Here is a 45,571-nt window from a genome sequence, read left to right on the forward strand (position 1 = left end):
CATAATTATGTAATGATAATTTGTTACTTTTGCGACTCAATATAAATGCTTAACAACAATGGACGTTGCCATTATTAAATATAATGCCGGAAACATCTACTCGGTAGATTACGCTTTGAAGCGGTTGGGCGTTACCCCGATCATCACGGCTGATCCGGAATTATTAAATAAAGCGGATAAGGTTATCTTTCCCGGAGTAGGTGAAGCTTTCACGACCATGGAGTATTTAAGGGAGCATAAATTGGATCAGGTGATCTTGAACCTAAAGCAACCGGTACTCGGGATATGCCTCGGCATGCAATTGATGTGCATGCGTTCGGAGGAGGGAAACGCGGATTGCTTGGGGATCTTCCCTACGGAAGTGAAACGTTTCATTCCGCGAAAGCATGAGGACAAGGTTCCTCACATGGGTTGGAATACCTTGACAAACGTTAAAAGCGGCCTATTCAATGAGCGATTGGAGAACAAATTTGTTTACTTCGTACATAGTTATTATGTACCTGTAAATGAATATACGGCGGCTACGACCGATTACATCCTTCCGTTCAGCGCCGCTTTACATAAGGACAACTTCTACGCAACACAGTTCCATCCGGAAAAAAGTGGATCGGTAGGAGAGGTTATATTGAAAAACTTTTTAAAGATATGATTGAGCTTATTCCCGCTATAGATATAATAGATGGCAAATGCGTCCGGTTGACGCAAGGAGATTACGCGACCAAGAAGGTTTACAACGAAGATCCTCTGGAGGTAGCCAAGATGTTCGAGGGTAACGGCATCCGGCGTTTGCATGTGGTAGATTTGGATGGAGCCCGTGAGGGACGCATCATCAACTACCGTATCCTTGAGCGGATAGCGACCCGGACTTCCTTGATCATTGATTTCGGAGGAGGCTTGAAACAAGAGGATGATCTGGAGATCGCCTTCGAAAGCGGTGCCCAGATGGTAACCGGGGGTAGTATCGCCGTGAAGAACCCGGAAATGTTCACCTCTTGGATCAGTAAGTTCGGTAGCGAGAAAATCATATTAGGGGCCGATGCCAAGGAAAAGAAGATCGCCATCAGCGGTTGGGAGGAAACGACCAGCCAAGAGTTGATTCCTTTTATCAAAGGATATTACGACAAGGGGATTACCAAGGTGATCTGCACGGATATCGCACGGGATGGTATGCTGCAAGGCCCGGCTATCGATTTATATAAAGAGATACGGGACGAGATCCCCTTCCTTTATATCATAGCGAGCGGTGGCGTAAGCTCGATCGAGGATATTGAGAAATTATCTGAGGCTGGGATTCCCGCTGTCATTTTCGGCAAGGCCATTTATGAGGGGAAGATCCAGTTGAAAGATTTACTTCGTTTTACTTGAAATAATAAGATAGATATATGCTAGCCAAGAGAATTGTTCCCTGTCTGGATATAAAGGATGGAAAGACCGTAAAAGGCATCAACTTCGTGAACTTTCGCGACGCTGGAGACCCCGTGGAGTTGGGCGCCCAGTACAGCCGTGAAGGGGCCGACGAATTAGTGTACTTGGATATTACCGCCTCACACGAGGGGCGAAAGACTTTCACCGAACTGGTAAAGCAAGTGGCGGCCCATATCAGCATCCCTTTTACCGTGGGTGGAGGTATCAACGAATTGAAGGACGTGGATCGTTTGCTTAGCGCTGGCGCCGATAAGGTCTCGATCAACTCGGCGGCTTTACGTAACCCGGCATTAATCGAGGAGATCGCCAAGAACTTTGGTAGTCAGGTATGCGTAGTCGCTATCGACGCTAATTTTGAGAACAATGACTGGCTATGCTATCTAAACGGAGGGCGTGTCCCGACGGATAAGTATTTGTTTCAATGGGCCTCGGAAGCGGAAAGCCGTGGCGCCGGCGAGATCCTTTTCACCAGTATGACGCACGATGGCGTAAAAGACGGATACGCGAACGACGCTCTGGCTAACAGACGAATACGCGGTCGACGCTCTGGCTACCTTGGCCGATACGTTGCATATCCCGGTTATCGCCTCCGGTGGAGCGGGAAAGATGGAACATTTCCGGGATACGTTTTCCAACGGGAAAGCGGGCGCGGCTTTAGCGGCCAGCGTTTTCCATTTCGGCGAGATACGGATTAGCGACTTGAAGCAATACCTCAAGGACGAGGGGATCAATGTAAGGATATAACACATTATATATAAAGATGAAATTAGATTTCGAGAAAATGGGCGGATTAATACCCGCTATCGTACAAGACAACAACACGAGTAAGGTATTAATGTTGGGCTTCATGAATCAAGAAGCTTATGATGAGACAGTAAGTACGGGTAAGGTTACATTCTTTAGCCGCACGAAAAACCGTTTGTGGATGAAGGGAGAGAGTAGCGGAAATACGTTGCAGGTGGTTAGCATCACGGCGGATTGCGACAACGATACATTATTGATCAAGGCGATTCCAGCCGGACCGGTTTGTCATACGGGAGCGGATACTTGTTTCGGCGAGAAGAACGTAGAGGATATCATGTTCTTGAAATACTTGCAGAACTTCATCGAGCGTCGCCGTCAAGAAATGCCGGAAGGTTCCTATACGACTACCTTATTCCAGAAAGGCGTGAATCGCATGGCCCAGAAAGTCGGCGAAGAAGCGGTAGAGACCGTTATCGAGGCGACCAACGGAACCGAGGACGGCTTCATCTATGAGGCATCCGACTTGGTTTACCACTTAATCGTATTATTGACAAGCAAGGGACTTCGTCTGGAAGACCTCGCCCGTGAATTAAAGAAAAGACATAAAGGTTGATAAATTCTATGGAAGAAGATATTCTACTCAAATTAGAGAACGTGGAGATATGCCGTGAGGAAAACAGGGTATTACACGACGCATGCCTCACGCTTCGTAACGGAGAGTTCGTATATGTGATCGGGAAGGTAGGCTCCGGTAAAAGCAGCCTGCTCAAGTCCTTGTATTGCGAGATACCGATCTTGCGAGGCGAGGCACGTATCATGGATTACAACCTCACCAAGATGAAGCGGAAGGATATCCCTTATTTGCGTAGGAAACTAGGTATCGTCTTCCAAGATTTCCAATTGTTGACCGACCGTTCCGTCTCCAAGAATCTGGAATTCGTGCTGAAAGCCACCGGATGGAAAAAGAAAAGCGAGATCAAGGAACGGATAGACAACGTGCTCCGTCAGGTAGGCATGCAAGACAAAGGCTATAAAATGCCGCATGAGCTATCCGGCGGGGAACAACAACGTATCGTTATTGCCCGTGCCCTTCTGAACAACCCCAAGTTGATACTGGCGGATGAGCCGACCGGCAACTTGGACCCGGAGACGAGCGGACAAATCGTACAACTCTTACACGACATCTGCCAGCAGGGAACGGCGGTGATTATGACCACTCATAACTATACGATCGTGCATAATTATCCTGCCCGCATAGTAAAATGCGAGAATGCCTGTCTAAGTGATGTCAGAGAATAATTTTTTTGTAACTTTGCGGTCGCATTCGATTGAAAAAGAAAACAATTTAATATAGAACAAAAGAAGATGAAAGTTTTAAAGTTTGGCGGTACTTCTGTGGGATCTGCACAGAGAATGAAAGATGTAGCGAAACTGATCACGGGAGACCGTAAGATCGTTGTATTGTCAGCCATGTCGGGTACAACCAACTCGTTAGTCGAGATTTCCGACTACCTGTACAAAAAGAACCCAGACGGAGCGAATGAGATCATCAACAAGCTTGCCATGAAATATATGGGCCATGTTGAGGAACTATACAGCACCGAGGAATATAAACAGAAGGCCAAAGAACTGATAAAATCTCATTTCGAATATATCCGTACGTTCACGAAGGATCTGTTTACCTTGTTCGAGGAAAAGGTTGTCTTGGCACAAGGAGAGTTGATCTCTACGGGTATGATGAATCTTTATTTGAACGAATGCGGCGTGAAATCCGTATTGATCCCGGCTTTGGATTATATGCGTACGGATAAGAACGCGGAACCGGACCCTGTCTATATCAAAGAGAAATTGGTGAAATTACTCGCTGATAATAAGGATGCTGATCTATACATCACACAAGGTTATATCTGCCGCAACGCTTACGGCGAGATCGATAACCTACAACGAGGTGGTAGCGACTATAGCGCATCCTTAATCGGCGCGGCTATCGGTGCGGAAGAGATCCAGATCTGGACAGACATCGACGGTATGCACAATAACGACCCTCGTATCGTACAGGGAACGTCTCCAGTCCGTCAATTGCATTTCGAGGAAGCTGCCGAATTAGCTTATTTCGGAGCCAAGATCCTTCACCCGACTTGTATATTGCCGGCTAAATTGAACAACATCCCGGTTCGTTTGTTAAATACGATGCAGCCGGACGCTCCGGGTACATTGATCTCAAACGCTATCGAAAAAGGTAAGATCAAAGCGGTCGCCGCCAAAGACAATATTACCTCTATCAAGATCAAGAGCGGACGTATGTTGCTAGCTACAGGTTTCTTGCGTAAGGTATTCGAGACTTTCGAGAACTACCAGACTCCGATCGACATGGTTACGACTTCCGAAGTGGGTGTCTCCGTTACGATCGATAACCGCAAGCATCTGGAAGAGATCGTTGACGATTTGAAGAAGTACGGAACCGTGACCGTAGACGAGGATATGGTTATCGTTTGCGTGGTTGGCGACCTAGAATGGGATAACATCGGCTTCGAGGCTCGTATCGTACAAGCTATGAAGGATGTCCCGGTCCGTATGATCTCCTACGGAGGAAGCAACTACAACGTCTCCTTGCTGATCAAGGCCTCGGACAAGCAGAGAGCGCTGCAAGCTCTAAGCGATCATTTATTTAACAACAAATAAAAACAAACGAGGGCGGCCTTTTACAGACTGCCCTTATTTATCTTTATATAATTTCGTATAATATGCTCAAAGGAACATTTCCTGTAGAAAAGTTCAAGCAGCTTTCTACGCCTTTTTATTATTATGATGTCAAGCTATTGCAAGACACATTAGACGTAGTAAAAACCGAATCCGGGAAATATGGTTACCACGTGCATTATGCCGTGAAAGCGAATGCCAATCCCCGTATCCTTTCCATCATAGCGGCAAACGGCCTTGGCGCAGACTGCGTAAGTGGCGGCGAGGTACAGGCAGCTTTAGATGCCGGTTTTCCTGCCGATAAGATTGTCTTTGCCGGTGTTGGCAAAGCGGATTGGGAGATCAACCTAGGACTGGACAATGATATTTTCTGCTTTAACGTGGAATCTGCCGTTGAGCTGGGAATCATCAATGAGCTGGCGGCCGCTAAAAATAAAGTAGCCTCTATCGCCCTTCGTATCAACCCGGAAGTGGATGCCCATACGCATGCCAAGATCACGACGGGTATGAAAGAGAATAAATTCGGTATCAACCTTAGCCAATTAGGAGGTGTACTGGATAAATTAAAGGAGATGAAGAATGTGAAGTTGATCGGTATCCATAGCCATATCGGTTCACAGATCACGGATATGTCTAGCTTCCGCAATTTGGTAATTCGTTTCAACGAGATACAGGAAGAACTGGAAGCTCATGGGGTTACAGTGGAGAACCTAAACTTCGGAGGTGGATTAGGTATCGATTACTATCACCCGAATCATTTATCGATCCCGGCTTTCGATAACTATTTCGCGGCCATTCATAAACTGCTTCAAGTACGTCCGGGTCAACAGGTACATTTTGAGCCGGGACGTTCGATCGTCGCTCAATGCGGAACATTAATCTCTAAGGTATTATATGTCAAGGAAGGAGAGACGAAGAAATTCGCTATCCTTGATGCAGGTTTCACGGAATTGATCCGCCCGGCGATGTACGACGCTTATCACCGTATCGAGAACATCAGCAGCGATGAGGCAGTAGAGACTTACGATGTAGTGGGCCCTATCTGTGAGTCATCGGATGTATTCGGTAAGGATGTAGAGTTGAATAAGGCTCATCGTGGCGACTTGATCGCCCTTCGTTCCGCCGGCGCTTATGGCGAGGTCATGGCCTCCCAATACAACTGCCGCCATTTACCGAAAGCCTATTATTCCGATACGATATAATAAAGAGGTAATAGCGCTTCGCTACTATACCAATATACCCATGCGAATACGTTTTAGGTATCGCATTGGTATATTGTCGTTTTAGCACATTGACATTTAATACATTGGTACATTATTATGTTTCTACTCAATACTACAGAGCTTTTCCTTTTGGGGATCTCTTTGATAGGGTTCGTTATCTTATCTCTTTATTATCTGATCGCTTATGCCCGCCTTTTACGTGCGTCAAGACGAACGGATGATACCTTAGAGGAAGGTAATAAACTCCCCGTATCCATCATCATATACGCTAAAAATGATTCTGAGAACCTCAAGAAACACCTTCCAGCGTTACTTACACAAGATTACCCTGAATATCAGGTAGTCGTTATCAACGATGGCTCAAGCGACGATACTGACGATACGCTAAAGTTCTTTCAAAATGAGTATAAACATTTGTATCATACTTACGTCCCCTCGGACGCTCGCTACCTAAGCCGCCGTAAACTGGCGTTTACCCTAGGCGCGAAAGCGGCCAAATACGATATTCTTCTATTCACGGAGGCGAATTGCCAACCGCTCAACGATCAATGGTTATCTGCCATGGTTGGTGGATACACACCCGAGACCAGTATTGTCTTGGGCTACTGCAAATACAGCAACTACAAGGGATTCTTTCATAAGTTGATCGCCTATGATAACTTATTGACGGGTTTACGTTATCTATCTTCCGCCCTCTCCCATCACCCATATACCGGAAACGGACGAAATTTATCTTATCGGAAAGAGTTATTCTTCAAGCATAAAGGTTACTACCAATCCTTGAACTTGCATGCGGGAGACGATGACTTATTCATCAACGAAGCCTCGACCAAGGAGAATACGAAAGTAATCTACACTCCGGACAGCCTAACGGAAATGGATCAAATCGAACGTTTTGGAATCTGGAAAGAGATGAAGGTTTCCCGTGCCGCCACTCAACGGTATTACAAAGGAAGCGCCTTGACATTCTATCATCTCGAATCCACTTGTTTCTTCCTTTTCCAAGTATCGGTTATCGCTACGGTTGTGATCGGATTACAGGGCAACTGGCTAATCTCCTTGATCGCCGTATTATTATATTTGATACGTTTTATAATCAAGGCGAGCGTTTTCGGCAAATCGGCTCGAATGCTTCAACAAAGCCCTACTATCGGTTGGTTATTCCTGTTGGAGTTTATTCAACCCATATTCAATGGATATGTCCGTATTTACCGGCTTTTCAGAAGTAGGAAGGATTATACGTTCCGGTTGGAGAATTAATAATGATGAGCACCCTCATAGGATATCTCTTCTTCCGCCACTTTGGGAAGTTCTTCCTCCTCTAATAGCGGGTAGGCTGGGGTAAACTTCGCATGATAGGTAGATTCCAAATACGTCTTTTCCAATAAACGGACGACATTTTCTAAAGTAGCTTGCCGTTCTTTGGGTTTAAGCTGGCATTCCCAGATCACCATCGTATTCCAGCCCATCGCTCGTAATTCCTCACGTACACGGGCATCCCGGGCTTTATTCCGGTTTAGTTTCTCGGTCCACCACTCTACCCGGGTACGGGGAGGACGAAATTCCGGGCAACCCTCGTGCCCATGCCAGAAACAGCCGTTCACGAAGATAGCGGTCTTATATTTACGCAATACGATATCAGGGGTACCGGGAAGGCGCTTTACATTCACACGAAAGCGAAAGCCACAATGGAACAGGTATTTACGGACTATAATCTCGGGCTTTGTATTCTTGCCCTTAATCATAGACATGATATAGCTACGCTTTTCTTTAGAGATAAGATCTGTCATATCAATCCGGCAAAACTAGAATGTATGCCAAAGATACGGCTTTTATTCAAAACGGATACTCTTGGCCGGATCAATCTTCGTAATCAAATAGGAAGGTCCTAACATCATCAACATGGAGGCGGCCAATGTCCCTATATTCAAAAGGAACAGTGAAAATAGGCTCAGATCGATAGGCACGGCATCCAAATAATAAATAGAAGGATCTAATTGGATAATGTGGAAATGAGATTGAAGCAAACAAAGAGAGATACCGATGATATTCCCCCACAACATTCCTTTGCCGATCAAGAAGAAAGAGACATACAAGAAGATCTTGCGAATACTGTTATTATTTTGTCCCAAGGCTTTTAGGATTCCGATCATATTGGTACGCTCTAAGATTATGATCAATAATCCGGAGATCATGGTAAACCCTGCGACGGAAAGCATCAGCGCCAAGATAACCACCACATTGATGTCCAGCACATCCAGCCAATTAAAGATCATCGGGTTCAACTCCTTGATCGAGCGGGCGTAGAACGTATTGCCATTTCGGTCTTGCCGTTCCGTCAGATCGAAATAAACATCCTCGGCCACTTGGTCCAAACGATCATAGTCATCCACTTGCAACTCCAGTCCGCTTACTTGATCTTTATCCCAACCGTTCAAGCGGCGTATCTGCTTAATATCAGCAATTACGAACATCTTGTCATAATCAAGGAAACCCGTCTCATAAATCCCCGTGATCGTGAACTTACGGGCACGCACGTCATCTTGCACAAAATAAGTCAGGAAAGAATCCCCGACCTTTAGTCCTAGCAGATCTGACAAATACTTGGAAATAATAACATCCGTAGAGTTCTTATCCGGCTGGATCGTAAAAATCTCGCCCTCTTTTAAATTTTCCTTGAAGAAAGTCCAGTCATAATCCGTATCCACCCCTTTCAAGACAATACCTTGAAAATCTTGGTCAGTCTTCAAGATGCCTAGCTTCGTCGCAAATTTCTCGACATGGCGAATACCGGGGAATGCATCGAGCGCATTCAATAAAGTATCGCTAACCGCTATCGGCTGCGACTCATAGGAAGAATTACTATCGAAATTCGTGATCTGGATATGCGAGCCGAAACCGATCACCTTGTTCCGGACCTCTTTCTTAAAGCCTATCACGATCGCCACCGAAAGGATCATCACCGCCAATCCCAAAGCGATCCCGATCATGGCAATACGAACAGCGGGAGGAGTAACCTCACGATCCCCCTCCTTGCTGAAATGTATCTTTTTGGCGATAAATAGCTCTAAATTCATTTATAACATTCTTCCCGGATAAGCTTCCAACGCCTTTGATAACACCGTCAAAGCTTTCGCAAGATCTTCCTTTTTCAAAACATAGGCCATACGAACCTCATTCTTACCAAGTCCCGGTGTCGTGTAAAAACCCGACGCCGGTGCCATCATGACCGTCTGACCCTCGTATTCAAACTCTTCCAAACACCAAGCGCAGAACTTATCGGCATCATCCACCGGAAGTTTAGCCACCGTATAGAAAGCGCCCATCGGTATGGGAGAATAAACGCCGGGAATACGGTTCAAGCCATCGATCAAGCATTTACGCCGTTCCACATACTCGTCATAAGTCTCACGGGCATACTCCTCGGAAGCATCCAAAGAGGCCTCGGCTGCGATCTGTCCGATCAAAGGCGGGCTTAAACGAGCTTGGCAGAACTTCATGACGGCACTACGCACTTCGGCATTTTTCGTAATCAACGCACCGATACGGATACCGCATTCCGAATAGCGTTTGGAGACAGAATCGATCAATACCACGTTCTGCTCGATACCTTCCAGATGACAAGCCGAGATATACGGGGAACCGGTATAGATAAACTCCCGGTATACCTCATCCGAGAAAAGATAAAGATCATATTTCTTTACGATATCCCGGATTTGATTCATCTCACGACGCGTATACAAATAACCCGTAGGATTGTTCGGGTTACAGATCAGGATCGCTTTGGTACGCTCATTGATCAACTCCTCGAATTTCTCTACTTTCGGAAGAGAAAATCCTTCCTCTATCGTAGTCGTCACTGTCCGGATCACGGCTCCTGCCGAGATAGCGAATGCCATATAATTAGCATAAGCAGGTTCCGGTACGATAATCTCATCACCCGGATTCAAGCAGCTCAAGAAGGCAAACAAAACAGCCTCCGAACCACCGGTAGTGATGATAATATCGTCAGCCGTAAGATTAATATCATACTTTTTATAATATCCAACCAACTTCTCGCGATAACTGCGATATCCCTGACTAGGGCTATATTCCAACACCGTACGATCGACATTACGGATCGCGTCGAGTGCCGCTCGCGGAGTGGGAAGGTCAGGCTGACCGATATTCAGGTGATACACATGAACTCCTCTCTGTTTGGCAGCATCGGCCAATGGAGCCAGCTTCCGGATCGGGGAAGCGGGCATTTCGACTCCTCTTTGTGAGATGTTGGGCATTACTATCTTATATTTATTCGTTTTGAGGGGCAAAGATAGTAAAATTATTAATCAAATACCCGGTCTTGGCGAATCTTTACTAGCGTGCATCGTAGATACAAAAGCATTCGGATCGATCTCTTTTACCTCATCTTTCAAGCGGGGCATGTCCTTACGCTCGGCAATCGTAAAGATAATCTCGGTCTCATGTCCCTCGTACATGCCTTTACCATGGATAAATGTTCCTCTCATACCCATTTTATCGACAATCAAATCACGCATTTCCTTTGTCTTTCGGGAAACGATAAAGACAGCACGGTTCGGGTTCTCCGTCTGGAACATCTCCACGATCTTTCCATATACGAAAATAGTAAACCAAGAATACAAAGGTACCGCCCAATCCTTAAATACGATCAAGCCCAACAATACGACTGCGGAATCCAATACGATGATCATATTGCTGACCTTCAAGTTGGAGTCATTAGCGATCACACGTGCCAATACATCCGTACCGGCACTCGTACTTTGCGCCCGGAAAATACAAGTCACACCCAATCCTAAAATAGCTCCACCGTAAAAGGCGGCGATAAAGGCATCGTTCTCCACCAATGGATCGGTAAGGAAATAAGATAATGAGTCGGTAAATATAGAGATCAGCAAGAAAGTAACGATCGTCTTCGGGCCGGAAGACAATCCGATCTTTTTCATCGCCAAAATCATCAACGGGATATTGAAGCAAAGCGCCGTCGCACCCATCGGCAAACCATCCGGGAAGAACGGGAACAAATCTTTCGTCACATAGTGGATTACGATAGAGATACCATACACACCTCCCGGTACGATTTTGTAAGGCGCTAGGAAAAGCACGTAACTAAGTGCCTGCAAAAATGAACCTACCACGATTAAGGAGTAGTCCATTACATTTCTCTTCAAAGTAGCATTAGAAGGGACTAAAAGTTGTTGTGTTGTCATGACTCGAATTAAGCGTTATTTGTAAAACGCCGCAAACTTACACAATCTTCTTCGATTTATACGCGAGCCTAAAAAAAAAGTATCCCCACTATTTACCTTTTGACAGGAAATAGTGGGGGACACACTCTTATATAGTATAAATTACTTACTTGCGTTATCCGCTAAGTACACTTCCGGGAACGTATTAACACCCAGCGTACGGTTGTTATTGTTCGTGATGTTCAATAAAGTAACATACTTACGATATTGATCCGGGCTCAAAGCCTTCTTCATCAACTTCAAGTTACCGTAAACCGCCTGATACATCTTCTTGTCCTGCAATTTAGCGCTAGCTTTTACGCTCGCGTTCTGCATCTCGATGAAATATTCGTTGATGTTAGCTACCTCGTCCAACTGACTCGGAGTCAATTGCAAATAGTTCGCTAACTTCTCTGTACTTACCACAAACGGTTCTCTACTCAAACTCGGTTTCTGAGCGAAGCTCATTGTCGCACACATCAATAAGGCTGCGACTGCCATTCCAAAACGTTTCATAATACCTAAAAACCTTAAATTGTTAAACCTAAACAAAAACCTTAAAAACACATAGCCCAATCACATTGGCTTAATTACTTCTCAGCCAAATAACTGTCCAAAAGCGGATTAGAAACCTTATCTTCCTGATTAGCGCGAGTCACATTAATCAACGCTACATATTTACGATATTGATCTTTAGTCAATGCACGTTTCATCAGTTTCAAATTACACAACAATGCGTTGCGAGTTTCTTCCGGTCTTGCGTTATTGCAAAGCGCTTCCGCAGACAGGGGTTGACCTAATTGATTCTCGAAGTAAGTATTAATCTCTGACACCTCAGCGATCTGGTTTGCGTCAAGCTGCAAATATCTGCTTAGCTTATCGAAACTCATACTCTTTGAATCACTAACCTTTTGAGCGAAGCTCATTGTCGCTACCATCATTAAAGCGACTACCATCATACCTAAACGTCTCATAATACCTAAAATTTAAACCTAAACTAAGACCTTAACTAATAAATGCGGCGTTTCCGCATCTTCTATCTTTCTCTTTTTGTTACTGCAAATATAACAGTATGTTTTATAACATTGTTCTTCAATACGGTTAATTTTTGCAAACAATTGACGTTATTGATATATATCAAGGCATATAGCAATCATTTTGTAATACATATTACGATAAACACTATCTATTTCATCATAGACACCGTTTATAAACAAGCAAAAGCCTAGATATATTCTTATACAAGCCTAGCTGTATTCTTATACGATACCATATCTATTCTATAATCTCCGTCGTGGATTATACAAACCACAGCGTGATCTATAAAAACCACGACATGATCTATACAGACCACGACGTGGTTTATAGAATAGATACAGTCACAAGATACTTTTTATGCAATAGCTTGATACTTTACATCTATCCTTTACTTATTTATCGGCTAGATAAACATCGGGGAAGGAAAGCCCGCTCGTCATCCGGTTATTATTGTTCGTTACGTTGATCAAAGCCACGTATTTCCGATATTGATCGGTGCTTAACGCCTTTTTCATCAACTTTAAGTTGCCAAATACGGCTTGCCGCATCCGTTTATCCCGCATTTTATGACTTCCCCTCAAGCCCTCGCTTTGCTTTTCCCTAAAATAATCGTTGATCATCGCTACCTCATTAATCTGGCTGGGACGTAATTCCAGATAGCTTACCAATTGGCCCACATTGACTACAAACGGTTCTTTATGTAAGCTCGATTCCTGCGCGAAACTCATTGTCACACTTACCAACAAGGCTGACATAGCCATTACTAAACGTTTCATACTACCTATTCCTTTCATTTGTTAAACCTTAAAAACCTATTTCTCTGTGATCTTTGATACAAATATAGGGTGAGGTTTCCCGCTAGAAAAGGAAGAATCGACGAAGTACGCCGTAGGTTTAGACGAAACCGGGAATCAAGCGGATCAAGAAATCAGCTTATTCCTCTCGTACGAGGCTTTTACCAAGCGGATATAGACGAATAAGGAAAGAAGGCAACAAACCGCCCCGACTCCGTAGGCGGTAGCCAGATTGGCACGGGTAGCGATAAAGCCGGCGGATAACATCCCGATCCCCATCCCGAAATCGAAAGAGGTCAAGTAGGTGGAGGTAGCCGTACCGCGCATATGGTGCGGAGCGACATTCACGAAAAGACATTGAAAAGCCGGTACACTCACGCCAAAACCGATACCGATCGCCAAGGCGCAAGCGAAAAAGACAAACGATGTATGTACGGTAGCGAACACGGAAAACGAGATCGCTAAAGAGACCAAGGATACGATGGACACGACATGGATCTTGCCATGGTCCACTAACCGTCCGGAAATCAAACGGGCCGTCCCTACACCGATCGCCATAAATATAAAGAAGTAGCCGGGGTCCGGCACCTCGATCTCTTTACCATATAATACCACGAACGAGAGCAACATCCCATAAGGTATAGCGACCAGCAAATAGGCCAAGGCCGCAGGAAGCGCTTTCACCAAGATAAAACGATCCAACGAGAAGGCCGGACGAGGCACTTTCTCCCGTTTCGGATAACGGATCAGCCCGACGGAGCCGATCCCGACCAAGGCGATCACCAAAGCGACCCCTATAATCCAGAAGAACCCCTGCCGGTCGTACAACCCGACCGCAACCAAAGGGGCCAAAGACATCGCGAGATTGATCGTCAATCCGTAAAAGCCCATGCCTTCTCCCCTTCGCTTGGAAGGGATCACGTCTATCGTAATCGTATTGCCGGAAACAGAGGTCAGTCCCATGAACCCGCCTTGGATGAAACGAACCGCCATGATCGTATAGACCGTCATGGCAAACCAATAACCGGCGAACAGACAGGCGAATATCGTGAAGGCGAATACATATAACGGTTTGCGGGAGAAACAATCTACCAGATATCCCGAGAACGGGCGCACGCACAGCAAGCCGATCGTATAGCTAGACAAGACCATCCCCACCTCAGACGTGCTGATGCCCAATTCCTCTACCAGATAGACCGGCATAGTAGGCATCAACATATAAAAGGCGAAATTCATCAAGAAGTAAGAGATACAACATTGGACGAAATTCCGGTTCCAAAGTACAGGTTTAGTCTCGCTCATTCCTCTTTATTACTTATGCCAGCTCGCTCAACTCCAGCCAGCGCATCGTTTTCTCGTCGATCTCTTCCATGACTTGGGTGATCCGTTGAGATTTAGCCATGAGCTCGTCCGTAGACAAAGTACCACTGCTCATAGCGGTCTCCAACTCCGCTTTCTCTGCCTCCAAAGCCGGTATCTCCTCCTCTAAGGCCTCGAACTCTTTCCGCTCCTTGAAAGTGAGTTTTTTCTTTTGCTCATTGACAGGACGAGACGGTTTCTCCGGAGCCGGGTTTTGTCTCGCTTGCAAAGCAGCCTCCGCCTCTTTTTCCAGTTGGTCTTGCACGTCTTTCCAATCCCGGTACTGCGTATAGTTGCCGGGGAAATCCTTGATATCGGCGTTACCCCGGAAAACCAGCAGGTGATCTACCACCTTATCCATAAAGTAACGGTCGTGGGAAACGACGATAGCGCACCCCTTGAAGTTACGAAGGTATTCCTCCAATACGTTCAAGGTCACGATATCCAGATCATTGGTCGGCTCATCGAGCACCAAGAAGTTCGGGCTACGCATCAATACCGTACATAAATACAGGCGACGTTTCTCCCCACCGCTCAATTTATAAACGTAACTATGCTGTTTCTCCGGCGTGAACAGGAAATAGTTCAAGAACTGGGACACTCCCATCTTCTGTCCGTTACCCAAATCCACGTATTCGGCGATCGCCTGCACCACGTCGATCACTTTCATTTGCTCATCGAACTTCAAGCCCTCTTGACTATAATAGCCAAAGCGAACGGTCTCGCCCACATCGAAATGGCCGCTATCAGGAGCCACCTCCCCCATCAGCATCTTGATAAAGGTAGATTTGCCCGTACCGTTATTCCCGACAATACCCATCTTCTCGTAACGGGCGAAAATATAGTTGAAATCCTCCGTAATCTTCAAGTCACCGAAACGTTTGCTTACATTCACCGCCTCGAAAATCTTCGAACCAATGTAAGAAGCCTTTACGTCCAAGTTCACCTTTCCGGTATCCCGTTGTTGCTTCGCTTTCTTTTCCAGCTCATAAAAGGCATCGATACGGTACTTCGCTTTCGTGCCCCGTGCCTGCGGCTGGCGGCGCATCCAATCCAGTTCCGTACGGAGAAGATTCTTCGCACGCTCCACGTCGGCGTTCATCGCCTCGACACGCTCTTGGCGTTTCTCCAGATAATAACTATAATTACCTTTATACGAATAGATTTGTTTATTATCGATCTCGATGATCTCACTACAAACACGATCCAAGAAGTAACGGTCGTGCGTCACCATCAAGATACTGATATTGGCCCGGCTCAGATAATCTTCCAGCCACTCGGTCATTTCCAGATCCAAATGGTTCGTCGGCTCATCCAAGATAATCAATTCAGGGTCCGTGATCAAGACATTCGCCAAGGCTACCCGTTTCAACTGTCCTCCGGACAATTCCCCGATCTTCTGATTGAAGTTATGAATCTTCAACTGCCCGAGGATTTGTTTCGCTTTCTGCTCATAATCCCACGCCTTGAAGCTATCCATACGGGTAAGGATGTCCTCCAGATTCGAGTGCTCCTCTTTCGTCATCGCCTCCTCGTACTCAGCTATCAACTGGACAGTCTCGTTCTTCGAGTGGAAGCAAGCCTGTAGCACGGTCAGTTCTTCCGGATAAGAAGGTGATTGCTCCAAATACCCGACCCGCAGGTCTTTCCGGAAAACCACCTCACCCGAGTCGTAATCCTCCTTACCACCGATAATATTCAATAAGGTAGTCTTACCCGTCCCGTTTTTGGCGATCAACCCGATCTTCTGTCCTTGCGCGACTCCGAACGTTATATCCTCGAAAAGAACCAAATCACCGAAGCTCTTGGTCAGCTTATCTATCTGAAGGTAACTTATCATGTTTTCTAATTTAAATTCAAATCGGAAGGCAAACTTACACAAAATCCTCGAATTTTAAGCTTTTCTCCGTACCTTTGGTGGAAGAATAAGAAAAACACCATGAATGTTAGAATAGATGAAAGTTGGAGAAAACGTCTGCAAGAAGAATTTGACAAGCCTTATTTCGAGCAATTGGTGACATTTGTCAAAAACGAATATAAGCAAGCGCACGTACTTCCTCCCGGGCCCCAGATATTCCATATATTTAACGCATGCCCGTTTGAGAAGGTAAAAGTCGTTATCTTGGGACAAGACCCCTATCCTAATCCGGGACAATACTACGGGGTCTGCTTCTCGGTACCCGAGGGCGTGGCGATTCCCGGCTCCTTGATGAATATATTCAAAGAGATCCACGATGATCTCGGAAAACCGATCCCTTCCTCCGGGAATTTGGATCGTTGGGTAAGCCAAGGCGTATTCCCGATGAATTCCGTTCTCACAGTCCGTGCCCACCAAACAGGTTCGCACCGGAACAGAGGATGGGAAACATTCACGGATGCCATTATCAAGAAATTAAGCGACGAACGGGAAAATCTAGTATTCATGTTATGGGGCAGTTACGCTAAAGCCAAGATTTCCCTTATCGATACGAGCCGACATTTGGTCCTAACGACCGTACATCCATCTCCCCGCTCCGCCGAATATGGTTTCTTCGGTTGTAAGCATTTCAGTAAGGCTAATGATTTCTTACGGGGTAAAGGCATCCCGGAAATCGATTGGTAAGTATAAATCAACCTAAATCAATCGTATATGGACATTCAAACGTTTATCGACAACTATCAGGAGACATTCTCCGGCAAAGCGGAATTACCGATCGCCTTCTGGTATTCCGATACGCTATCGGGAGAATTAAGGAAGACGCAAGGTTGCCTGTTTAAAGCGCTTCCCGCCATAAGGAACGGAGAGATTATCAGCATGAGCGGAGAAAGCATCGGTTGCGGAGGTGGGAAATTCTATACCGGATTCACTCCCATGCCGGAACATGTACCTAATTTCGTTTCCTTGAAAGAACGATATAAGCAAACACCCGAGATGGTTCTGGAAGGCATCAAGAAGATAGATGTACAAAGGGCGACCAAGCAATATATCCATTTCGCGAGAATCGACCGGCTTACTTCCTTCGAGGATGTGGAAGGGCTTTTGTTCCTCGCTACCCCGGATATCCTGTCCGGCTTGGTCACGTGGGCGTTTTTCGACAATAACTCGCCCGAGGCCATCTCCACGCCTTTTGGCTCGGGATGTAGCGCAACCATTACGCAAGCCGTCAATGAGAACCGGCGTGGCGGGCACCGTGCTTTCCTTGGCTTCTTCGATCCCTCGGCCCGCCCTTATGTGGAAAGCAACGTATTGAGTTTCACGATCCCGATGTCTCGCTTCAAGGAGATGTGCGAGACGATGCGTATGTGTAGCCTCGATACGCACGCATGGGGCAAGATAAAAGCGAGAATCGATGAAGGCTGATTTTTACACGGAAGTTTACAACATCGTAAAGGAAATACCGGAGGGAAATGTGGTTACCTACGGGCAGTTAGCCAAACTCGCCCGGAGGCCACAATGTTCCCGCATGGTAGGGCAAGCCATGTTCAACGCCCCGAGAGAGCTGAACTTGCCTTGCCACAGGGTAGTAAACAGCCAAGGGAGATTGGCTCCCAATTGGACGGAACAAAGGGAACTGCTGGAAAAAGAAGGCATCGCTTTCAAAAAGAACGGGTGCGTGGATTTAAAGAAGCATATTTGGGCGGAGATATTGCCCATTATTTAAGATACGTCACGCCATCACAAAGCTCATTATCCCCAAAAAGCATATCAACGCCATTATCAATATAGATAACAAGGTGATTATTCTCCTGTGAGCATATTTTATCGAGACATGCAATATCCCGATAAACAACAACACGTATAGTATCGCCTCCGGATAACCCAACATTTGATACATATAGGGTATTTTCGTATATATGTATCCTTCAAAGGATCCCATTGTCGGCCCAATGGTTGATAGCAAGGACAATCCTAGGATTATTACGCCTAATTTCATTAAGCCGTTCTTTTCCTCAAAAAACACCTTCCGTAAAGGCAATAACACCAAAGCCAACAGTATCCCGCGAAATATCTGCAGAACAGGCCCTAACACCACGATTGGCTCATCGACCGGCTTCATAAATGAGGATATCACATCGGTAGCGAACAAATCCCGATAGTTCATCACCAAAAGGGCAAATACCCCCGCGACAAATCTTGTCAGTTTTTCTCATAACGACAGACTAAATTATCAAAGAACAAAAATTACGGATTATAGATTAAACATTAAGATGAACAAGAATATGAAATCAATTATCAGTTTCTTTAAATTCACCCCGACCGAGGCCGCCGGGATCAAGCCTTTGGTGGAGAACCATTTCCTGCTATTCTGGTTATATAATATAATGGATCTCATCCCTTCACGATAATAAAGAAAAAGTATATGAAACATCTAATTTTATTTATAGCTTTGCTAGTATCAAACGGACTAGCAATCGCGAGAACGACAATGAGTGATCAACTTTCAAAAACAACAAGAATGAATACCCAAAGTGAAATTTATTTTGCCGGTGGATGTTTCTGGGGAACAGAACATTTCATGAAGCAAATCGATGGCGTTACGAATACCCGAGTAGGTTACGCGAACGGGAAGATGAGTATCAAAAACCCGACTTACGAACAAGTGTGTAACGATAATACCGGATTCGCCGAGACAGTGGAAGTTAGCTACGATCCGCGACAAGCCGATTTGAAGTTATTGATCGAACTATTCTTCAAGACGATAGATCCGACAAGTATCAACCGGCAAGGCAACGATATCGGATCACAGTATCGTACCGGCATCTATTATACGAATACGGACGATCTGCCGATCATCAAAGAGACCGTGGAGGCATTGGCCAAGAATTATTCCAAGCCCATCGTCGTAGAGATTCAGCCATTAAGTAATTTCTATCCGGCAGAAGACTATCATCAGGATTATTTAGATAAACACCCGGACGGTTATTGCCACATAAGCCCGGATCTATTCGATTTCGCCCGAAAGGCTAATAAGGGGAAAGCCTCGAACAAGCCTGTATCGCAAAAGAAATTCCAGAAACCGGATGATCAGACATTGCGCTCTAAACTCACCGCCGAACAATATGCGGTAACACAGCAAAACGCTACGGAAAGAGCTTTCAAGAATGAATATTGGAATGAAAAGCGTGAAGGCATCTACGTAGATATCACGACCGGGGAACCTTTGTTCATCTCTACCGATAAGTTTGATTCGGGTTGCGGATGGCCTAGTTTCTCCAAGCCGATAGACAAGAGCTTGGTGATGGAAAAAACGGATCTTTCCCACGGGATGAAACGGATTGAGATACGCAGCAAAACAGGAGATGCACATCTAGGGCACGTTTTTAATGATGGCCCAGCCGACAAAGGTGGGTTACGATACTGCATCAACAGTGCGTCATTAAGATTTATCCCTAAAGCAAAGATGGAAGAAGAGGGATATGCCGACTATCTCCCACTCCTATAAAAACAAATAAAAAAACATAGTTATGATTTGTTCAACTCATAACTATGTTTTGAAAATTTCATAACTATGATTTTTTAATAGTATCTTCGCCGTATAAAACAAGCGAAAGAAGCACTATGTATCACGAATTTACCCCCTGCGCAGCCTTAGTGCCCTTTATCGACAAGTTCTGGGTGTTCAAAGGCTTTACCGACATCGGGACACGTTTTAAGATCCTCGCGGACGGATGCACCGACTTTATCTTCTCAATCGGTAACATGACCGTCCCTACGGACGAGCATTCGATGATCATGCAACCTTATCGTTCCTATTTCGTTGGTCCTATGCGGGTTTATTCGGATCTGACTGCCACGACAAATACCCTGCACATGCTGGGGGTTCGTTTTCACCCCTGTGGGCTGGCAGCTTTCACGAATGAGCCTTTGGGACAGTTTGCCGATCTTCGCATCCAGTCTTCAGATATTAACCTTTTATTCGATAATTCCTTTGCCGAGATGCTTTGCGAACAGCCGGACGATTCCGTCCGTATCCGCATTATCGAAGGCTATCTTATACGCCTTCTCACCCAATCCATTCAAGTAGACAGACAAATTATATACGCCACCTCATTTATAAAACAGTCCTGCGGACAGCTACCCGTACAAAACTTGATCGACAAGATTTGCATTTGCCAGCGGCATTTCCAACGTAAGTTCAAGGATGCCACCGGATATACTCCCAAAGAATTCAGCCGGATCATAAAATTCCAATATGCCATAGAAGTACTGAGGAACGCCCCACACACAGACTTAAGCAGCATCGCCTTAGATTGCGGCTACTATGACCATTCCCACTTTATCAAAGAATTCAAGCGTTTAGCGGGAGACGTTCCCTCTTACTTCCTTACTTTACCAAATCCTGCGGATGAACCGCTTACTTATATTTGATTAAAAATAAAATCGCAAGAATCTATCACATAAAAAGTCGTTTTTTTACAACCAGAAAGAATAGTCATTCCGTATGTTTGCACTATTGAACTTTTACAAATAAGAATCTTATGAATTACACTTTTGAACTAAAAGAACTACAAGCTACACACATCGTGTATCTTCATCATCAAGGAGATATGAGCATGATCCCAAGCTCTATCAGAAAGCTTATGCAATGGGCCGGGCCAAAAGGACTTATAAACGGTCCAGCAAATAAACTTATATCAGTTTACCAACACGAAGGAAAGGAGTTAAGTGTGGATATCGGTTTAACAGTGCCTCAAGAGGTAGAGGGAGAAAATGAGATCTCAAAAGGATTATTATCCGGAGGACTTTATGCGATCGGGCATTTTGAGATAGGAACGGATGAAATACCCGCCGCATGGAGCTTGATGTACACGCTTACATCCAAACACCAATGCAAACCTTGTGCGGGCAAATCATTCGAGATCTATCAAAGCATCCCTCTCGATCAACATCCACAAGATAAATGTATGATCGATTTATGTATACCCGTCCAGATGATAGACCTCAAGCTAATCGAGGAAAAAGCAATTTCCATATTAACGGAATGTGACACCGCTATGCTCGCATCTGTTACGGAAGAGGGTTATCCCCGTCCGGTTCCTATGGGAAAAATAAAAGCGGATGGTATTTCCCAAATATGGTTCTCTACAGGCACGTTCTCTGATAAGACAATACAATTCCAACTCAACCCGAAAGCCGGAGTTTGCTTTATGAAAGGAGGAGACAGTATCGTGTTAACGGGTAAGGTCGAGATCGTTTCCGATATGGAAATCAAGAAAGCCCTTTGGTCTGACTGGATGTTCGCCCATTTCCCTGGAGGAGTAATAGATCCGAGCTATTGTATATTGAAATTCACTTCCGAAGAAGCGACTTATTGGATCGATAATGAATTTGTAAAAGCTAGTATATAAGTTATCACATCATACAATTGCGTCTAAAATATTAAAAATCTTGATTGCCGCAAATTAGAGAAGACGGCAATCAAGATTAATTCATTTATTCACTTCAGAAACCTCTCTAGCTCTTATTATTCTATCGCCACATAAATCTGGGTCAATAAATCCTCCGGCTTCGTATTACGAGGATCATTCAAGTAGATCTCGCCGCTAGGCACTTCCCGTAAGGAAAGACCCATCTCGGGGAGATATTTGCCGTAAAGCGTATCATACACAGCCCCTAATTGCTGATAAGTTCCTTTATAAAGAGCGACCATAAAACGCCCTTCCAATACCTTTTTCGTACCAATCTCCCCTTTAGGGCAAACCGAAGGAGCGACTTCCAGACAAATATCGGTACGCAGCTTATCCGGTGAGGTCACTTTCGGATCATCATGATACAAGCAGATCGGTGAAAAACTCAATGGCTGGATGTTTTGCTCCTTGGCGAATTGGAGCAAGCGCATCCAAGTTCCCAGATAATCGATTTCTTTATACCCTCCGTTTAGACGAATGTAGGCTACTTGTTTGCCGGGTAAATCTTTTACCTCGACCTTCAATTCCATATCGGGCATTATTCTATTCGGTTCCATAATTACATAATCTTTATTGTTTCTATATTCATTTGGAGAAATCCCATAAAACTGGCGAAAAACCTTAGACAAAGAAGAGGGTACGTCATATCCTACCTTATAGGCGATCTCCTTGACAGGTATTTCTGTATAACGCAAAAGCCGAGCGGCCGTCTCGACCCGCATCCTAACGATAAACGTACCAACCGGTTCCCCTAAGAACTCTGCGAAGATCCGATGAAAATGCCAACGAGAGAATCCGGATATCTCCGCCAGCTTATTTAGATCGATATCCTCGCCTAAGTGATTATTTATGTATTCAACCAATACATTCATACGTTGTTGATACTCTGTCTTTGTCGTTGTCTTTATTCGCATGATTCTTAGGATTTCAAGGCAAAAATAGAAGAATTATCCCGAACACACTTTTCCGATATTGCTAAAATGAACTATAAAGTAAAGATATCGTTTATTTAGCCCAAATCCGTTATCTTTACCATCTAAATTAAAATAGGAAACAATAACATGTTGAAAATAACAGCGCCTAGATTGGTAAAAAACTTACGGGAGGATGTGGACTGGATGGATTGTATATCCAGACAAGAGGATGATTTTACAGAATGTTCTTTCAATGGATTATGCGTCGAGGACGTATCTAAACAGAACCTATCCGTTAATTCCTGCTTATTCACCAATTGTGGTTTCATTGCTTGCAATTATCGTAAATCTCAGTTTAGCGATGTGGTATTTAAGAACTGTGACCTATCAAATATAAATTTATCCGGATGTGGCTTTTACCGCGTAGAGTTCATTGGGTGTAAACTTACCGGAACGAATTTCTCCGAATCAATCTTTAATCATACTACCATCCGGGATTGCAAAGGAGATTATGTAATCTTCTCCATGAGCAAACTCCGGAACGTATCTTTTAATCAATGCTTTTTACGAGGAGGCGGATTGGACAATTGCCAATTCACAAACGTAGAATTCGAGCATTGTAATTTAGTAGAGGCCGAGTTTCACCGGACCTCTTTGAAAGGGATCGATCTTACTTCTTCCGAGATCGCCGGTATACGTATCGGCTCGATTCCCGGAGGGGAGTTGAAAGGTGCTACCGTAACCTCCTTACAAGCACTGGACATCGCCAGAATGCTAGGCATTACGATCAAGGATTAAAACTCCGGATGGCGTTTTAACCACACAACCGCATAGGAACAGGTAGCCAAAGGGCGCAACCCCTGTTCCTTTGCGTATTTATAAGCTGTTTCAACAAGAGTCGCCGCAATCCCACGCCCTTCCAAGTTTTTTGGGACAATGGTATGGATAATGTCCAAGGCATCTCCTCTTAAACGATATTCCACATAGGCTGTCAAGCCGTCTTCTACTACCTCGAAACGATTTTTCTCCGGATAGTGATTTACTGTATATTCCATTATTTATTCTTTTAAAGATTCTATTTCCTTATTATTTGTATCAATCTCCTTCCGCTTATCTTTCTTTTTATCGAGACCGAAAAAGCGCTTTACCTTCGTGAAGAAACCTGCCACTTTCAAGGCCGCATCCTGTTCTTTTTTCGAGACTCCCACGGATTCCACCAAGGCTGGTCTTAGCATCTGCCATAGATAGTTGAACGTGGAATGATAGGGATCTCGCACGATTTCCATATCGACCTTACGTAATTTACTATCTTTCCGCTCAGGATGGGCCGGATTATTATCCCGTAAGACCAAGTTCGCCAATCTCGACAAGAAACCTTTTTGTGTGGTCTCTCCGTCTTTCTCTTTCAATAGGGCCACTTTCAGTTTCCGATACGGGAAGTCTAACCGTATCCGGCCTTTCCGGCTTGAGGCATCCATATGAAAGACCACATCCCGTGCCCAACCGCTCACTACTTCCGCCGGCGCCAGAGGTTTTACGATCTCATTCAAGGAAAGCAGGTCTAGGCTATCCAAACGGGCATCCAATAGAAAGCGGTCGTATAATGAATCTACCGGGAGTTGCCATGTAGCCGTAAAATGCCCCGATCCCATCAGGTTCCCGTCCGCATGCAATCTGATGAATTGCTCCGGATAGGAAACGATATTGGTCAAACCTGAAAATTGGCCATTCATATCGGTAAAATAAAGCTTACCGGGCTTATCGCCTTTAACGGGTAATTCCTCATAAACCAGAGAGAAATTGGCAACGGAAGCGGTATCTATCTTGAAACGGACCGGAGCCTTTTGTAAACCTTCATAAATCATCGGAACGATATGAGGCTCCACCGGGATCTTCCGGTTCTTTAAGTTTTGTAGTAAGACATCGTTTATCCAGAGTCCCCCCACACGTAATTCCTTGGTTGAGAAATATCCGGGAATATCCACGTCGTTCAATCTTACGTTCCCAACCTTCACGTCAAACCAATCTTGATGCTTAGGCTGTTTATAAGCGAACTCCATTTTGGAATAAGGCGAGACTAAATGTACGTTATCCAACCTCAAACCTGACTTTCTCAAATCCAGATCCCCGATCTTCAACCGGTAGAAGCCATTATCCAACGGTATATCGATATCCTTCGTCTGTAGCTGAAGATCACCTAATTGAAACGTCTTCTTCTTCAAATCCACAAACACATTCTCCAAAGCCAATTGGATATCCTTTTGGCTCTCAGTCCGCAATATTGTCGTATCCGATCCCCAAGACATAGAAAAATCACCATCGGATAAATCAAATCGGTCAAACCCGATCTGATAGATGCTATTCTTGGGAATCCGGATTCCCGTTAATGAAATCAATGGGGTTGAAAAACGTATCGAGTCCTTTTTAGCGGCCAAGGTCACATCCTGTAGACGGAAAGAGCCGTTTACGGTGGATAGCGAACCTTTTCTTATAGTCACACGCAGATCCTTTCCCGGTAAGTAGTTATCGAAATCCCGGAAACTAAGACCAAAATGATCATACTTGAAAAACAATTGCCCACTCCGGTTCGTTTGCTCATCCACCAAGAAATTCGTGGCAAAGAAATTGAGGCTGTTGAGTCGGTACCGGGTCGTGTCATTTATCTCACGATCCTCCAATGTCACATTTGCGTTCTGAATCTGGATCTTACGGATGGAAAGATACCGAAGGAAAGGATTTAACAAACTCTCCACATCCACACGGCTATTTACAGATGTGCTTTTCCCTTTATCCGGAGATTCAACGGAGGGCGTTTTATAATAAACCAAGCGAGGCGACCGAATCATCAGTAAATCCGCACTAATACCTTTGTTGTACGCCAACCCGTCTATCCGGATCGTATCGATACTTCCCGACAAATAATCATTGCGGGAACGAACAGACAACGGACGCAGCCGCATGCTATCTATATGAAACGAGCCTGAGGCCGTATTCATCGCCAAGCGCTTGATATCGAACCGGTGATTACGAGCCCTCATGATCCCTTGTATATCATTCGCCTCAAACGCAATGGAACGAAAATAATTCAGTTCCTCGCCCGGAGCTACCAAGGAGTCGATCAGAAGACCTTCCGCATGGAAATTAAACTCAGGGATCGAGAAGTCCTCTATCTGCCCTTTCAAGGCTAAGGAATAGTGAAGGGCGGTTCGCTCTATTCGTATTCGATCCACGGATATACTATGTAGTACCGGGGAGATCACATCATATAACGATAAGGCTTGCACCAAAGAATCCGCATCGGCATTCGCCTGCTTCTTCTCCCGAGTCAAGTCATACACCTTGATATCCGAAGATTGTATCTCAAAATTACGGGCGGACAAATAGTTCAAGGCTTCTTCCCGTCTAAAGTGAATCCCTTGTATCTCTACGGTTTGTACCTTCCCTTCCAGATAATTCGTTGGTTTCCGATTGGTCTCCCCCCACAATAATTCTTGCGGAAGCAATTGGATTTTTTGGATATAGATAATGGAATCTTGGGTACTGAGGCATATACTATCCGTCTCCAACTTAAAATCATTATTTACCAACAAGGTTTGCGGCTGGTTCGTGACAAAATCGAAGTTATCGCAATACAACAGCTTCCCGCTCCGTGAAGAGGTAGAATCCAACATAAAACCATACGCATGGAAACTTACGTTATTCAACGTATAGATAATCGGCGAGACTTGGTTTTCCACATTATAAGAGATACTGGCATTTTCCAAGTTCAAGGTCTTTACGCTCAGGGCATCTATGTATGGAGAGATCACCTCGTACAAGGTCTTCGATTCGGCATGCTCTACCGTATCTGCCGCCAGTCCGGAAACTAACGGGTTTGATCCGGAAGAGCCGTATACACGGACCTCCGGCGAGCGGATCTCAAAGGTATTGAAATGGAGTTGCCGGTAATTCCATCGCCATACCAAATTAATTCCCTTAAAATCTATCACCTCAATCCGGGTACTTACATAGGTATCGGGCAAGCTATCCAAGGCGGCCCAATGTTCAAAGACCTTAGAGTCCGGCTCCAATGAAACACCCTCTAGCCTTAGCTCTCCCTTGAAGAAGCTAATAGAAAGCTTATCGAAAGAAAGGCGATAAAAACCATCCGTAGCATTCGCCGTACGCTCTATCAGTTCTCTTTTCAGGTACCGCTCCAAACGACCTGTCAGGAAAAGATTCAAAACTAGGAACAATACAGCCAGCGATAAAACAGCGATCACCGTATGTTTCAATATCTTCCATATCCTAGAACTCATCCTTTCCTTGATTTTTGCGATATAAACTTCTTTTTATAAAAACAAAATAGACCCGTTTATGTTGCCTTTCATCTAATAAAAAAGCCCCGGAGTTTATTAACCCCGAGGCTTACGATCTATCGATTGTTACTTCATTTTACAAAAGGAGCCTTGATCAAATAGTCGGCACAATCCTTCACACCCGCAAATTGAGTACGTCCGTCCGGCATTTGCTCCAACTCTACAAAATAGTCTTTGATTCCGTTCGCGTACATTTGCTTGAATATCATCTCAAAGTTCATCATACCACTTTGGCCGAATACGGCACGATCCTTGATATGTAATACCTTGATACGATCCGGATGTTTCTGCATATACTCGACAGGATCGTTTTGTCCCATGACAGTCCAATAAACATCCATCTCGAAGTAAACCTTGCTCGGGTCCGTATCTTTCAGCATCAAGTCATAAATCTGGTCTCCGACTTTCATGAAGGCAGCGAAAGGATTTCCCTTCACTTTCTCCTGTTGCTCTTTCGTTGCGACACGATTGAACTCCATATTATGATTATGATAGCCAAAACCAGTGGCGATGCCCTCTGCCTTGATAACATCCGAGGCCTGATTGAAGATATCACAAACAAGTTTAGCCTCATCGTGTGTAGTAATCGTCGGCATCATCGGCTGGATCAAATATTTACAGCCTAGTTTCGCATGATCGGCAGCCGTAGCTTTCCAATACTCCATGATCTTTGGGGTAACCTCCTTCGAGTATTTGAAAATCATAGCCTTAAAAGGGTCAGAGATAGATGTGTCTACCGGATTCACGTGCGAGCTAATGATCTTCAAGCCAGCGTCTTCCGCCATTTTCTTGAAGTCCATCATAGGAACACCTCCGATAGCGCCTTTACCATAACCCGCCAACTCCAGCTTGGAGTATCCCATATCCTTCACCTTCCGAAGATTAGCGGCCACGTCGCCTTTATATAATTCTTGGGATAAAGAATAGATCTGTAAGCCAATCTCTTTGCCGGCATGGACCTCATCCACAACTCCCAACGCAGCGTTCGCCGCATTTACGGAACCGGCTTTACCAGCCAGCAATCCACCAGCGGTAAAGAGAGAGATATTTTTTAAGAAATCCCGTCTGTTACTCATAACATCATTCTATTTAAATAGGCTTATTTACAGAAATAAGGCAATGAATACGGGTTGCGATATTGATACCAGTACAAACGGTGGGAAGCCGCCTCCTTATCATTACCGAAGCTTAATGTAGCCGGGTTCCATTTAACCGGACGGCCTAGCTCACGGGCAATATTCTGTAAACAGCAAAGCGTATTCGTACTGCAACCTACCTCAACCGGAGCGATCGGGTTCTCACGTGAACGAACGCAGTCGATGAAGTTCTGCATATGCGGAGCGCTAGTCTCATAATTGCCAGCATCGTTACCCTTCTTTTTACTGTCTTTCAGCTTCTTCATATATTCCTCATACATCTTCTTACGCTCTTCCGGAGTCATCATTCTCGGGCGCTTCTCGATCAAGTTCTTCAGGTCGGAGGGGATCTTAGACTGATCAGAGCAGTTGATGTAGCCACGAGCTACCTCGATCCAACCGTTATCACCGACAAACTTAATACCCTGCGCATCCGGATTATCCTCCAAATAAGGTTGTTCAGTCATTACGATACCATTCGCATAGCGCATGGTTGAATATTGCGTGCCATTGTATCCCTTAGGTGTAAACTCAACCGGACCAGAGCCATCCATACCGATAGCGGCTTGGGCGATATCGAACATATGAGCGCCCCAGTCAGCGGTATAACCATTACCAGTCTCTTGATACCAACGCCATGCGCCCCATAGTTTCTCGTTCTCTTCCGGATCCAGAGAAATAGGAGGACATAAATCGGGATGATAATGGATCTTCGGATCGTTCAACGGACCCATCCACTGATTGAAGTTCAAATTAGCGGGAACCGGCATTTCCGGCAAGCTCAGCGGCGTAGGAGGCTCACCTACACGTGCATATATTTTCTCTATATGACCGATGGCTCCATTCTGAACCATATCGATCGCAGCTTGGAACTCTCTGCTGGAACGTTGCTGGCTACCTACTTGAAGCACACGTTTATTATTACGTACGGCTTTTACCATAGCCAAACCTTCAGCGATCGTATAAGCCAACGGTTTCTGACAATATACGTCTTTTCCAGATTGACAAGAATGAATGGTAGCCAAGGCATGCCAGTGGTCCGGGGTAGCGACCTCGATAGCGTCGATATCCTTACGCTCCAGCAAATCCTCGTAAAACTCATATTGATCACAACGTTGGTTCATTCCCTTTGAGGCTTGCCATTCAGCGACACGTCTTCTGAAACGCTCTGTTTTCATCGTGTCCACGTCACAACATGCGGCAACCTGTACGCCCGGACATGCGGCAAATCCTTTAAAGTCTGATAATGCTTGCTGACCTAGGCCGATAAAACCTAAAACGACTCGATCGCTCGGGGCGATACGGACTCCATCAATGGCCCAACTGGGAAGAATTGTTAAACTAGCCAATCCTAGTGCGGAAAGACCCAAAAACTCTCTACGGCTTACGCCCTTCTTAGTGTTTTCTTTCATGGTAATTTTGTTAATAATATAAGATAAAATGTAACTTGGTCTGAGAATGATTGCCCCAAAGTTATAAAAAATAATTTATTTCCATAATAATCTTTTAATAAAAAAGGCTATCCTTGTCCGGGATAGCCTTATTTTGATTCATATCAATTCCTAAAACGCATATCCGAAACCTACGTTCAGATAGATCGGATACATCCCGAAGGTAATCGTATCGAAATCCTTTTGGAAGATATCGTTCAATCCCCATGTCAAGTCAGCGTATACGATAAGGTGCTTAAACGCCTTCCATTCTGTACCGATCTGCGCTCCCCACTGAAACTTTCTTAAGTTATCCGAGAAATCATAGGAAGCACGGTTGTCACCAGAAAACTCCACCTTCGTACCGGTAGGATTGATCTCACGCAGATATCCGTCGTATACGTAGCCGGAGAAGTTCCGGTTTGTAGCGAACGAGACAAATGGTCCCGCCGAGAAACTCACCCGGTTATTCAATTGGTAAAGAGCCACGACCGGTATCGAGAAATAAGAGTTCTCCACTTTCGTCTGCACGCCGCCGGTCCAGTTTCCTTTCAGCTTCTCGCCACCGGAGCCAATGATCTCCATGCTGTAATTCTTAACCGTCGCTTTTGTCTCCATACCTTTATTCTCCAGACGGAGACCGATCATCATACCCCATTCCTTGCTCTCGCCGAACCATTTCTTGATATCGCCCTCTATGGAGACACAAAGCGTAGGGCTATAACTATCTATCGCACGAATCTCACGAGGCAATGGCACCGGAGCGGTTCCGCCGATATTGATACCGGCCTTTACCGTATATTCCAATCCCCTTAGGGAAGACCAGACTATTCCTTGGTTTCTTTCCTGCTGCGCCTTCAACGTAACGACACTCGACAAGCACAGTATACCTATTAATACTATATATCTTTTCATATCCTCTGTTTTTTTAGTTCTCACCGGACTGGATTATCTCAACCTCATCGATCCAAAGCGTGCTACCTTCCGCTCCCTCGAAGACATCACCTTTCAAACTCGAAGAGAAGACTATGGATAACTGATAACCACCTTTCGCCAGCTTATCCTTATCGATCACCTTACCGGGCTTAGCCACGAACGGGATATAGAAACGCGTCCACTCATCCGTCTCTTTCTGATCGCTGATCCGGGCAACGGATATCAGGTTCGGGCTTGTCAACCCGTTGAAACCATCCAAATATTTCACATTCTCATCCGTCTCATAGAAGATGGCGTAGATATCACATTGGTCTTTCTTACCTTTTACCTCCTCGCCATTCACTTTATACGACTCTCCCGCTTTATATTTATAATAACCACTCAAGTAAGTCGGCACATGATCGAAAGGACGTCCCAATCTCGTGCCTTTCCTTGCGTCCGGAATAGCGTTCAGCAAATCAAACGTACCGATGAAAAGGTTTCCGGCGGCGATAGGCATACCGAATCCGCTACCGAAACTACCCGTGCTGCGGGTCACCAACTTAGCGCATTTACCGACATATCCGTTATCGTCTTGCATGGTTGGGAAGTCTAAAGGCTCCAATTTATTATTGGTCAAGGCAAATCCGGCATTCCCGCTCGCCCAAGTCACGGAATCTCCATTCGATGTAAAGTCATAGAATATCTGGTAACGTCCATTCTTCGGCTCCATCGTTATATGCTCGAAATGATATTCCGTGCTTACGCCGGAGACGATACAACGCACCGTATAAGTCTTTGTCCAGTGACCATCCTCGGAAGTTACCGTATAGGTTCTCGGCGTCGTAAAATCAAAAGCGGAACCACTAGCCGGAGTGATAGTAGCGCCGGGAGTCAAGGTGAATACCGGGGCTAGGTTTGTAATATCGGCGTCACTTTTCACGGTCAGTGTCACGGATTCGTTGTCGATCTCCGGCTCGGCTTTCAATATATCGCCATCCACCGTACACGACAAGATATCCGCTTCCGCATTGGGCGCCTCCTCCCGGATACATGAAACAGAGATCATCACCATAAAAAAACAGAAAAGCAAATTTCGCAAAGTCATACTCTATACATTATATTATATACAACACATCGCCCTTTTAGGGTGAACATAATGCACAAAGTTAAACTATATTCTCCAATATCGCATCCCTATATCTTTTAATAACTTTTTTTACAAAGACGCAATGGTACATATCCTTACAATACCAACCTTACCGGACAGATATACTTCAAGTACCACAGGATATATACTTCAAGTGCCATAGGATATATACTTCATCGACTAAGTAAGTAGTTAAAAAGCTATTATCATTTGCGATTGTAAAGGATTTCGCTTAATATTGCAAATACTTTAAATCAATAGTAATACCATGACAACTCGAAGAGATTTTCTCCGGCAGACCGCTTTGCTCGGTGCCGGACTTACCATCAGTCCTTTTTTCATTAAAGCCGGGAGCGCTGGTGTGGGCGCAAACGATAAGATAGGCGTCGGGCTTATCGGATGTAACGGCATGGGATTCGAAGACCTGAAAGCGTTCCTTCGTAATCCGGAAGTAGAGTGTATCGCCTTGTCGGATATTGACGAGAACGTATTGAATAATCGGGCGGCAGAGACCGAGAAGATCACCGGGAAGAAAGTAAAGCATTTATATAAAGACTGGCGTAAATTGATAGACAATAAGGATATCGATCTCGTAATCGTAGGTACTCCCGATCATTGGCACTGCCTGCAAATGGTATCCGCTTGCCAAGCCGGGAAGGATGTGTATTGTGAGAAACCGCTGGGAAATAGTATCGAGGAATGTAACATCATGGTACGGGCGGCGCAGAAATACAACCGGGTCGTGCAGGTAGGCCAATGGCAACGTAGCGATCCGCATTGGCAGGACGCCATGCAATTCGTACATAGCGGACAGCTGGGTAAGATACGCACCGTACGTGTATTCTCTTATCAAGGTTGGTGCCCCTCTATCCCCGTCAAGCCGGACGAGGCGGTGCCCGCCGGAGTGGACTATGATATGTGGCTGGGGCCGGCCCCGAAACGTCCGTTCAATCGGAACCGTTTTCATTTCACATTCCGTTGGTTCTGGGATTATGCGGGAGGTTTGATGACGGACTGGGGCGTACATTTACTGGATTACGCATTGTATGGCATGAACGTCACCGCACCGGAGTCTATCATGGCTTCCGGAGGTAAATTTGGTTATCCGGATGACGCTTGCGAGACCCCGGACTTATTGCAAACCATTTATACATTCAAGGACTTCACCGTTATGTGGGATCATGCGATCGGCATTGACGACGGGGCCTACGGACGGAATCATGGCCTAGGATTCGTTGGCGAGAACGGTACCTTGGTGATCGATCGTGGCGGCTGGGAGGTTATTCCGGAAAAGGTAAACGGACAGGCCCGCATGGAGGCTGTTCCCTTGAAGAAGTCATACGGAGAGGGTGGCTTGAATTTGCATGCGAAGAATCATTTGGAATGTATCAAGAGCCGGAACCGGAATTGCAATGCCAGCGTAGAGATCGGGGCGCATATCGCCAAGTTCTCCCAATTAGGGAATATAGCCTATCGCACGGGTAAGAAATTATCGTGGGATGGAAAGAGTTTCCATGATACGGAGGCGGATAAACTATTGTGCAAGGAATACAGGGCACCGTGGGAATTACCGAAAATATAAGGATCTAGTTGTAGGGACGGGGCACGCCCCGTCTCTACAACTGGGTATTTATTGATGTTCGGGGCGTAACAGGTCGTTCACCGTCTTCACGGGGTTGAATGTCTCGATAGGAACTTCTACGAATACCGTGTTCCAGTCGCTCATGGCACCGTTCCACAAGCCCGGCAATTCCAGCGCTTTCAATTCGCGGCCATCCTTGCTCTTATAAGAGATGAAGCCCGTATTCTTATCCACGTAATCCGGCAAGTTGTATTTCTCTCCCTTGTGATTCTTAACGGCGCAAACCAAATCCACGGGATTAAAGTGAGTACCCTTCTCAAACATCGCCTTCTTAGCCGGATCGCTCATATCGATCTGGGAGCTTTCAAGCACCTGCAAGGAAACCGTACCGTCCGGATTCACCGCCAGGAACGGACCGCCACCCGGCTCGCCCACATTCTTCACCATACCGCATACACGCAACGGGCGAAGCAGTTTGCTCTTGATATACAGGATTAACTCGGCGTCTTCCAGTAATTTCGTATCCGGGTTCTTGATACATAGGTCGTCTTGCAAGAAATGAATCATCTCCTCTACCTCGGCATGGGTATATTTGCCGGTCTCGATCTGTTCCAGATATCTGAAGGCTTTCTCCTGCAATGTTACCAAGACACCGGCGATCACCTTCTTATAGATAACCGTAGAGCATTTGAAGCTGTCCGGAACCACGTTATCTATATTCTTGATAAATACCACGTCGGCATCCACATCGTTCAAATTCTCGATCAAGGCTCCATGCCCACCCGGACGGAACAATAACTTATCATTCTTATCGCGGAACGGCGTGTTATCCATAGCGGCCGCTACCGTATCAGTACTCGGTTTCTGGATACTGAAAGAGACATCGTATTTCACAGAGAACTTCTCCTCATACTCGCCAGATTTATCGGCAACCAATTGCTCGAATAAAGCCTGATGCTCCGGAGATACCGTGAAATGGATATTCACCTCTCCGGCGTTATTCTTGGCGTACATGGCACCTTCGGCCAAATGTTCTTCCATCGCCGTACGAACCGTATCGGCATATTTATGGAAAAGCAACAAGCCTTTCGGTAGCTGCCCGTAATTCAAGCCTTTCGGCTCCAATAAATTGGATACCACCTCCTTGTACTCGCCCAAGGCTACCAACGCAGGAATATCTTTCCCTGTATTCTCCACGCACTTCTTGTCCAAAGCCTTATAGAAAGCGAATTTCTCGATCTCGCTAAAGAATTTCTTCTCGAAAGCGTTCATCGGTTCCTTATAATCCGCAGAAAGGAACTCGTACAGATTCTTAAACATACGGCTAGCAGCGCCGGAGGCAGGTACGAATTTTACGATTTTCTTGTTTTTAGCCAGATAAGCGTCCCAAGCATCCATATAAGAAGCCTGTTCCTCTTTAGATATTACCATAATACCTTTTTCTACCGAAGCGGAGGCCGCTATCTCAAGGAAAGGGAAACCTTTTACGAAGCAAGCGAGTTGCTCTTCAATCTGTTTTTCGCTGATTCCTTTGGCTTTCAGCTGTTCTAAATCGTTTGCGTTTAACATAGTATAGTATTTAATGTGAATAATCTCATCAGTAACACCACAGGGCACTTATGCGCTATGTGTATCGCAAATGTATAAAATAACCGCAAGATACATGTTGAAATTCCATAGAAAAAAGTATTTTTACAGCATGTTTTGCGGTTTGTCCTCAACCGGGCAATAAAAATGATATAACTATGGATACAATTGGATTCTTTACGTCTGAGGAAAAGAAGCTGTTCTTCTCCAAATACAGGCTCCTGTTACGAAACCTTTACTCTTTCCTCGAGAGGGAAGATATCCGAAAGATGAAGGAGCTGATGAAGCGGGTTGTCGCCCTCGATTGCTACGGCAGGGATAAGAATGGTATCAACGGTTTATTGCGAAATATTGACACGGCCTTGATCGCCACCTTGGAGATTGGCTTGAAACGCACCTCGGTCATCGCCCTCCTATTATACCGCCCGGTATTGAAGAAAGCGATCACGATAGAGGAAGTGGAGCAGAAATTCGGAGCGGACGTGACCTTGATCATCCGTCGCCTCTTGAAGACCTCCGACCTGTATGCCCGGAACACCGCCGTCAACTCGGAGAATTTCCATCATTTGCTTTTCTCGTTTGCCGAGGACGTACGTGTGATCTTGCTTATGATCGCCGACCGCCTCTGCCTCATGCGTATGGGAAAACAGATGCAAGAGGATGATCGTATCCGGCTGGCTACCGAGGCCTCTTATTTGTACGCTCCCCTCGCCCACCGGTTGGGCTTATATACGATCAAGAGCGAGCTGGAAGACCTTTCCCTGAAATACACGGACAGGAAACAGTATGACTTCATCAAACGGAAACTGAATGAGACGAAACGTTCCCGTGACGCTTATATCGCCGAGTTCATCGCCCCGATCAAGCGGAAGCTGGCAGCGGCAGGATTCAAGTTCGATATCAAGGGGCGTACCAAATCCATACATTCCATTAATAACAAGCTGAAAAAGCAGCAGGTGGAATTCGAGGGTATCTACGATCTTTTCGCTATCCGGATCGTATTGGATACGCCGCTGGAGAAGGAACGCTCGGAATGCTGGCAAGTCTACTCCATCGTCACCGATATGTACCAGCCCAACCCGAAGCGTATGAAGGACTGGATCTCCATCCCGAAGACCAACGGTTACGAGAGCTTGCACATCACGGTGATGGGCCCGCAAAATAAATGGGTGGAGGTGCAGATCCGTACGAAGCGGATGGATGAGATCGCCGAGCGAGGCCTGGCGGCGCATTGGAAATACAAGGGCGTGAAAGCGGAGAGCGGGCTAGACGAGTTCTTGAATACCGTACGTGCCGCCTTGGAGGCCAAGGAGAATAATCCGCTCGACTTGATGCAGGATTTCAAGATGGATCTATATAAGGATGAGATCTACGTCTTCACGCCTACCGGCGAGCTTATCAAGCTGGCCAAGGGAGCGACGGTCCTCGATTTCGCCTTTGCCATCCACACGAAGCTGGGAAGCAAATGCGTATCGGCTAAAGTGAACGGGAAGAACGTACCGATCAAATACACCTTGAACAACGGCGATAGCGTATCCGTGATCACGTCGCCGGCGCAAAGCCCGAAGCGGGATTGGCTGAACTTCGTCGTCACCTCCAAGGCCCGCGTGAAGATCAAGCAGGCCTTGAAGGAGGAGACCGTGAAGGCCGTGGAGTTCGCCAAGGAGATGTTGCAGCGCCGCTTCAAGAACCGGAAGATCGACATGGACGAGCCAACCATGATGCGCTATATCAAGAAGAAAGGATTCAAGACCGTCACGGACTTCTACATCGAGATCGCCGAGGAACGCCTCGATCCCAACCAAGTAATCGACGAATATCTGGAGGCTTTCCGCAAGGAGACGGAGACGAACGAGCGCACCGAGGTGCGTAGCGCGGAGGAATTCGTGACCACGACTCCGGTGGAGGAGATATCGACGAACAAGGATGTCTTGGTGATCGACAAGAACCTGACGGGTATCGAATATAAACTCGCCAAATGCTGCAACCCGATTTATGGCGACGAGGTTTTCGGTTTCGTCTCCACGCAAGGTATCAAGATACACCGCATGGATTGCCCGAACGCCCAAGAGATGTTCAGCCGCTTCGGTTACCGGATCATCCGCGCAAAATGGAGCGGCAAGGGAGACAATGGCTATACGGTTACGTTGCGGGTGATCGGACGGGACGATATAGCGATCGTCACCAACATCACCTCCGTGATCGGAAAGGAATCGAACGTCACGCTTCGCTCCTTAAACATCAACTCGGTAGACGGATTATTCCAAGGTAACTTTACCGTATTGGTAAGAGATACGACCGCATTAAACTTGCTGACGAAAAAGATCAAGGCGGTAAACGGCGTGAAAACGGTAGAGCGATTAAATTCTTAGATAGTGTACTGTGCACGAAGTACCGTAGTACTCTGTACGAAGTACTACAGTACCCTCTAGGAAGTACCGCAGTACTTCGTACAGGGGACTGGGCCAACTGTACGGCTGGGCCTTGTGACTATACCCGGATCACAGAATCGGCTTCAGCCCCATCTTCTCCGCACGTTGTATTAGGAACTGCCGGGCCGCCTCATACTCGTTCGGGATCACGCCGTCGAGGATGGCGTTCTTGATCGCCTCTTTCAGCACGCCGACAGGCTTGGAGGGAGCCAAGCCAAACGTCTCCATGATCTCCTCGCCGGATACCGGAGGCTGGAAGTTACGGACACGGTCTTTTTCCTCTATATCGGCCAGCTTCTCACGCACCTTTCGGAAATTGTTCAAGAAACGGCGAACCTTCTCCGGGTTCTTGCTCGTGATATCGGCCTCGCACAGTTTCATCAAATCGTCGATATCATCTCCCGCATCGAACAGCAGACGGCGGATCGCCGAATCCGTCACCTCATCGTCCGACAAGGCGATCGGACGCATATGCAGGCTTACCATCTTCTGCACGTACTTCATCTTCTCGTTCATCGGGAGTTTCATCTTCCTAAAAATACCGGGGATCATCCGCTCGCCGATAAAATTATGATTATGGAACGTCCATCCCAAGCGAGGGTCGAAACGCTTCGTGGCAGGCTTGGCGATATCGTGGAAGAGGGCGCTCCAACGCAGCCATAGATTATCAGAAGTCTTGCTCAAACGATCCAGCACCATCAAGGTATGGGCGAAATTATCCTTATGCCCGATCCCCTCCTTGGTCTCCACGCCTTTCAAGGCGCAAAGCTCGGGGAAAATCAATGGCAACAGTCCGCATTTATCCAGCAAGTCGAAACCGATAGAGGGCTTTGGCGAGAGGACGATCTTGTTCAACTCGTCCACGATACGCTCCTTGGAGATGATGGAGATACGCTCCCGGTTGCGGATGATGGCGTCGAAGGTATCGGGATCGATAAAGAAACCTAATTGAGTGGCGAAACGAACCGCGCGCATCATCCGGAGCGGATCATCGCTGAAAGTAACATCCGGGTCTAAAGGCGTACGGATCGTAAGCTCGTCCATATCCTCCAACCCGCCGAAGGGATCGACCAATTCTCCGTAACGCTCCTTGTTCAGGCAAAGGGCCAAGGCGTTGATCGTGAAATCGCGGCGGTTCTGGTCATCCTCCAAGGTGCCGTCTTCCACGACAGGCTTACGGCTGTCATGGCTGTAGGATTCTTTCCTTGCCCCCACGAATTCCAGCTCCAGATCGCCGGCTTTCACCTGCGCCGTCCCGAAATTCTTGAAGACGGAAAGATAAGCGCCACGCCCGATCTTCTTGGCCACTCGTTTGGCCAACTCGATACCGCTGCCTACCGCTACCACGTCTATATCCTTGGATGGGCGGTTCAAGAAAATATCCCGCACATATCCGCCTATTACATATACCTCAACACCTAGCTCTTCCGCCGCCTCCGATATCAAATGGAAAGGCTTCGCGGATATATGATTTACTATCTCTTCCTCGTTTATATACATATTTATGTATTCCAAATCCAATAAAGAGCGCAAAGATAATCAAATTTCATGTACTTTTGCGGTATCAAATACATTGAACGAGAAAGATATGAAAAAGTTAGCGATCTGTATAACGCTCATTGCCGTCATTTTAACGGGCTGTAACGGAGACGAGAAAGCGGCTCAGGCCCGTTTGGACAAGGCCCGGGCCATGTACGAGAATAACGAGTTTTTCGGGGCGAAGAACGAGATAGACAGTATCCGGGCGCTCTATCCCAAGGAAGTAAAGGTACTGAAGCAAGGATTAACGCTTATGCGCCAAGTAGAAGTAAAGGAGGCGGAGCGCAACATCGCTTTCTGCGACAGCTTACTCCCTATCAAGCTGGAGGAAGTAGAGGGATTGAAGAAAGGCTTCGCTTTCGAGAAGGATTCCGTTTACGAGGAAATCGGCAATTATATCTGGAAACAGCAGACGATCGAGCGCAACGTGCAACGTTGTTACGTACGTTGCGGCGTGAACGAGGAGGGCGAGATGTATCTGGCCAGCGTATATTACGGCGGACGCCCCATCGAGCATACGGGAATCAAGCTGAGCCTGAAAGACGGCCAATTCGCCGAGACCGCTTCCATCCCGTACGACGGCGGACTGAATTACCGCTTCAAGGATATGGGAAGCACCACGGAGGTAGTGACCTACAAGGGGGAGCACTGCGTCGATGCCGTCAAGTTCATCTACGATAACGAGAAAGAGCGGATCAAGGTGGAATACACGGGAGGCAAGCCTTACATTATATATATGGCGGACGCCGACAAGAAAGCGATCGTCAACACCTTCAACCTCGCCACCGTATTAAGCGATATCAAGAGCATGAACACCTTGAAAGAGAAATCAGAGAAGAAAATCGCTTATCTAAAGAATAAACTGGAGGAGTAGAATCCCTCCATACAAATGGCCTACCTATAAACAAAGCACCGGGACCCCTACCATACAGTAGGAATCCCGGTGTTAGTATACAAACTGATATCCACTATCAGTTATTCATCATTTAACGACTACCTTCTGAGCGGTCTCGCCATCAACGGAAACTACCACGATACCTTTCGATGCCGGCATCACGAAGTTATCTGAAGAAGCGATAGCGGAAGCGGTGGTCTGACCTAAGATGTTAGACAATGTAACCATCTTGCCTGCCGCGTTCAAGACCGTAACGCTAGCCTCGCCAGCGATTACCGTGAAGCTGGCAACCTCTTCCAATTGTTCGTTGGAAACCGGAGTCGGAGCATTCTCGATCGTGAATGGAACGCCAACATTAGACATTACCACAACATTGTTTACCACACCTACATAAGGAGTCTTCAACTCGCCCGCGGCCACGGTGCGATTCAGCTCTTTCTGGTTCTCCAATAAGTAACCACCATCCTGAGTTGTCTTGAAGGCGAACAAAGCGTTGTTATCCAAAGACGGAACGATATTCGCTTTATCGCTGAAGCCTACACGGTAGTAAGTAGCGCCATTGCTAACGAATGTCTCGTTAGAATCCCGCAAGGATACCATATAGTAGCGAGGAGAAACAGCTTTGGTAGTTGTCTCCGGCGTATAGATCGATGTCGTGATGAAATACAACGGTTTACCAGCGATCACGGTATCGGCTTCTTGAACCCACAAAGAGAAGTTGTCAGTCTCATAAGTTGACTTCAAGATATCTTGGCCTTCGTTCTTCACTTCGGCGAAGAAATTCAGCGGATTCATCGTCAAGAACTTACCATTCGTACCGAAACGCTTGTGAGAATTGTCGATAGAAGCGTACTCTGGAGCCTCTACAGCGACAAAGTCGAAGTAGTTAACCTTATCGGAAAGGATCAGGTTCGCCGTATTCACGTTCATAAAGACATATTGGGTGGTTGCGCCTACAGTGGTAGCCATCTGGTATTTACCACCGGTCGTAGCCGTATTGAATACGAATTCCAACGGAGCGGTATAATCAGATAATTTCAACGGCCCGCCATTCTCGCAGGCAACCAAATCATTGCTGAAACGTTCTTTCAACATATAAGTCGCATGATACAAGGTATCACCTAAAGCACGGGCACCTAAACCATCCGTTACATTCTGTACGGAATCTTGGCTAACCACGATACGAAGAGCGGCTGCGTTCGCTGCGTCACCGGATTTAATCATCAATACGGAATCAGAAGTAAACGCATACAGATCGTCTACACCCGGAGTACCGGAGATCAAGTTCAATACATAACCATTATCGGCGAGTTCCTCCGCAGAGAAGTGACGAGTACCCAAGAATTTATCCTTTAAATCCACATTCGCTTGATATTCCACCGTAATAGAATCGGTGCTACCCCCAAATGTATAGGTATTGGCCATACCTTGAACGGCGAAGATCTCCTCGTTAGAAATAATAGTCGTATTCGTATTACGGTCTACAACCGAATACATTCCGTTGTTTTCCTTGATATACCATTGTCCCTTCGGTTGATAAATAGAAGGTTTGAAACCTGCCGCAGTTACCAATTTATCGGAAGCGGCACTCTTATCGTAAGCGACAGCGTATTGTCCGCCCTTATCGCCCTTGCTCGCGCTCTTCAAGAAGTATACGCCTGTACCTGTAGCGATCGTAGAAGGAGTTCCCTTCGTTACGGTAATAACAGGAGCGGCTCCTTGAGCAGGTTGAGTAGAACCCGACTGCAAGTCAGATACGGTCAAGGCTTTCGTCTCGATCACGCTGGCATATACGACACGAACGTTCGGAACGGAGGTCATCGGACTTGCGTTCACGGTCGGAGCGGCAGCGGCATACATAGCCAAAGCGTCGTTCTTCAAGTTGATCGTGAAATAGAATTTCTGGAAATCAGCGTTACCCAGTGTATGCAAGCCACTAGCGTCATAGGTGGAGTCAGCCGTAAACTTAGCCCCATATACACCGGTAGCACCGGCTATCACATTCTTCAATGTATCGACACCTAAGTATTTTGCTTTACCATCACTAAATACTTGGTCACCTTGGATCTGCAAGGTCACATATTTAGCGTTCGCAATAGCGCCTGTAGCGGGAGCCGCCGTATTCTTCGCTATCAAGTTCTTACCCTCGAAGATATTTCCTTGATAATTTCCTCCAAACGTCAATTGAAAGACTTGGAAACCATCCCCCAGCTCACTTGCGCTCAAATACATAGCGTCGCTAGGAGCCTCTACGGTAAATTTCGTAGAAGAGGCAGAAGAACCTAAACTCAAGTCTGTCCCAACTACATCCAACGCCAAGATTTGATTGTTTCCGTAATAAGCCTGAATAGCGCTACCACCGGCAGCGTCAGAGAATGTCCACTGATTCACGCCCGATGTGATAACAGGCTTTGCCGTAGATGAAGCCGCAAACGACAAAACGGCCTGTGTCTTCTTGTTCTTGAATTGATACACAGGACCAGCAGGAGTCGTACCCGCATTCGTGATTTGCCACAAGGCAGAATCAATAGCGGCTTTGGTAGCGTCTGACGCCAAAGTTTTAACAATTACTGAGTCGGCTTTCTCACCACTTAAAGACAAAACGGAAGAACCTGTCTTTAAATAATAATAGTTACCGGCTTTCCACTGAGCCTCCGGAACGGTCGTACTCGACTGAGCATTAGCCGAGAATACGCCCGCAACCATCAGGGCCGCAGCAATAAGAGTACATTTTTTGTCCATAATCAAATAGATTTTATTTATTAATCACAGTCTAAACAGGGGTTGTTTAGAAAAGGTTTTGAGGGCGTATGAGATTAACAATCGATTTAGCGTCTTATAACAAAAATCGTCCTATTCTCACGAACAGGACGACTATACTACTAAAAATGTAAACAGTGTATTTATATAGTAATATCATGAAACTATATATTTTGGAGAAAAACCGCTCCACCTTCACAGGCAAAACGGCTGGAAATCTAATCTACTCAATAAATATCTTCACAGGCTTACTCGAAATAAGCATGTTCTTTTACGACATGACCTCTGTCATCGAAATAAACCTTATATATCTTACCATTTCTGGAAAGTAATACTACCTTATACTTCACAAACGTGCTATTGTTTGACACCTCAACTGATTTCACCATACATCCCTCATAGGAAGTATTTACCGCATCACGCAATACTTGGGGCATATCAGTTACCTCGATCGGATAAAATTTATCCTGTGCCACTGTTTCCTTAGCGCTACCGGCCATCCCGGCTTGCGCTTCTACATCAGGGGCAATAAATAAGCCACATAAAGCAACAATAGCCCCGTAAACAATCTTTTTCATACCTTAAAAACCTAAATACCTAAACCTTTTTTCTCTTACATCATAAATTCGCAGTATAGGGTGCAATCTCCGTGCCAAAACTCACCCTAAAAAACGACAAGAGAATAACAAGTTGTAAATCCGACAATTAACCAAAAGCGAAGAATCAATCATTCGGTTGCCAAAGTGTGGAACAAACCGTGGAATGTGGAGAATTTCCCCACGAGAGTGTGGAATCTCTACACACTACTATAAAAAAACGAGGCCCACCCTTAATCTATATAAGGATGAGCCTTAAATCATTCTACTTAAATATAATCAAATAAAAATACTAAAGTAATAAAATAAAGTTCCGTAATATCATATACACTCTGTGTCTAATCTCTAATTTGCGATTCACAAAGATAAATCTTTTTGTTCAACCATCTATAAAATAACCGCTCATCTAACGAAACTCAAAGATTTTTGAACAAAAAGATTCCTTTTAAGGACAAGTCATAGATTATCACGAACTTCAATCCTTCGCTTGGTGTACGGTTAGTTGCGGGAATGGGAAACCGATACCTACCTCATTGAAGGTCGCGTAGATATTCTTGTTAATATCGAAATACACGCCCCAATAGTCTGAACTATTTACCCAAACACGTACCACCACGTTTACGCTGCTGTCCGCCAAGGCTGTCAAGGCGATAAACGGAGCGGCCGGCTCGGACAAGATGCGGGAATCCTTCGCTAATACAGACTCTATCACTTGCTTTACTTTCTCATAATCGCTGCCGTATTCCACGCCAAAGGTCCAGTCTACACGGCGAGTCGTCTGGTTACTGAAATTAGTCACAACGCCACTGCTCAAAGAGCCGTTCGGTATATAAATGACCTTATTATCAACCGTACCTAATACGGTATGGAACATCTGGACCTCTTTCACGGTACCGCCAACGCCCTGCGCCTCAATATAATCACCCACCTTATAAGGCTTGAAAAGAAGGATGATCAATCCACCGGCAAAGTTTGACAGGTTACCGCTCAATGCCATACCGACAGCGACACCGGCGGAAGCCAACAAGGCGGCAAACGATGTAGTTTGAACGCCTAACGCCCCTACGACTGAAATAATCAATAAAATGGTTAAACTGACATTCACCAAACTACCCACAAAAGTCTTGACAGAAGGATCGATATCCCGTTTGCTCAATATCTTCCGAACCAGTTTATTTAGTAAGTTTATAACCAATCGTCCCACCAAAAAGACAATAAGGGCTTTAATAATCGTAAAACCCAATTGGGAGCCATGCTCAACCAAGGATCTGATAGCTTCCTCTAATTTAGAACTCGCTTCTACAGCTGCTAATAATACCATATCTCTTCTATTTTAGTTAATCTATTAATTATATAACAATCTGATCTTCCAAAAATATTATGAAATGTAGCAAAGGTATAAAGTTTTTTTAATCTGGTAAAACCATGAAATAATTACGTAGCTTTGCATCAATCAAATAACACGTTAAATACGACAGCATGAAAATCCTTGCGATACTCGCCGCCCTTTTCCTTTCAATAGGCTATGGCCACGCTCAGACATACGAGAAGTTTGTCGAGAAAAGTTTTGACTTCTTGGACAAGAACGACTTAGTCTCCGCCGAAGAGAGCCTACGAGCCGCCATGCACCTCGAACCGGGAAACCCCAACAACTACGCCTTGCTTATGAATCTCGGGACGATACAGCGCAGGCAAGGGAAACTGGAAGATGCCCTTCTCTCCTATACCGCCGCCCTAAGCCGCCATCCGAATAATGAGGCCATACTGGAAAATCGTGCCGGCTTATATACGGAAATGGGTGAGATCGAAAAAGCGACGAACGATTACAATGCCCTGTTAATCTTGAACCCCCATCATCAAGAGGCGTTATATTGCAGGGCGATGCTTCATTTGCAACATAAGAACTATCTGTTGGCCGAGCAGGATTTCGATAAGATACTGGAAGTAAACGAGAAATCCGTGAAAGGACGTCTGGGACACGCGATTCTCGAGAAGCTACGGGGGAATTACGATGAGAGCGAACGCATCTTTAATTACTTGATCAACGAGATGCCCCGCGAATGGATCTTATACGAGGGCCGTGCCGATCTATACTTCATGATGGGCAAGAACGCCCGGGCTATGGCCGATATCAATCGCATTTTCGTGGAAAGTACCCCGACAGCCGCTTTATATGTATTGCGAGGCAAAGTAAAACTCGCCCAATATGAGAAGGCATCGGCCGCCTTAGACTTCAAGAAAGCTGAGGATATGGGATATGATAAAACGACTATCGACGAGTTGATGAAGATGGCTCGTTAAGGCTGTTTTTATACGTATAGTGGCATCGGCTCACGCGAGTAGTGGTATTGGCCTACGC

40 protein-coding genes and 2 pseudogenes are annotated in these 45,571 nt (G+C 45.7%); 21 read left to right on the top strand and 21 right to left on the bottom strand.

Annotation, left to right across the window (positions count from 1 at the left end):
- Nucleotides 1-58 precede the first annotated feature (58 nt).
- The 8 genes and pseudogenes from hisH to QVP94_RS00335 all read left to right on the top strand — a co-directional run bounded on the left by hisH (nt 59) and on the right by QVP94_RS00335 (nt 7,352).
- Nucleotides 59-649, top strand: coding sequence for an imidazole glycerol phosphate synthase subunit HisH (gene hisH, locus QVP94_RS00300; RefSeq protein ID WP_005854561.1), 591 nt, complete (start codon nt 59-61; stop codon nt 647-649).
- Nucleotides 646-1,365, top strand: coding sequence for a 1-(5-phosphoribosyl)-5-[(5-phosphoribosylamino)methylideneamino]imidazole-4-carboxamide isomerase (gene hisA, locus QVP94_RS00305; RefSeq protein ID WP_005854558.1), 720 nt, complete (start codon nt 646-648; stop codon nt 1,363-1,365). Before hisH ends, hisA begins: the two co-directional genes overlap by 4 nt.
- A gap of 17 nt (nt 1,366-1,382) precedes the next feature.
- Nucleotides 1,383-2,169 (top strand): annotated as a pseudogene (gene hisF / locus QVP94_RS00310) (imidazole glycerol phosphate synthase subunit HisF).
- 16 nt (nt 2,170-2,185) lie between these two features.
- A complete protein-coding gene (gene hisIE, locus QVP94_RS00315) occupies nt 2,186-2,782 on the top strand; it encodes a bifunctional phosphoribosyl-AMP cyclohydrolase/phosphoribosyl-ATP diphosphatase HisIE (RefSeq protein ID WP_005854554.1) in 597 nt (198 codons plus the stop codon).
- A gap of 8 nt (nt 2,783-2,790) precedes the next feature.
- Nucleotides 2,791-3,468, top strand: coding sequence for a cell division ATP-binding protein FtsE (locus tag QVP94_RS00320; RefSeq protein WP_005854551.1), 678 nt, complete (start codon nt 2,791-2,793; stop codon nt 3,466-3,468).
- 66 nt (nt 3,469-3,534) lie between these two features.
- On the top strand, nt 3,535-4,851 hold the full coding sequence (locus tag QVP94_RS00325) for an aspartate kinase (RefSeq protein ID WP_005854548.1): 1,317 nt from the start codon (nt 3,535-3,537) through the stop codon (nt 4,849-4,851).
- A 62-nt stretch (nt 4,852-4,913) separates the two neighbouring features.
- A complete protein-coding gene (gene lysA, locus QVP94_RS00330; protein ID WP_008780094.1) occupies nt 4,914-6,071 on the top strand; it encodes a diaminopimelate decarboxylase in 1,158 nt (385 codons plus the stop codon).
- Nucleotides 6,072-6,188: 117 nt separating this feature from the next.
- On the top strand, nt 6,189-7,352 hold the full coding sequence (locus QVP94_RS00335; RefSeq protein WP_022191725.1) for a glycosyltransferase: 1,164 nt from the start codon (nt 6,189-6,191) through the stop codon (nt 7,350-7,352).
- Here QVP94_RS00335 and QVP94_RS00340 read toward each other — a convergent pair.
- The 9 genes from QVP94_RS00340 to QVP94_RS00380 all read right to left on the bottom strand — a co-directional run bounded on the left by QVP94_RS00340 (nt 7,349) and on the right by QVP94_RS00380 (nt 16,369).
- Nucleotides 7,349-7,882, bottom strand: coding sequence for a very short patch repair endonuclease (locus QVP94_RS00340; RefSeq protein ID WP_288213133.1), 534 nt, complete (start codon nt 7,880-7,882; stop codon nt 7,349-7,351). The two genes, QVP94_RS00335 and QVP94_RS00340, sit on opposite strands and share 4 nt — an antisense overlap.
- A 42-nt stretch (nt 7,883-7,924) precedes the next feature.
- Entirely contained in the window at nt 7,925-9,169 is a 1,245-nt protein-coding gene (locus QVP94_RS00345; protein WP_022191727.1) for an ABC transporter permease, read from the bottom strand.
- Nucleotides 9,170-10,369 carry a pyridoxal phosphate-dependent aminotransferase gene (locus QVP94_RS00350; RefSeq protein ID WP_005854538.1) on the bottom strand — a complete coding sequence of 400 codons (1,200 nt, stop codon included), beginning with the start codon at nt 10,367-10,369 and terminating at the stop codon, nt 9,170-9,172.
- Nucleotides 10,370-10,420: 51 nt separating this feature from the next.
- Nucleotides 10,421-11,320: a YitT family protein gene (locus QVP94_RS00355; protein ID WP_005864449.1), complete on the bottom strand. Its 900-nt coding sequence runs from the start codon at nt 11,318-11,320 to the stop codon at nt 10,421-10,423.
- Between the two features lie 141 nt (nt 11,321-11,461).
- On the bottom strand, nt 11,462-11,854 hold the full coding sequence (locus tag QVP94_RS00360) for a hypothetical protein (RefSeq protein ID WP_005854532.1): 393 nt from the start codon (nt 11,852-11,854) through the stop codon (nt 11,462-11,464).
- A 74-nt stretch (nt 11,855-11,928) separates the two neighbouring features.
- Nucleotides 11,929-12,312, bottom strand: coding sequence for a hypothetical protein (locus QVP94_RS00365; RefSeq protein WP_005854530.1), 384 nt, complete (start codon nt 12,310-12,312; stop codon nt 11,929-11,931).
- 456 nt (nt 12,313-12,768) lie between these two features.
- Entirely contained in the window at nt 12,769-13,152 is a 384-nt protein-coding gene (locus QVP94_RS00370; RefSeq protein ID WP_008773491.1) for a hypothetical protein, read from the bottom strand.
- Between the two features lie 144 nt (nt 13,153-13,296).
- Complete coding sequence (locus tag QVP94_RS00375; protein ID WP_022191729.1) at nt 13,297-14,472, bottom strand: MFS transporter; 1,176 nt, start codon at nt 14,470-14,472, stop codon at nt 13,297-13,299.
- A 13-nt stretch (nt 14,473-14,485) separates the two neighbouring features.
- Nucleotides 14,486-16,369, bottom strand: a complete 1,884-nt coding sequence (locus QVP94_RS00380) for an ABC-F family ATP-binding cassette domain-containing protein (protein ID WP_022191730.1) — start codon at nt 16,367-16,369, stop codon at nt 14,486-14,488.
- Between the two features lie 99 nt (nt 16,370-16,468).
- Between QVP94_RS00380 and ung the strand changes: the two genes are divergently transcribed.
- The 8 genes and pseudogenes from ung (at nt 16,469) to QVP94_RS00420 (ending at nt 21,858) form a co-directional block, all read left to right on the top strand.
- Complete coding sequence (gene ung / locus QVP94_RS00385) at nt 16,469-17,131, top strand: uracil-DNA glycosylase (protein WP_005854520.1); 663 nt, start codon at nt 16,469-16,471, stop codon at nt 17,129-17,131.
- Between the two features lie 27 nt (nt 17,132-17,158).
- Nucleotides 17,159-17,869 (top strand): DUF169 domain-containing protein, encoded by a 711-nt coding sequence (locus tag QVP94_RS00390; RefSeq protein ID WP_005854517.1) that lies wholly within the window; start codon nt 17,159-17,161, stop codon nt 17,867-17,869.
- On the top strand, nt 17,859-18,170 hold the full coding sequence (locus QVP94_RS00395; RefSeq protein WP_005854515.1) for an MGMT family protein: 312 nt from the start codon (nt 17,859-17,861) through the stop codon (nt 18,168-18,170). The genes QVP94_RS00390 and QVP94_RS00395 overlap by 11 nt, the downstream gene beginning before the upstream one ends.
- Nucleotides 18,171-18,729: 559 nt before the next feature.
- Nucleotides 18,730-18,855, top strand: a complete 126-nt coding sequence (locus QVP94_RS00400) for a DUF417 family protein (protein ID WP_197730312.1) — start codon at nt 18,730-18,732, stop codon at nt 18,853-18,855.
- A 110-nt stretch (nt 18,856-18,965) separates the two neighbouring features.
- Nucleotides 18,966-19,952, top strand: coding sequence for a peptide-methionine (R)-S-oxide reductase MsrB (gene msrB / locus QVP94_RS00405; RefSeq protein WP_369825042.1), 987 nt, complete (start codon nt 18,966-18,968; stop codon nt 19,950-19,952).
- A 116-nt stretch (nt 19,953-20,068) separates the two neighbouring features.
- Complete coding sequence (locus QVP94_RS00410; RefSeq protein WP_005854507.1) at nt 20,069-20,878, top strand: helix-turn-helix domain-containing protein; 810 nt, start codon at nt 20,069-20,071, stop codon at nt 20,876-20,878.
- A 110-nt stretch (nt 20,879-20,988) separates the two neighbouring features.
- Nucleotides 20,989-21,426, top strand: a pseudogene (locus QVP94_RS00415) (AraC family transcriptional regulator); the annotation flags it as partial.
- A gap of 15 nt (nt 21,427-21,441) precedes the next feature.
- The gene (locus tag QVP94_RS00420) at nt 21,442-21,858 is read left to right on the top strand and encodes a pyridoxamine 5'-phosphate oxidase family protein (protein WP_227154481.1); all 417 of its coding nucleotides are present in this window, start codon (nt 21,442-21,444) and stop codon (nt 21,856-21,858) included.
- 116 nt (nt 21,859-21,974) lie between these two features.
- Here the strand turns inward: QVP94_RS00420 and QVP94_RS00425 are convergent, their stop codons facing one another.
- The gene (locus QVP94_RS00425; protein ID WP_005854503.1) at nt 21,975-22,832 is read right to left on the bottom strand and encodes an AraC family transcriptional regulator; all 858 of its coding nucleotides are present in this window, start codon (nt 22,830-22,832) and stop codon (nt 21,975-21,977) included.
- Between the two features lie 147 nt (nt 22,833-22,979).
- Here QVP94_RS00425 and QVP94_RS00430 point away from each other — a divergent pair, with 147 nt between their 5' ends.
- Nucleotides 22,980-23,630, top strand: coding sequence for a pentapeptide repeat-containing protein (locus tag QVP94_RS00430; protein WP_005854501.1), 651 nt, complete (start codon nt 22,980-22,982; stop codon nt 23,628-23,630).
- On the opposite strand, the gene QVP94_RS00435 is transcribed toward QVP94_RS00430, so the two are convergent.
- The 6 genes from QVP94_RS00435 to QVP94_RS00460 all read right to left on the bottom strand — a co-directional run bounded on the left by QVP94_RS00435 (nt 23,627) and on the right by QVP94_RS00460 (nt 31,779).
- Nucleotides 23,627-23,887, bottom strand: a complete 261-nt coding sequence (locus tag QVP94_RS00435) for a GNAT family N-acetyltransferase (RefSeq protein WP_005854499.1) — start codon at nt 23,885-23,887, stop codon at nt 23,627-23,629. The two genes, QVP94_RS00430 and QVP94_RS00435, sit on opposite strands and share 4 nt — an antisense overlap.
- A gap of 3 nt (nt 23,888-23,890) precedes the next feature.
- Nucleotides 23,891-27,130: an AsmA family protein gene (locus QVP94_RS00440; protein ID WP_022191731.1), complete on the bottom strand. Its 3,240-nt coding sequence runs from the start codon at nt 27,128-27,130 to the stop codon at nt 23,891-23,893.
- A 131-nt stretch (nt 27,131-27,261) separates the two neighbouring features.
- Nucleotides 27,262-28,266, bottom strand: coding sequence for a sugar phosphate isomerase/epimerase family protein (locus tag QVP94_RS00445; protein ID WP_005854495.1), 1,005 nt, complete (start codon nt 28,264-28,266; stop codon nt 27,262-27,264).
- Between the two features lie 23 nt (nt 28,267-28,289).
- Entirely contained in the window at nt 28,290-29,738 is a 1,449-nt protein-coding gene (locus QVP94_RS00450) for a Gfo/Idh/MocA family protein (RefSeq protein WP_005854493.1), read from the bottom strand.
- A gap of 150 nt (nt 29,739-29,888) precedes the next feature.
- Nucleotides 29,889-30,671: a porin family protein gene (locus QVP94_RS00455; protein WP_022191732.1), complete on the bottom strand. Its 783-nt coding sequence runs from the start codon at nt 30,669-30,671 to the stop codon at nt 29,889-29,891.
- A 13-nt stretch (nt 30,672-30,684) separates the two neighbouring features.
- The gene (locus QVP94_RS00460; protein WP_005854489.1) at nt 30,685-31,779 is read right to left on the bottom strand and encodes a PCMD domain-containing protein; all 1,095 of its coding nucleotides are present in this window, start codon (nt 31,777-31,779) and stop codon (nt 30,685-30,687) included.
- A gap of 310 nt (nt 31,780-32,089) precedes the next feature.
- Between QVP94_RS00460 and QVP94_RS00465 the strand changes: the two genes are divergently transcribed.
- Nucleotides 32,090-33,403 (top strand): Gfo/Idh/MocA family protein, encoded by a 1,314-nt coding sequence (locus QVP94_RS00465; RefSeq protein ID WP_011966673.1) that lies wholly within the window; start codon nt 32,090-32,092, stop codon nt 33,401-33,403.
- A 48-nt stretch (nt 33,404-33,451) separates the two neighbouring features.
- Here the strand turns inward: QVP94_RS00465 and QVP94_RS00470 are convergent, their stop codons facing one another.
- On the bottom strand, nt 33,452-34,972 hold the full coding sequence (locus QVP94_RS00470) for a DUF4301 family protein (RefSeq protein ID WP_005854486.1): 1,521 nt from the start codon (nt 34,970-34,972) through the stop codon (nt 33,452-33,454).
- 176 nt (nt 34,973-35,148) lie between these two features.
- On the opposite strand from QVP94_RS00470, the gene QVP94_RS00475 reads away from it, so the two are divergent.
- Nucleotides 35,149-37,362 (top strand): RelA/SpoT family protein, encoded by a 2,214-nt coding sequence (locus QVP94_RS00475; RefSeq protein ID WP_009018118.1) that lies wholly within the window; start codon nt 35,149-35,151, stop codon nt 37,360-37,362.
- A 129-nt stretch (nt 37,363-37,491) separates the two neighbouring features.
- On the opposite strand, the gene QVP94_RS00480 is transcribed toward QVP94_RS00475, so the two are convergent.
- The gene (locus QVP94_RS00480; RefSeq protein ID WP_005854484.1) at nt 37,492-38,922 is read right to left on the bottom strand and encodes a CCA tRNA nucleotidyltransferase; all 1,431 of its coding nucleotides are present in this window, start codon (nt 38,920-38,922) and stop codon (nt 37,492-37,494) included.
- Between the two features lie 88 nt (nt 38,923-39,010).
- Between QVP94_RS00480 and QVP94_RS00485 the strand changes: the two genes are divergently transcribed.
- Nucleotides 39,011-39,835 carry a hypothetical protein gene (locus tag QVP94_RS00485; RefSeq protein ID WP_130882370.1) on the top strand — a complete coding sequence of 275 codons (825 nt, stop codon included), beginning with the start codon at nt 39,011-39,013 and terminating at the stop codon, nt 39,833-39,835.
- Between the two features lie 108 nt (nt 39,836-39,943).
- Here the strand turns inward: QVP94_RS00485 and QVP94_RS00490 are convergent, their stop codons facing one another.
- The 3 genes from QVP94_RS00490 to QVP94_RS00500 all read right to left on the bottom strand — a co-directional run bounded on the left by QVP94_RS00490 (nt 39,944) and on the right by QVP94_RS00500 (nt 44,533).
- Nucleotides 39,944-42,598 (bottom strand): DUF6383 domain-containing protein, encoded by a 2,655-nt coding sequence (locus QVP94_RS00490; protein WP_022191734.1) that lies wholly within the window; start codon nt 42,596-42,598, stop codon nt 39,944-39,946.
- 266 nt (nt 42,599-42,864) lie between these two features.
- On the bottom strand, nt 42,865-43,194 hold the full coding sequence (locus QVP94_RS00495; RefSeq protein WP_009018116.1) for a hypothetical protein: 330 nt from the start codon (nt 43,192-43,194) through the stop codon (nt 42,865-42,867).
- A 493-nt stretch (nt 43,195-43,687) separates the two neighbouring features.
- Nucleotides 43,688-44,533, bottom strand: a complete 846-nt coding sequence (locus QVP94_RS00500) for a mechanosensitive ion channel family protein (protein ID WP_005854480.1) — start codon at nt 44,531-44,533, stop codon at nt 43,688-43,690.
- Nucleotides 44,534-44,691: 158 nt separating this feature from the next.
- Between QVP94_RS00500 and QVP94_RS00505 the strand changes: the two genes are divergently transcribed.
- On the top strand, nt 44,692-45,513 hold the full coding sequence (locus QVP94_RS00505; protein WP_009018115.1) for a tetratricopeptide repeat protein: 822 nt from the start codon (nt 44,692-44,694) through the stop codon (nt 45,511-45,513).
- Nucleotides 45,514-45,571: the final 58 nt, after the last annotated feature.

Origin of the sequence: Parabacteroides sp. CAG:2 (genome assembly GCF_000436315.1) — a bacterium.
Taxonomy (GTDB): Bacteria; Bacteroidota; Bacteroidia; order Bacteroidales; family Tannerellaceae; genus Parabacteroides; species Parabacteroides distasonis.

Coding starts and splice junctions, on each gene's coding strand:
- hisH (WP_005854561.1), top strand. CDS start 59: ATGGACGTTGCCATTATTAAATATAATGCCGGAAACATCTACTCGGTA.
- hisA (WP_005854558.1), top strand. CDS start 646: ATGATTGAGCTTATTCCCGCTATAGATATAATAGATGGCAAATGCGTC.
- hisIE (WP_005854554.1), top strand. CDS start 2,186: ATGAAATTAGATTTCGAGAAAATGGGCGGATTAATACCCGCTATCGTA.
- QVP94_RS00320 (WP_005854551.1), top strand. CDS start 2,791: ATGGAAGAAGATATTCTACTCAAATTAGAGAACGTGGAGATATGCCGT.
- QVP94_RS00325 (WP_005854548.1), top strand. CDS start 3,535: ATGAAAGTTTTAAAGTTTGGCGGTACTTCTGTGGGATCTGCACAGAGA.
- lysA (WP_008780094.1), top strand. CDS start 4,914: ATGCTCAAAGGAACATTTCCTGTAGAAAAGTTCAAGCAGCTTTCTACG.
- QVP94_RS00335 (WP_022191725.1), top strand. CDS start 6,189: ATGTTTCTACTCAATACTACAGAGCTTTTCCTTTTGGGGATCTCTTTG.
- QVP94_RS00340 (WP_288213133.1), bottom strand. CDS start 7,882: ATGACAGATCTTATCTCTAAAGAAAAGCGTAGCTATATCATGTCTATG.
- QVP94_RS00345 (WP_022191727.1), bottom strand. CDS start 9,169: ATGAATTTAGAGCTATTTATCGCCAAAAAGATACATTTCAGCAAGGAG.
- QVP94_RS00350 (WP_005854538.1), bottom strand. CDS start 10,369: ATGCCCAACATCTCACAAAGAGGAGTCGAAATGCCCGCTTCCCCGATC.
- QVP94_RS00355 (WP_005864449.1), bottom strand. CDS start 11,320: ATGACAACACAACAACTTTTAGTCCCTTCTAATGCTACTTTGAAGAGA.
- QVP94_RS00360 (WP_005854532.1), bottom strand. CDS start 11,854: ATGAAACGTTTTGGAATGGCAGTCGCAGCCTTATTGATGTGTGCGACA.
- QVP94_RS00365 (WP_005854530.1), bottom strand. CDS start 12,312: ATGAGACGTTTAGGTATGATGGTAGTCGCTTTAATGATGGTAGCGACA.
- QVP94_RS00370 (WP_008773491.1), bottom strand. CDS start 13,152: ATGAAACGTTTAGTAATGGCTATGTCAGCCTTGTTGGTAAGTGTGACA.
- QVP94_RS00375 (WP_022191729.1), bottom strand. CDS start 14,472: ATGAGCGAGACTAAACCTGTACTTTGGAACCGGAATTTCGTCCAATGT.
- QVP94_RS00380 (WP_022191730.1), bottom strand. CDS start 16,369: ATGATAAGTTACCTTCAGATAGATAAGCTGACCAAGAGCTTCGGTGAT.
- ung (WP_005854520.1), top strand. CDS start 16,469: ATGAATGTTAGAATAGATGAAAGTTGGAGAAAACGTCTGCAAGAAGAA.
- QVP94_RS00390 (WP_005854517.1), top strand. CDS start 17,159: ATGGACATTCAAACGTTTATCGACAACTATCAGGAGACATTCTCCGGC.
- QVP94_RS00395 (WP_005854515.1), top strand. CDS start 17,859: ATGAAGGCTGATTTTTACACGGAAGTTTACAACATCGTAAAGGAAATA.
- QVP94_RS00400 (WP_197730312.1), top strand. CDS start 18,730: ATGAAATCAATTATCAGTTTCTTTAAATTCACCCCGACCGAGGCCGCC.
- msrB (WP_369825042.1), top strand. CDS start 18,966: ATGAATACCCAAAGTGAAATTTATTTTGCCGGTGGATGTTTCTGGGGA.
- QVP94_RS00410 (WP_005854507.1), top strand. CDS start 20,069: ATGTATCACGAATTTACCCCCTGCGCAGCCTTAGTGCCCTTTATCGAC.
- QVP94_RS00420 (WP_227154481.1), top strand. CDS start 21,442: ATGATAGACCTCAAGCTAATCGAGGAAAAAGCAATTTCCATATTAACG.
- QVP94_RS00425 (WP_005854503.1), bottom strand. CDS start 22,832: ATGCGAATAAAGACAACGACAAAGACAGAGTATCAACAACGTATGAAT.
- QVP94_RS00430 (WP_005854501.1), top strand. CDS start 22,980: ATGTTGAAAATAACAGCGCCTAGATTGGTAAAAAACTTACGGGAGGAT.
- QVP94_RS00435 (WP_005854499.1), bottom strand. CDS start 23,887: ATGGAATATACAGTAAATCACTATCCGGAGAAAAATCGTTTCGAGGTA.
- QVP94_RS00440 (WP_022191731.1), bottom strand. CDS start 27,130: ATGAGTTCTAGGATATGGAAGATATTGAAACATACGGTGATCGCTGTT.
- QVP94_RS00445 (WP_005854495.1), bottom strand. CDS start 28,266: ATGAGTAACAGACGGGATTTCTTAAAAAATATCTCTCTCTTTACCGCT.
- QVP94_RS00450 (WP_005854493.1), bottom strand. CDS start 29,738: ATGAAAGAAAACACTAAGAAGGGCGTAAGCCGTAGAGAGTTTTTGGGT.
- QVP94_RS00455 (WP_022191732.1), bottom strand. CDS start 30,671: ATGAAAAGATATATAGTATTAATAGGTATACTGTGCTTGTCGAGTGTC.
- QVP94_RS00460 (WP_005854489.1), bottom strand. CDS start 31,779: ATGACTTTGCGAAATTTGCTTTTCTGTTTTTTTATGGTGATGATCTCT.
- QVP94_RS00465 (WP_011966673.1), top strand. CDS start 32,090: ATGACAACTCGAAGAGATTTTCTCCGGCAGACCGCTTTGCTCGGTGCC.
- QVP94_RS00470 (WP_005854486.1), bottom strand. CDS start 34,972: ATGTTAAACGCAAACGATTTAGAACAGCTGAAAGCCAAAGGAATCAGC.
- QVP94_RS00475 (WP_009018118.1), top strand. CDS start 35,149: ATGGATACAATTGGATTCTTTACGTCTGAGGAAAAGAAGCTGTTCTTC.
- QVP94_RS00480 (WP_005854484.1), bottom strand. CDS start 38,922: ATGTATATAAACGAGGAAGAGATAGTAAATCATATATCCGCGAAGCCT.
- QVP94_RS00485 (WP_130882370.1), top strand. CDS start 39,011: ATGAAAAAGTTAGCGATCTGTATAACGCTCATTGCCGTCATTTTAACG.
- QVP94_RS00490 (WP_022191734.1), bottom strand. CDS start 42,598: ATGGACAAAAAATGTACTCTTATTGCTGCGGCCCTGATGGTTGCGGGC.
- QVP94_RS00495 (WP_009018116.1), bottom strand. CDS start 43,194: ATGAAAAAGATTGTTTACGGGGCTATTGTTGCTTTATGTGGCTTATTT.
- QVP94_RS00500 (WP_005854480.1), bottom strand. CDS start 44,533: ATGGTATTATTAGCAGCTGTAGAAGCGAGTTCTAAATTAGAGGAAGCT.
- QVP94_RS00505 (WP_009018115.1), top strand. CDS start 44,692: ATGAAAATCCTTGCGATACTCGCCGCCCTTTTCCTTTCAATAGGCTAT.